The sequence below is a fragment of the Chryseobacterium daeguense DSM 19388 genome, assembly GCF_000430825.1.
Lineage (GTDB): Bacteria > Bacteroidota > Bacteroidia > Flavobacteriales > Weeksellaceae > Chryseobacterium > Chryseobacterium daeguense.
This window is the reverse complement of record NZ_AUMT01000011.1, coordinates 57672-115342: the sequence shown is the minus strand read 5'-3', so window position 1 is coordinate 115342 and position 57671 is coordinate 57672. Positions and strand designations below refer to the sequence as shown.

Sequence of the window (57671 nt, the reverse complement as noted above, 5' to 3'; positions counted from 1 at the left end):
TCGGATGAAAGGCCCGGGCTGATCGGTAAGTGCTACAAAGCTGGTTCCGAGAGGAAAGAGAAAATATTCTTTTAAAATCCCGAAGTGGGCGAGAACTAAACATGGTAAAACAGTGGCTAATGTAATTCTGATGGCAGAATATACATACTGGCTGGTTACGAATTTTTTTAGTTCCGCGGAATAGTTCATACTGCAAAAATAGGTGATGGAAACAGAAATTGCCTTATAAAAATAAGACTTTTGTGAACATATTTTGTTAATTAATTTTGAAATTTAAAAAGTAAAGGGTAATTTTGTGTCAATTGTGAGTTTTGCTTAGCAAAAGAATAGCGAATTTAAAACAACCTAAAATTGACAATTTCTTTAATCACATTCTTTTACCACAGTTTGCAGAGGAGGGAATTTGCTATTCATATTTCCATATTTATATTCAATAAAAAAAGCTCCATAAAAATGGAGCTTTATATTGATAAGATATATGTTTCTTAATAATCTACGTTAGAAGTTTCATCACCAATGTTCCATGTAAGACCGAAACGTAGTGTGTTATCCAAAGCAGTATTGATTTTTGACATATTGATCAAATAAGAAATATCCAACCCGAAAGAACGGTATTTTAACCCGATACCTGCAGTGGCAAACTGTCTTGCTCCCTGCTCTTCACTTTCGTGGAAGTAACCTCCTCTTACAGCAAAGGCATTGTCATAAGAATATTCTAATGCACCGCTATACATGATAGAGTTTTTGTTTTTGAATGATTTTCCGATACCTGCCATTACACCAACGTTTGGTACCTCATAGATAGGCTGTCTTGTATTTGGGTCTGTTCCTACGAATTCTGATCCGGGAACTAAGATTTTAGATCCTTCAACACTTAAACCGATTCTGTTTACATCATCAAGATACATATCATACCCAACCCCTAATCTTGCCATTGTAGGGAGGTAAGATCTTGATTCTTCGTTTCCTGTATAGTCTAATTTCGGACCAAGGTTCTGTACTGCGAAACCTGCGTTCAGTTTACCGTCATATCCGCCAAAGCTTGAAAACCTTGGAGACGTATAGTAACCTGAAACGTCTACAGCAAAAGAGTTTGCCGGCTTCAGTGTAGTATCCGTGTTGAACCCTCCGGCTAAGTCTGAACGGATAAATCTACCCGTAACAGCCATAGAGTAAGAATCTGAAAGTTTAAGACCGTATGCAACGTCAATAGAGAATTCGTTTGGTTTTGAAGTACCCATAGAAGTTACTTCGTTTCCTACTAATTGAGTCAAATCTACTTCACCCATATTGAAGTAATAGATACTAGCAGAGATGGTAGATCTTTCTTCCTGCCCTAAGAATTTATGGAACGCTCCATATAATAAAAACACATCATTGGTAAGTTTCCCCATGTAAGGCGTATAGTTTACCCCAACTGAAGAACTTGTTCTGCTAAAAGGATATTTGGCAGCATTCCAGAATTGTGAAAAAGCGTCCGGAGAGGTTACCACACCCTGGTCTCCCATACCTCCAGCTCTTGCATCTGGTGCGATTCTTAAAAAAGGAGCTCCGGTTAATACAGGTCTTACTAGGCTTAAATCTTGAGAATAGCCTAAAAAGCCAGCACCTAATCCAATTCCTAAAAGCAGTTTAGTAGTTAAATTCATATGTTGTCTTTTATATATTATCAGTTTTTTATAATTATTGTTACTGTTATCGTTTTAAAATTATTTCAAAAGTACCATTTTTTCTACAGCTGTAGCACTTCCTTTGCATTTTTCTTGATTTTGGCTTTTTGCAAATATCTTAAAAATATACGTACCTTTTGCAACTGTGGCCCCAAAATCATCTCTTCCGTCCCATTCTATTGCCTGGCGAGGTGTTCTAAAGCCCTGTAGGAACGGTTCTGCAACCACCGGCTGCGATAATGTTCTTACCAGTTTTCCTGTTATCGTATAAATCTGAACATTTACATCCAAAATATCATCACAATTATGCTCAAAGTGAATGTACGTTTTATTTGTAAAAGGATTCGGCCAGTTTAGCGGTCTGTTGATCACCAAATGCTGATCGGCTTCATCCTTAACTTCAAAGTTTAACGTAGCAGTCGTAGAATTATTGTTTATATCCCAAACTTTAAATGTTAATTGATGCTGTCCCACTGCAAGATTTCTGAAAGGATACGTCACATTTCCTTTCTGATAGTCTGCCAGACTCGGGCTAAGACATCCGTTTCCTTCACCTGATGCGTAGAAATCATTCAATACAACGGTGTTGATAATTTGTCCGTCCAAATATACTGTAATATCGTGACCAATACCAGAACCTGTGGAATTTATTCCTGTATCATCCGTAACGCACGCCAGCAACATAGGATTTTGATCTGTAATACCCCCATCCGCAAAGTTGGTGTTGTTCATGTATAATTTTACTTTTGGCGGCTCATTATCATTAATTCCGTTCGGGTTGATATCTCCCACCTGTACAGCCTGATTATTGAATACATCAGAAGATTTATTATCTGCATATCCTAAAATCCTTCCTTGTCCTACGGCGTAGTTAATATCTTTCGGAACATAGAATTCTACGGTGAAAACTCCGTTTACAGCCGTTCCTGAAGCTTTTACAATAGCGCTTCCTTCTTCTGTATATTGAAGAACGGGAGTAAGTCCGCCGTCGTTATTTAAAGTCTGTTTGTTTAATCTTTTATCAAAAATGTTGATGACAACTCTTCCGTTGAATGTTGTATTAAGTGTTCCGTCCGGTTTATTGATATGACCTTTTACTTTTACAAAATCCAAACCTCTGATCAATCCCGGAACCGGAGTTTCAATGGCATCTATCATCAGCAATCTTTGAGGTCTGCTCAGTTTCATGGCAGGATCTCCAAGGAAATTTACCTTTAAGTGGTCTGTAGCTGCTCCTTTTTGCTTTTTAGCATTAAGGTGTGCATATCCTAGCGTATCAAAATCATCACTTGTAAGCTTAAAAATATTCTGTGTATAAAGGTTGGTAAAATCAATACCGTATCCTACGTCAATCGCACGGCTTGAAGTAATCATTGCTGCAGGGCCTCCCTGTTTTAGCTTGATGAACTGTTCTCCAGCAGAAGAAGTATCCGGCTCATCCCAAAGCGTAAATTCGCAGGTAATAGTAGATACAAACGGGAATCTGCTGTATACATTAGAGAAATTATTGGCATTCTGAACTTCATTTAAGGTTAAAACCCTCTCCTGAGCCCATCCGTTGATACCTCCATGCCCGAAATAGAACAGGTATAAGCTGTTTCCGATATCATTCGAAATTGCCTGGTTTACCTGCGGGTATCTTTGGCCTCCTGCTGTACTTTGCGCCTGGAAAGCATCAAGATATAATTTTCTTACGTTGTATTCTTTAAGGTTTGTAGAAGCCGGCTGTTCAAAAACAGTAGCCAGTGTATTGTTCATTACAGTATGGAAAGGCGTACCGCCATCATTGTCATCATCCACCACAAAATCCAGCTTCATTTTCCATTCTCCAAACGGTGTCGACTGGCCGGATAAGCTGTTATAATAAGCCAGCGTTTTATCGATCATATTACCAGCTTCCGTCGCATTTGCAGCAGGGATTCTTCCTACGGGAAGATCAGGAATATTATTGGTGATAAACTGGTTATTCTGAGGTTTTGTCATTACAATATAATCATCTGTAACAAAAGACCTGATTACATCCATGGATTCTTCACTCTGGTAGCTGGATACTACATTGGAGTTGTTTGGAACCCTGTTTTTGTAGTCATAAGAAGTATCTCCTAAAATGAATACATATTTTAAGCTTCCAAGCGGAGTGTTCAGTTTGGTTACAAAATCTCTTATTGCTGTAAGATCTCTGCTTCCGCTGCCGAATTCGTTATAGATTTTATCCGTGTCAATGATCTGTACATTGTAGCTGTTTTTTGTTTGGTGATAATTCGCCAGTCTCTGTGCCTGTCCCATCATTTCCGGAACTGTAATGATCAGATAATCTACATTTTGTAATGCCGAAAGATTCTGATTATTAATTCTTCCCACAAACTGAGGGCTGTATGCTGCATCTGCTTTGAAGGCTACAAATTCATTATTGAAATTCGGGTCTGAAGCGGTATAGGCAAAATTAAATGTAGTATTTCCTGCTGCTTTATTTACCCTTCTGTTGGCATTTGTAATATCTGTAACATCCCAGATCTGCTCTGCTGAAGAAGCATTAGCCAGGCTGAAACCATACGTGGTATTGCTTCCACTTACCAGAGAAAAATCTCTGAAATTCATTTGGGTGCCGTTAAAGCTTAAATTATCCTTATACTGTACTTCCAGATAATCCACATAGAAATTTCCGTTTGGATTCACCGAAATATTGGGCTTAAGGTTAAATGTAAGCTGAGTTCCGCTTAAACCTGTAAGGATTCCTGAATAATTAGCAGGATAAAAATCATTGGTCCCGCCGCTGTTGGCTGCAGGAATATTTACCGGAAAAGGATTTTGGTTATTTAAATCAAAAGTGATGCTGTTTTGCTGAGATTTATAAGCAATAACCTGTGCTCTGTACCGGATTTGGTCTCCACCCTGAATCGGAGAAGCTGTAGTAAAAGTAACGGCTTTATCTGTAGTGAAAGGAGTATCTTCTACCCAGACTCTTCCTACTTTCATCAGGTTTTTTTGATCATTATTGATTACCTGGTAATTGTCAAATCTCGTAATCAGAGGAGTTGCAGGCAGGTTTACATCCACCGGCTGAACTCTCTTTCCCGGACCTTTATCGAAATTAATATAATAATATGAGTAATCTTCGTAGATATTTTTTACGTTTTCGCTTCTGTCATTTCTGGTATCCACTCTCTTGTATCCGTTCCCGTTAGACGTATTGTAAAGATTGTAACCATTCGGTCCCTGAGCGTAGAAAAGGGCATAGTCATTATCATTCCATACACCGTCATCTTCGCCAACTACCTGGATAGCGTTTTCCTGAAGCGCGCTGTATTTTACATCCTGATTATATTCTGGAAGCATAATTCCTCCGTTACCATAGATCCTGAAATTTTTAGGATTTACTGAAGAAGGATTGATCCCGTTATCCTGTAAAAATTGTCTGGTAATTTTAAAAATCCCAGATTTATCAACTTTTATTTTATAAAAATTTCCGGCAGACAATGGATTGTTCGAGGTCCCGACTTTCAAAGTGCTGCCAGCGGAGTTAGAAGCATTCGTCTCAGAAATTTCAAATGAAGACAGCCTCTGAATCTTTCCTTTTACATTTTTAAATAAAGCGACATTAATGCTGGCGTACCTTTCACCCTCAAGGTTATAGTACGTAACATCCTTAATCTCGTAATCGGGAAGAAGGTCTTTGCTCATCTCAAAAAGATCTTTTGCAGAAACGCTTTCCCACACCGGATTTGAAACTTTTAATTGCTTTTCGCCGATTTTTTGTTTAGTTGTTATAAAAATGTTATTTTGGCTGAAGGAAAAACCCTGATTTTTAAAATTTGGTAGAGTGAGTTTTGTATCGCCAAAGTCCTGAATTTTTGATCCATCCCATTCGATGGTAATTCTTTGGGCCCAAAGCAGTGATACAAAGCACGTTAGAAATAAAAGCGAGATTATTTGTTTCATGTTTATTATTGAAATTTCTAAATTACAAAATAAATGAAAATTTTATAATTAAATTGCGATACAATAAAATTAATTTGTTAACGTTTTTTAAAAAAATCAACTCTTTACTTGATTTATTGAATAATTTATTTTTTCTTTGTACTTTGAAAATATTTATATCGACTATGAAAAAACTAAAGTTGTTTTCATTAATAGCATTAAGTTCTACACTTGCATTAACCAGCTGTGGTGGAGGTACTAGCAAAGGCGGCGGTACTAAAAAATTTGTCAGCAAAACGGGTTGGAAACCAAACGAAAAACAAGGTTGGTTTTTTGCAGGAAAGCAACAAAAGCAGAAAGGTTGGCCGGGGATGGTATATGTAGAAGGTGGAACTTTTACAATGGGATTAGTGAAAGATGATGTTATGCACGACTGGAATAACTCACCGCGTAGAATGCAGGTAAGTTCATTCTTTATCGGGGAAACTGAAATTACTAACTACGAATACCGCGAATACCTTACATGGTTGAAGTATGTATTCCCTCCAAGTGATCCTAGCTTTAAGGAAATCTACAACGGTGCGTTGCCGGATACCTTACTGTGGGACAACAAACTATCTAGAAATGATTACAACGAGACCTACTTCCGTTCTCCTGAATTCGATTACTATCCGGTAGTAGGTGTTTCTTGGACTCAGGCAAACAGATACTGCGAATGGTTGACAGACAGAGCAAATGAAAAAGCTTTAATGCAAGCAGGTATTATTGCTAAAGATTTGTATATCAACGAATCAAACAATCAGGGTGGAACTGCATTCAACATGGATAAATTCAAATCGAATGATCCGGAAATGCAAGGGTACATCAATGAAAAAAGAATGCAGCAAAAGAATGGTATAAAAACTACCAACCAAAGATTACTTGCTGCAAACAGATCTCCTGCTTCTGCAATGGTTCAGAAATTCAGACTTCCTACAGAAGTAGAATGGGAATATGCTGCATTGGGTATGTCTAAAAACAGAGAGTATAATCAATACTTAGGTAAAAAACCAGAAATTGAAACATTGAGAGGAACTAAAGGTAGAGACAGAGGAATGTACCTTGAAAACTTCAAAATGGGAGCTGGTGACTACTCTGGTATCGCAGGTTGGAAAAATGACGGTTCTGCAAGAACTTCTGATGTAAGACAATATCCATCAAATGACATAGGTATCTATGGTATGTTTGGAAACGTTTCAGAATGGACGGCGGATATCTACAGACCAATCATTGACGAAGATTTCAGTGACTTCAACTACTATAGAGGAAATATGCCGCAAGCTGTTGTAAAGAACGGTGACGGAACTTACAAAATGGTAGATGAAAGCAACATTAAATATGATACTCTGGCGGACGGAAGATTAGTTTACAGAAACTTACCAGGCCAGTTCGAAAGAGAAACTATCGCTGATTACAGAAACTACAGAGATGGTGACAGAATGTCTTCATTAGACTATAGAAGCACTTCTGATTCTGCAGATGCCAGCAATATGTACAATGCTCCTCAAAAGAGATTTATTGTAGATGCTAACGGAAAAGTAATTCTTCAGAAAGACAGAAAAGAAAGAACTTCTGCTATGACTAATGACATCAGAGTTGTAAAAGGTGGTTCTTGGCAGGATACGGCTTACTGGCTGGATCCGGGACAAAGAAGATATAAAGACGAAAATAAAGCTTACGGATGGATCGGATTCCGTGTGGCTCAAGATGCAAGAGCAAGCGATAAAGGTAGAACAAGAAGATAATATTTATCAAAATAATTTCAAAAACCTTCCAAAATTTTGGAAGGTTTTTTTATTTTTGAACTATGAATATAGAACAGTTTTACCCGCTATTTTTAAAGTCCGGAAAAGTTACAATTGACAGCAGAAAAATAGGAAAGAACGATATCTTTTTTGCATTTTCAGGAGAGAATTTCAATGCGGCAACTTTAGCTGAAAAAGTCATAGAAGAAGGCGCTTTCGCAGTAATTGTAGAGCAGAAAGATTTTGAAAATACCGATAAAAACATTTTCTATGTCCGTTCTACATTAGAATTCCTGCAGGAGCTTGCGGTTTATCACAGAAAACAGCTTCAGATTCCCATCATTGGGCTTACGGGAAGTAACGGGAAAACTACTACGAAAGAGATTATTCACGCTGTTCTTTCACAGAAATTCAATGTACAGTATACCTTCGGAAATTTAAATAATCATATCGGAGTACCATTAACAATCCTTTCTATAAAGCCGGAGCATGAAATGGCCGTTATCGAAATGGGGGCCAATCATCAGAAAGAAATAGAGCTGCTTTGTTCCATTGCACAGCCTGATTTTGGCTATATTACCAATTTTGGAAAGGCACATCTTGAAGGTTTCGGCGGTTTTGAAGGGGTAATTAAAGGTAAATCCGAACTATACGATTATCTTAAAAATCATCAGCGAACCATTATTGTCAATGAAAACGATCCCATTCAGGCAGAAAAAACTGAAAATTATACACCAAAAATTACTTTCGGAAAAGATACTTCAGATTATCAGTTTGAATTATTTTCAGAAGAGCATTTCGTAGGCTTACAGTATCAGGATAAAAAAGCACTTTCAAAGCTTACCGGGGAATATAATTTTACAAATCTTTGTGCTGCAGCAAGCCTGGGATTACATTTTGGAATTGATTTTGAAAAAATTAAACAGGCAATCGAAAATTATACGCCTACCAATATGCGTTCTCAGATTGTAAAAAAAGAAAACCGGACACTGGTTTTGGATACATATAATGCAAATCCGAGCTCTATGAACGCTTCACTGCATAATTTTATCACTTTTGAAGGTTCAAAAACTATCATCATCGGTGATATGCTGGAGCTGGGAGAGGAGGGCACAACGGAACACCAAAATATCCTTAAACTGGCCCAGGAATTAGGTTTTAACGAAATCATAACCGTAGGAAAGAACTTCAAAAATGTAAATACTTCACAGCTAAGCTTTGAAAATACAGCAGAATTAATAGAATATTTAAAGCTGAATAAAATCCAGTCAGACAATATTTTATTAAAAGGTTCAAGGGGAATTGCGTTAGAAAAATCAATCGATTTTATTTAGTCTGCCAGAATTCCTTTACAATCAGCTTAATATTTTTAAATGTGCTCGGAAAAACTTCATCTTTAATCTGGGAAGTGTTTTTCCATGCCACTTCTGTGATTCCTTCTTCTATCTGCGGCTTTGAAGTGTCTTCACCATTGAAGTTCATTTCAAACCAGTGGGTGCATTTCAGAACTTTATCACCATTTCTTTCTACATAAATATGATAAGTTGTATTGATAAATCTTACCAGCTCCACATCTTTTAAGCCGGTTTCTTCTTCAATTTCGCGGACAGCAGATTCTTCGCGGGATTCGCCTTTTTCCATTTTACCTTTGGGAAGGTCCCATTTTCCAAGCCTTTTTATAAAAAGTAAGTCTCCGTCAGAATTATTGACCAAACCTCCTGCTGCTTCAATGATTCTGAATAATTTTTGAAATTCTGCCCAGATTTCATCAATATTTTCACCAAAAACATTTAATTCCCTTACAGATGTATTTTCAAGAAGATCCAAAGCGATCTCAAGGGTTGTGACGTTTTCGTAGCCAAGCATCTTTTCCAGGTTTTCGGATTGCTTAGACAGCAATAATTTTTTTTCGTTCACAAAAACTTTATACATATATTTGTAAGAGTTAAGAATTAAATACAAAAATAAAAAATGAATTTAGAAGGACGAAAGATTATTGTCAATAAATCATCTAAAGAACTCACTGAAATCCTAAAATCTCCTGAAAACTACAAACAATTCATGCCGGATGGTCTTCAAAAGTTTGAAACAAGAGAAGACGGTTTCAAATTCGGTCTGCAGGGAATGCCGGAAATCGCTCTGAAAATAGATGAAGTGAATGATCAGAAGGCTGTTTTGAAGTCGGCAAGCTCAAGTTTAGACTTTGCATTGACGGCAACTTTGAATCCTGTAAACGAAAATCAGACTGAAGTTCAGATGCTTTTTGAGGGAAAATTCAACCCGTTTATCAAAATGATGGTAGAAAAGCCTTTGCAGAATTTCATAAATACGCTTACTGATAAGATAGAAGCCTATAAATAATATAAAAGCTTCATGAGAATGTTCATGAAGCTTTTTTTTGGCTTAAAATTTATTGATCAGCAGAAATTTGAACTCCGTTTGCCGCAAATGGACGGATGCAGAGATCAAAATATCGGTTGTTTTCGTCAGGTTTTAGACAGCTAACATTTATTCCTTCTGCTTCAGGGTCAATTTCAAATTCTGTTTTTTCCGTTTCTATAATAATCTTGTGTGCGGGGATTTCTTTCCTGTTACCTTCTTCATCAATTATGATTACTTTTTTGAAAGGTGTTTTGCTTAGTGGTGATTCATATTATTTGTGTATTTAAGTGTCGTATCAGCAGATAATTCCAGAACTATGATCTTGTGAGCTTCCCGTAGCGGAAGAAAGAACATTAATTTCATTATTGAGCCTTAAAACTCCCATGAAAGCAAAAATCAAAGCTTCTTTATATTCAATAATTTCTTTTTCCGGAATAATAATTTCAGTAGTTGTTTTAGCTTTAATTTTTTCAATTAAAAACTGATTGTACGCTCCGCCACCGGTAAAAAGGACTTTTTTAATTTTATTTTCAGTAAAAACCTTCGAAATCTGATGTGCTGCATGTTCCGTGAAAGTAGCCAGAATATCAAGAGTTTCTATATTTTTAAATAAAGGGCAGATGTTTTCATTACACCATTCTATTCCAAGGGATTTTGGATGCTGCTGATGATAAAATGGTAATGAATTTAATTCAGATAAAAGGGTTTCATTTATTTTTCCTGTTCTTGCAAGATCTCCGTTATCGTCAAATTTTTTATTGTATTTCTGCGCCAGTTGGTTCAAAATAATATTCACCGGAGCAATGTCAAAGGCAATTCTCTGATTGTTGGCTTTTAAAGAAATATTGGAAAATCCACCCAGATTAAGGCATGCATCATATTGTGAAAACAGCAATTCATCCCCGATGGGTACGAGTGGAGCGCCATTTCCGCCCAACAAAACATCCTGAGTTCTGAAATCGTAGATTACGGGCAGCCCGGTTTCTATTTTAATGGCTCTCCCGTCGCCAATCTGTAATGTAAATTTCTTTTGAGGCTGGTGAAAAACAGTATGCCCGTGAGAGGAAATCAGGTCAATATTTTTTAGCTGGTATTTTTGGATAAAATTTTTAACGGATTTGCCTAAATAAAAACCAAATTCAGAATGTAATTCCAATAATGTTTCTGCTGAAAGATGGATAGAATTTTTGAGCTGATGTTCCCAATTTTCAGGATAGGGAAGTGTTTCTGCTTTTATGATCTCAAAATTCCATGAAGACTTCTGCTTCTCGAATCTTGCAAAGCAAATATCCAGACCGTCCAGGCTTGTTCCGGACATCAACCCGATTGCGTGCAGAACCATAGAACTATTTTTGTTTTTCAGATAATTTTGTAGTGGTGAAGTCTCCCGAATTTTCGTAAAAAACATATTCGGAGAAGTCATCTTTTGCGGTCATTCCGTGAGCTCCTACTAATGTAGAACCGTCTTCCATAGTTACATACACTGTATCATGGGTATAAATTCGGTTTTTTTTCTGGTCCCAAAAAATACTCTGCATGGCAAATTTCTGGCCTTCGTTAGTTGTAATTCTCACATCACCTTTAGCTTCGTAGAACTTTTTATAATCGAAGATTCTGGCATATTTTGCTTTAATTGTTCCAGGAACTTTAGGCTTTTTCTTATCAAAAAATTGAATATCAATTCCTTTTCTTGCCACGGTGTATGGGCTGTCGATCAATTCATATTTTTCAATAATCGGAGCCTTTGCCCTCATCGTCACAAATCCGGAATCCCGCTGGATGATATTGGCATTATTAATAACCTGTGAGGGAAAATTTTTACTTTGCTTACCTGCATTTTTCGTAAGGTCTTCTTCACAGGATGTCACTATAAAAAATATAGCACAACTAAAAAGGTATGCTATAATTTTTTTATATGATATGTTGCTGATCAACTTCATTTTAGTTATATAAAGTCTTTCTGAACCACTTGTCTGCAAAGTTGAACCCTATTTTCAGATTGATAAAATTCTGATTGATCAGGTTATTCTTAGTTGTTCCTCTTTTTCCTACTTCAAGGCCAAGCTCAAGACCACTCATTCTTGTTATGCTGCTGTTTTTGAATGGTAGAAGAACCCCTGCAGAAACCCCGAACTTATTGATGTTCTGGCCTGCAATTTTAAGGCTTCCCTTTTCATAAAAAGCACCGTATCTGTAAACAACCCTTGAGAAGTAGCTTCTGAAGTTGTTATAGTTTGGAAGGTACCATCCCCCGGCAGAAATTCTGTAAGAATCTTCCAGATCAAGGGTATTCCCGAAGTAGCTGATGGATTCTCCTTTTTTATAATCTCCCTGTAAAGATAAAAACCATTTATTTTCCTCACCGTAACCTACACCTAATGATGCCTGTAAAGGTAAAAGGTTTTTAGAGCTGGTAGACTTTTGCTCAATTATACTTTCGTTGCTTTTTGTTCCGGCTGCGTCAGCATAATAATAGGTACTGTTCAGATAATCCGTGGTCATATTACTTGTGTTTCCAAAAGTAGTAATGGCACCGATGGTTAATTTTCTGTCAGTACTTGTATTTAAATTCTGGTAGCTGGCTCCCAATGTAAAATTAAAGTTACGGACATTGTTTTTAGTTTCGTATCCGTTAACAAGTTCTGCATTAGACTGAGACAATTCATTAAGATCATATAAATTCCCGAAATAGTAATTGGCTCTTACCCCTACCGCAACTTTATCATTAATTTCATAGCCTAAAGCGATTTGAGCCGTATTCAATGTACCGCTTCCTTTAAAACTATTACGTCTGATATTTCCGTCTTCTAAAGTTTCATCATGAACGATTTCATAGCTTTTGGAGCTGTAAGGCTGATAAGAAAGTCCCATTTTCAACTTTGGAGAAAGTGGGAAGGCTATTGATATATTAGATAAATACGTAGAATGTTTTGTAGACTTCGTATTATTATAATCAGTTTTGAAGTAATTGTTTTCGTTCGTAGCTTCCAGCTTTATACTTGTAAGCTCGAAATTGGTATTATTTGCAGGGTTTGCAAAATTAAAATTACTGGAAAAGTCGCTTATAAAAGCAGTTGATATACCTCCCATAGAGGAAGTTTCGATAGTATTATCATATTTTACATCTCCAATTCCATAAGTGGCATAAGGTGAGTTACTCAGATTCTGCGCATTCAGGAAATATCCTACTGATATGAATGATAGTACAAAGATTTTTTTCATTCTTTATTTTTAAAACAATGCGCAAATATCTTAAATATTAATGAATTGTAAAAATTATAAGAGGTTAAAGTTTGTTAAGGGGGATGAATAGCGATATCTAGGGTGAAATGTGAATTGTCAATTCGCTTTGCTTATGAATCTTCTACAGACTATTTAAATATAAACATGCTCAAATTCCTCTCCTCTGGAGGGGTGGCGAAAATTTGAAAAATTTTTGACGGGGTGGTTAAAGTGAATGGTGAATGGTTAATAAAGCCAATTTTTCAAATTTAGCTTAAAAAACAGACTTCTATATATTAAAGAAAAATCGCCATTCCTTGCGAAGCAAAATTCACATCTTACAATCCAAAATTTCTTTATCTTTGAACCATGAATTGGGAGAACATTGCCGGACAGGAAAATCTGAAAAAACTTCTGAGAGATAGTATCACCGAAAACCGTGTGAGCCACGCCCAGCTTTTCGTAGGAAAGGAAGGGTATGGGACTTTGCCGATGGTTTTAGCCTACGCAAAAGAAGTCCTGAGCCGGGAAAATGAGCACGCCGCCTCAAAGGTGGAGCACTTGAATCATCTTGACCTGCACTTCAGCTTTCCGGTTTTCACGGATAATAAAAATTCTTTAAGTAAAAATAAATTTGAAGAATTCCGCGAAATGATCATGGCTTCCCCGTATGCAAGCTATGACGACTGGACAGCTTTTCTGGAGTCGGAAAATAAACAACTTTTTATATCTGCGGATGAAATTGATGATCAGAATCAGAAATTTTCTTTAAAAAGTTTTGAAGGTGGAACAAAAATTCTCATTGTCTGGAGAGCAGATAAAATGAATATTGCCGCATCCAATAAATTCCTGAAATTTTTGGAAGAACCGCCGGCTAAAACCATTATTCTGCTTACGGCAGAATCTTCAAATGACATTCTTCCTACCATTCTTTCCAGAACGCAGATTGTGGAAGTCCCGAGGATTAATGATGAAGACATCGAAGCTTATTTAAAAAAGAATTTCAATGTTTCCGACGAAAAGATAAAGGAAATCGTTCACGAATCTCAGGGAGACCTTAATGATGCCATCAGGCTTCTACAGTCCGGAAGTAAGAATGAAGAATTCGAAAAACTTTTCGTACAATGGGTTAGGGATGCTTTTATGGTAAAAAAGAAACCGGAATTTTTAAAAAGCATTATTCTTTGGGCAAGGGAGATCGCGGGCTGGAACCGTGAGAAACAAAAGAATTTTTTAAACTACTGTTCAGAAATTTTCAGGCTGGCTTTGCTTCAGAATTATCAGTCGGAAAGTCTTGTTTATAAAAAAATTGACGCTAATGGCTTCAACTGGTCAGGTTTTTCAAAATTCATCAGCGGAGCCAATATTGAAAATATTTTAGACGAGATCAGCACGGCAGATTTGCACCTTACCAGAAACGGAAACCCGAAAATTGTCTGGACAGATTTGGGAATAAAGCTGTCAAGATACATTCATAAAAATACATAAAAAACTCCGGCGATTGCCGGAGTTTCATTTTAATTATTGAGCTGATTTTTAAATTCCTGTAATTCTTTTTCCATAAAATTTGAAGAGTTAAGCTGCTTTCTCATAGATTCGATATTTTTTACCGTTGTTTCTACTGCTGTCCTAAACCAAGGAAATTCCTGGCTCAAAGAAGTGAGTTTTGCCAATGCTCTCAATCCTTCATCAGACTGTGATAGTTTTACGGCATGCTCATATCTGAAAACGGGGCAGTAATAATATTCTTCAGATAATATCTCCCACTGATTAAGGTCTGCTTCCGCGGACAGTAAAAAAGACATTGCAAAAACAGATGAATCTACATAACCTTCAGAAAATAAAAAGCATTCCAGAAGGCTTTCCGTATCTTTTTTTTCAATTTTTTTGTCTAAAACTTCAAGAAAAATTTTATGAGAATCTTCTTTTTCCTCATGATTTTTTGATAGATGCAGTACCGTCGCATATTCCACTTTTACTATATCTTCTTCAGGGAACTTCTGGTAGGCAGTGTCAATGTAATGACGAGCCTCTTTGTTGTTAAGTAATGACCTGTACATTTTTGAAATAGCTACAAGTTCCTGCGCATTAAGTTTTTCTTTTGCGGGGAAATTTTGTTCAAAATATTTCAAAGAATGGGTAGGGTATCTGTCCTTTACATATCGTTCAATGATTTGCCAGTCTTCCAGTTTTTTCACCTGAGAATCATCCCAAAACCTGTAAAGAAGGGACATTCTATCCCATTTTGACTGTATTCCGAGCCATTCCCCGAACAGCTCTCCGTAGGCAATGTGCGCAGGGTATACATTTCCTTTATCATCTTTAATTTCGATGTTAACAGTGAGTGTGGGATCAGAATAATACCTCTGAAAAGCTTCGATAATTTCATGATCAAACTTTTTTCCTGCTTCCATTATTGAAGCAAGTTGCGCATCATCAGTGTTTTTTTGTGATTGCTTTGTTGCATTTGATTGGTTCTTTTTTCTTCCTGAAAAGAAGTTTAATATTCCCATAGTAGTTTTTTTGTAAATATAAGATTAAAAAAAAATTAAAATTATATAAAAAATCAATCAATCGTTTGATTTATCAAAAAATCTGTTGTAAATTTGCCCCTTCAAAAATGAGAGTATAATGGTATCAAAAGAAGAAAATATATTATTCGCGGCCGAAAGACTTTTTGCTGAGAAAGGTTTCGAAGGTACTTCCACAAGGGAGATCGCCAAAGCAGCGAATGTGAATATTTCTATGATTTCCTATTATTTCGGTTCCAAAGAAAAGCTTTACGAAAAATTAGTAGAATACAGGATGAATGAAGGTCAGTTTTTTTCAAAAGATATGCTGGAAAGGACTGATATCAATGAATGGGAAAAAATAGAAAAGATTGTAGACCAGTTTGCAGGGCGCGTAAGACATCAGAAATGTTTTTACAGGATAATGCAAAGAGAGCAGCTTTACACACAAAATCCTCAGATTGTGGAGTTTTTGAAGCAGACAAAAATGGGTTTCATCGCCATGTATTCCAAAATACTGGAAAGTGGTTTAAAAAAAGGAATTTTTACTAAAAACCCGCCTATTTACCTTCTTCATTCTACCATAAGCGGAACTTTATTTTATGCATCCAATGCTAAAGAAATGTATAAGGAATTCCTTAATAATACGGATGAAGAAGAAGTTTTTGATGAAAAATATTACACAGAACTCAATACACATATTAAATACTTACTAAAAGACCTTCTAGGTTATGAAGAAACTAAATAACTCAGTCATTGCACTGGCCCTGTTTGTAGGGATGGCAAACGCAAATGCTCAGGAGAAAAAAATGCTTACTCTTGACGAAGCTGTGCAGTTGGGTATCCAAAACAGTAAAAATCTCAAGATTGATGCTGCTAAAATAGAAGAAGCCACCGCAGATCTTTTGGAAGCTAAAAACAGACAGCTTCCGGAACTTAAGGTATCAGGAAGCTACATGTATCTTCCGATGAAACCAACGATAGATCTTAAACTTCCGGGACTTTCTTCTGAAGGCGGGCCGGAGGTGCACCAGGTTCTTTACGGATCTGCCAATCTCAGTGTTCCGATCTACAGCGGCGGAAGAATCAAGTACGGGATCCAGTCTGCAAAATATCTGGTGGAAGCATCAAAATTAAGCACGGAAAATGATAAAATATCCATTGCTTATAATGTTGCACAAGCTTATAATAATTTATTCAAAGCCAATCAGGCAATAAAAGTTTTAGAAGAAAATCTTACCGCTTCTCAAAAAAGAGACGAAACTTTCCTTAAAATGGAAAACAACGGATTAATTGCAAGAAACGACAGGCTAAAAGCCAATCTTCAGACCTCAAATATTGAGCTTCAACTATTGGAGGCGAAAAATAACTACAATATCGCCAATATCAACATGGACCTTTTACTAGGTCTTCCGGAAACTACGGAATTAGAAGTTGACCAAAATTATATTGAAGAAGCGGATGAAGTGAAACCTGTTGATTTCTACGTAAATACAGCAAAAGAAAATCGCAAGGATCTTCAGGCTCTGGATATGCAGAGAAAAGCAGCGGCTTTGGGAACAAAATCGGCTAAAGCGGAAAATCTTCCTTCCATAGCATTTACAGGAGGTTATGTAGCAGCAGATATTCCGAAGTTTTTAACGATATATAATGCAGTGAACGTAGGAGTTGGGATTTCTTACAATCTGTCAAACCTTTGGAAAGAAAATTCTTCATTGAAACAGTCGAAAGCAAGAGAAATGCAGCTGCAGGCAACCAATGAATTATTAAATGACAATATAAAATTAGATGTTAACAGGGAATATCAAAACACGGATTATTCTAAAAAAAGAATCGCTGTTTTCGAAAAATCTGCTGAGCAGGCTAATGAAAACTACAGAATCACAAAAAATAAATATGACAACGGACTTGCAACCACGACGGAATTACTGGATGCAGACGCAGCACAGATTGCCGCAAACGTTGGCGTAATTAATGCCAAAGCAGACGCAGCACTGGCTTACAGAAAACTATTACAGACTACCGGAACTTTAACAATTAAATAAAAAATAAGACTATACCCAAAATGGAAAATAATACTACACAAACGGCTGAACCGAAAAAGAAAAAAAGTTTAGTCTTTCCTATAATTTTAGCGGTTGTGGTAATCGGCGGAGGTATCTACGGTTACAATGCTTATACTTACGGACAGGCACATGAAGAAACGGATGATGCACAGATCGCATCAAACCTGGCTCCTGTAATTTCAAAAATTTCAGGATATGTAACTGAGGTTAAGGTAAAAGATAACCAGTTCGTAAAAAAAGGAGATACATTAGTAATCCTTGACAGCAGAGATCAGAAAATGGCACTTGCTCAGGCTGAAGCAGCCCTTTCTACGGCAAAAAGCAATATTTCAAATGCAGAAGCTACCACTACAGCCACTTCTAAGAACATCGGGTCTTCCCAGGCTGCAGTTACTACTGCCAATGCACAGATAGAAGCAGCAAAAGTAAACGTATGGAAAACTTCCCAGGATTTAAAAAGATATGCCAATCTTGTAAAAGACCATTCTATTACAGAACAGCAGTATGAGCAGGCTTTGGCTGCAAAACAAACGGCGGATAAGCAATTGCAGGTTTTAATAGATCAGAGAAATCAGATTGCACAGCAGACTAATATCGCTTCTTCTCAGACAGCGGCAAGCTCCCAGCAGATCAGCGTTGCAGGTTCTGTAGCAAAACAGAGAGAGGTGGACGTAGAAAATGCAAAACTTAACCTTTCTTACACAGTAATTGTTGCTCCTGAAGACGGATTCGTAGGAAAAGTTCCTATCCAGGCGGGGCAATATCTTCAGGCTGGTTCACAGCTGTTTTCTTTGGTTAAAAACGACCAGAAATGGGTAGTGGCCAATTTCAAAGAAACGCAGGTTGATAAAATGGTAGAAGGTCAGAAAGTAAAGATTGAAATTGATGCTTTCCCTGATAAAGAATTTGATGGGGTGGTAAGCTCATTCTCTCCGGCTACAGGAGCTACATTCTCTATTCTGCCTCCGGATAACGCGAGCGGTAACTTCGTAAAAGTAGTTCAGAGACTTCCGGTAAAAATCGATTTTGTGAATCTTGATAAAACCATCGCAAAAAGATTAAGAACAGGAATGAACGTAAAAGCTGAGGTTTCTTTGAAATAAAAATATACGTGAATTGTCAATTTTGCTGAAGCAGGTCAATTGTGAAATGTAAAAAATGAAGAAGTAAAATTGATAATGAAAAAGATGCCGGTTTTGCAGATGAAAGTCAGTGAAGATGTGGAAATGAAGTATCTGACCATGAAGTTGAGACCGGCTTGCAGATGAGATCAATGATTGTTGTAGAAAATGAAGTAGTAAAATTGGCAACAGGGTTGATTGATGTTTGACAATTCACTTTTTTAGTTAAGATTTTAGAGATTCGGAAAAGTATTTGTGTTGATAATCGATTTAGTGATAACTCATTAAATTGACGGGTGAATAAGTTTTAACCTTAATCTTAGCCTAAATACAGATTAAATTCAAAATAAGTTAGTTCGTAAAAAACATATTTCGATTTTTAATTTCTGAATCTCAATCTCTTAATTCTAATACACTAAACAAACATGCAAGATTCATTAGTAGAATATGGAGCCCGAAGAGTAATCATCACGATTACCGCAATTCTTTGTGCTCTTCTTGAAATTGTGGATTCCACGATTGTAAACGTTGCCCTCAATGAGATGAAGGGTAACCTTGGTGCCACACTTTCTGAAGTAGGATGGGTAATTACAGCGTATGCCATCGGGAACGTAATTATTGTGCCCATGACGAGCTGGCTTTCCCAGCAGTTTGGACGTAGGAATTACTTTGCAGCCTCCATTATTATATTCACAGTGTTTTCATTCTTATGCGGAAATGCCACGAATATCTGGGAGCTTGTATTTTTCCGTCTGATGCAGGGAATCGGCGGGGGAGCCTTACTGGTAACTTCACAGACGATTATTACGGAATCTTACCCGATTGAAAAAAGAAGTATGGCGCAGGCTATTTATGGGCTTGGAGTGATTATCGGCCCTACTTTAGGCCCGCCATTGGGAGGATATATCGTAGATAATTTCAGCTGGCCGTATATTTTCTATATTAATATTCCGATTGGTATTGCGGCCACTTTAATGACCTTACAGTTCGTAAAAAGCCCGAAATATGCAGAAAAACGAAAAGCTTCGGATGTCGATTGGGTTGGTATCGGATTATTGGCTGTTACCGTGGGATCATTACAATATATTCTTGAAAGAGGCCACGAGGAAGACTGGTTTGCAAGTGGATGGATTGTATTATTTACAGTGACGGCAGTCTTAGGATTCATATTATTCCTTTGGAGAGAACTTACTTTCAAATATCCTATTGTTGAATTAAGGGTTCTGAAAAACAGCAACCTGAGGATCGGTACTGTCATGTCCTTTGTATTAGGATTCGGTTTGTATGGTTCTACATTTATTGTGCCTTTATATACGCAGAGTATTTTGGGCTGGACGGCATTACAATCAGGAGCTTTGATGATTCCGGCGGCGTTAACGACCGCTTTCATGATGCCAATCATTGGAAGGTTATTATCAAAAGGGGCAAAACAGCAGATCCTTGTTGCCTTAGGGTTATTTATTTTCTTTGTCTACAGCTTCTGGGGCTACAAAATCCTTACGCCAGACACCAGTAAAGATGCTTTCTTCTGGATGCTGATCGTAAGGGGAGCAGGACTTGGATTACTTTTTATCCCGATCACATCTTTGTCCTTAAGCACATTGAAAGGACAGGAAATCGGGCAGGGGGCAGCCTTTACCGGGATGATGAGACAGCTTGGAGGTTCTTTCGGGATTGCGGCGATCACTACTTTTATTGCCAATGAGAGCCAGAAATACAGGACTAATCTTATAACCCATCTGGATGCTAACAGCTTTGATGTTCAGCAAAGACTGAATGGATTAAAAGCAAGTTTTATCGCAAAAGGAATGACACCCGATGCAGCCATGAACGCAGCCTACAAAATGCTGGATTTATCAGTCACAAAACAGGCGACGGTGCTTTCATACATGGATGTTTTCCTTTATCTGGGAGTAATATTCCTGATCTGTATTCCGTTTATCCTCTTTATTAAAGAAAGAAAAAGCAAAGAAAAAATAGATTTAAGTGAAGCAATGCACTAATTTTATTTTAATTAAATATAAAATCTCCGGCAAATGTTGGAGATTTTTTTTTTGCTTAAATAATACAGAAAGATATTTAAGTTAAAAAAAGCCTGTTCAATAAAGAACAGACTTACACTAACCTAACTAAAATTAAGGAAATATTACACTATAAATGTGAATCCCAAATAACTTTTATATTGACATTTGTATTTTTAAGTAATGATAAATGAGGGAGTTTTCATTACTATTTACCGGATATGCCTGGACTATAGTTAGCATATTGTATTTGTGTTATTAGAATCAGTTGCCTATTCTTTTGATTAAAAATTGAGTTCCGTCACTTGATAAGGTCATTCCGTTTCCGCTGCAATTCCCGGAAACGCCTCTTCCCAGATTCAAGAGTATCATTTTTCCGGCATTTACTTTTGATGTGTATGTTATTTTTCCACTGTGTCTGGATCCGGCGCCAGTACCCGTAAGATGATCTGCAGTGCTGTGTACCCTTGCAAATGATGTTTCAAAAGGGAAGTCATAAAAGTATGAGCTGAGAGTACATCCGCTGTGGCTTGCAGCATATATTAGCGTAAACTGATAGGTTCCTGCAGGAAGCGTCACAAAATGAGTAGCAGGATTATAGGTTAGGCCGTCTATCGCATTTTTTACAAGGGTTAAAGGCATTTCCTGCGCACCTCCGGCAGATACTCCGTCCAGAAAATTATTAATATCAGCATTCAGAACAAAAAGAGTTGATTTTGGAATACTCATTTCATTAATAGACATTTCTCTCTTTATATAGCTAATTCCCTGATTGGGTCTGATGACACCGAGGAGGTCGATTGATTCCGGATTTGGGGCCGGAAGCAGCCCGTCTATTCTTACATTGTCTCCACCGGTGGTGGAAAAGAAAAGATGCAGTCTGCTCCTTGTAGGAAGGTTGGTGTAAAAATAGGGTCCTATATTCATATTTCCGTTTTCATCTATCAGAAAGTCATCATATACTGTTGCCAGTGGCGGTAATCCTCCTGTAGCGGGATTATTGGCTCTGGTATCCAGATGAAAGGGGCCTTGCGGATTTGAAGTTCTCATTCCTATTTTTTGCGCTGATAAGGCATTAATGCAGATAATGGTAAAAAGAACAAATATTTTTTTCATGGTAATTGATTTGTTGGTTAAAATTTATTTCAAGAAAAAAATCTGTTTAAGCGCCCATTCTGTAGATCAGAAGGTGTGTAGAATTTTGAAAAAGTGTCATTCCTGTTCCGGTGCAGTTTCCTCCCTGTCCTCTTCCCAATCTGATATTGAAGGTGTTGGTAGGATTTACAAGTTTCGCCGAATAATTGATAGATCCTCCATGATTGGAAGCACCCCCTTCAAGATGTGAGGCATTGCTCTGAACTCTTACCGCTGTTCCGTCGTTCGGGAAATCTACAAAATATGAGCTTATGGTACAGCCGGTATTGTTGTGGGTGGCTTCATACACAAACGAAAACTCATAAGTTCCTGCCGGAAGTGTTATCTGTCTTATCGTATTATCAAATGTAAGTCCCGGTATCTGGTTTTTAATAACTGACATCGGTACAATCTGATTGGTTCCCGGAGCAACCCCATTCAGAAAGTTATTTACATCGCTGCCTAAGGCAAAAAGAGCAGGCCTGGGAATAGAAAGCGCTTCTATTGAGCTTAATGTCCTGATAATGCCAGTGGAGGTTACACCCAATAAAATATCCTGTTGTGCATCGCCGGCTACAAGTCCGCCAATCTGTACAGGGTCATTTACTCCATCACCTACTATGTGAAGTTTTCTGGCCGGTGTAGTGGTTCCTACTCCCACATAGCCGTTGGGTGAAGTAACAATAAAGTCGTTGGCCTGTTGCGCAGCGGTAGGAGCTCCTGTAGCCGGATTGTCTTTTGCGGCATCTACATGGAACATGCCTTGAGGATTACCCGTATGAATTCCGATTTGAGAATGAGCCGATATTGCATATAAAAAGCAAATCGGGAATAATAGTTTTTTTTTCATGTTTTCAATTTTTATTATGCTTGACATTACTTTACAAATTTATCCGCAGCGTGGGTGCGGAAAAAGGATTTGTCTTTTCATTTTCGGAAAAAGAAAAAATTATTGAATTTAATTATTTGATTATCAAAATATTGTAAAATGTGGTATTGAACATAATAAATCTTAATTCAGTGATAATTTCTTATGAAATTTTTCGGATAAGGCAGCTTGATTTAATTAATTTAGATAATCTATAAAAAATGCGAGAGTACATCTCCCGTATCCCGCTCAACCGTGACCGAAAAATTTTATTGAATTGAATCCAACTGATATTGTTTAAAACATGTTTTCTGTAAATTCTGTCAAGGCTTTACATCAGTTGAAAGAGTCATGGTTTATTGCTTTACAAATGTATTGCCAGCTTTCCTTCGGTAAAAGAATCGTCTTTTCATTTTCGGAAAACAGAGAAAAATTCGGTGATCTATAAAAATAAAATGCCTGCATCAAAAGATACAGGCTCGTGTAAAAAATTAATAATTGTCTCGAAATTACTTTTTAATCTTCTTTGCTTCTTCTTGTTCAATAAAAGAAATAAAAGTAGAAGGTGAAATCCCGGTAATGGATTTAAAAATAGTCGTGAATTTACTGTGCGAAGAAAATCCGCATTCTTCAGCCAGTGCTCCTACTTTATATTTCCTGTATTTTGCTGAGGTATTAAGCTTATGGATGATATAGTTGATCCTTAATTTATTAATATAACCCTTAAAATCTGCACTTTTATGTTTTTTAACAACATAAGAAATATACCGGATATTGGTATTGAATTCCGTGGCAAGATAGGAAAGGGAGACAAAGCTGTTGTTATACATTTCGTCTTTTTCAAACTGATCCAGCTGGGCGAGGATTTTTGTTTCTGTTTCTTTGTTGATAGCAATATCATTTTGTTTAATTTCTGTATCTGCCTCCTGCAGGGTATTTTCTTCAGCTTCAGAGGTAATGATTTTTGTTTCGAGAACATATTCCTCTTTTTCTTTATAATGATCAATAATGCTTTTGAACTTTTTATATTTTTCTTTCTGCTTTTTCCTGTAAATAATGAAAACTATGAAAAGGATTACAATTAAAAAAAAAGCAATACTTATGACAATGTTTTTAGTGCTGTTCCAGTTTGCGTATTTGTTTTTCTCGGTTTCAATTGTATTATAGTTTTTATCTACTAATTCCGCTGTATTAAAATAATCAGCTCGTAAGTTCTCAACGTATTTTTTTCTGTAAAAGTTGGCTTTTTCAAATTGTTTTGTTTTTTCATATAAATCCGCCAAACTTTTTGATGCCAGTTTTTTAATATCTGTATGTTGTGCGGTTTCAGCAAAATTTAAAGTTTTTAAAAAAAGCTTTTCGGCTTCATTATAATTTTTATAGGTTACCAAAACCTTTCCAAGTCCATCATAAGCAATGGCTTTATCATTAGCCGATTCAGGTAGCATTTTTATAGCTTTTAAAAAATTTATTTCTGCACGTTTGTAATTCTTTTTGTAATAATATAAAGTTCCTAAAGTCTGATAAGCATGTCCAATATTAATAGTATCTTCCGGGATGTTGGATAGAAGCTCAAGACCCTTAAGTTGATACTTCAAGGCATCGTCAATATTATCATTGATAATTTCCTGCTCTGTTAATTCTGCGCAAAAACGAGCTTTAACTTTTATTTGTATTCTAGGATTAGTTATTTTATCAGCTATTTTAAGTCCTTCCTTGAGATATTTTTTTGATTTTCGATCTAATTTTACATAGCGATATTCTTCTGCAAGAAGCCCTCGGATTCTGGCTTGAAGATCGTAGCTATCGGTTTTGTCGAGAAAATCTTTTGCTTTTTCGGCATATTTTATACTTTCTTCATATTTATTCTGCATAAAAGTTATATTGGCTGTCAGCATATAAGCTCTTCCTTTAACTTTCTCAGTCTTTGCAATTTTAGTAAGAGAATCAGCCATTTTTAATGCTCGAATGGGATCTTTTGGCGCAATTTCATCAATGATTTTTTTATAGAAATTTTCTGGCGGAGTTTCATTTTTTTGAGCGGATATTGTTGAACAAAGAAATAATATAAAAAATAAATTTTTCGTCATAAAATTAATTAAATGTTAAATTTTTAAATTTAAATGTTATTTTTTAAGGATTTTAACAAAGATAAATCAAAAATTAATTATTATGATTTAATTTTTGATTAAATTTGATGTGCTCTGAAAATGAGATTTTTAATAGTGGAAGAACATCAGAATTCATTAAATTTTTTATTGCTGTTGACAAGCAGTTGTCACAAAATACCCGTATTTTTGAAGCAAAATTCCTAGAAATGAGTTATTGTTCAGCCATCGAAACCATGCAGCCTGAAAGCAGGAAAGAACTTCATAAAAACTATCATGATAACCATTACGGTTTTCCTATTCATGATGATAATGAGCTGTTCGGAAGATTAGTTATGGAGATTAACCAGGCAGGATTAAGCTGGGAAACGATCCTCAAAAAAGAAGAGGGTTTCAGAAAGGCGTATGATAATTTTAATGTTAAAAAAGTAGCAGCATACACTGAAGCAGACCGCGAAAGATTGCTGAATGATCCCGGAATTATCAGAAATAAGCTGAAGGTAAATGCAGCCATCGAAAATGCAAAAACAATTATCGAGCTTCAAAAAGAATTCGGTTCCTTCGAAAAATGGTTGGAGCATCATCACCCCAAAACCTTACCGGAATGGGTGAAGCTATTCAAAAAAACATTCAAGTTTACCGGCGGGGAAATTGTAAATGAATTCCTGATGAGTATCGGATATTTGAAAGGTTCTCACTCGGAAAGCTGTGCTGTATATAAAAAAGTTTTGAAAGCGAATCCGAAATGGAAGGAAGTTTAAGTTAGTTTTTTTGTTCAGAATGCCAGCTGTAGCCACAATATCTACATTGTTTAGCATACGGTGTCCTGGCAAGCTTTTCACATTTCGGGCAATTATTGAAAAACACTTTTTCGGGTGTTTCAGACATAATACGTTTTACTATACCCAATTCAAATGCTTCATATCCGTTTTTTAAAAGATGAGATGTTTCGGGATCATTGTTTATCCATCCTTTTTCTAACATAATTCTTCTCAAATATTTGTTGTCAGAAGATTTTGTCACGTACATATGACTCTTTAATGCCAGCTTTTCATTTTTGGTCATTAAATTACTGAAGTAATTTATAATATAGCTTATTGTTTCCCTTTCCATAATTAGAAAACTATTTGTTTAAAACGGAATTAATTCGCGCTTCAGCCTCTTCTTTTGAAATTCCACTGTAAAAATCTTTTACAAAAGAATGTTCAAAACTATCGTGGGGATAAACGAAAGGTCGTCCAATACTATTGTCAACAATTACATTCGTAGGAATGCATTCATCAAATTCATAATGAGGAAAATAATTCGCAAGCCACCCGAAATATCCTTCTTCAAAATCTTTATTATTGTAATTTTCAACATATTCATTAAAGCTTTTCTCACTTAATGAAACCCAAATTCCATATTCAAGATTCTGACAGCTGTCATTTACTTCCTGCACAAGAACAGCTCTTATAAAATAACAAGTTTCATCTGAATATCTGATGATACAGAGATCAGATGTTAATTCTGAGTTTTCAACTTCTTCATCAGATAAATGAGAATAAGGATAAGGCGCAGAATAAGCTATGGCAGGCCAGTCTTCTTTTTCTTCTCCGCAGCATTGGCAGATATATTTTGTCATTTAATATATTTAAACCAAAAATAATCAATTTTATTTACCCCACCGTTTTCGTATCCTCTTCCTTCAGAATCTTTTTCTCTTTCATGGAAAGCATCATTCTTTCGCATTTGTATTTTTCCCAGTCAAAATTATTGAGAAAATCCAGGGCGGCCTGAAATCCACGGTTGAAAAGCTCCTCCTTTTCTTCTTTTTTCATGAAGAAATTCAGCCAGTTACTTGTCCCGCAGTTCACGGTCTGGATGCTGAAAAGATGATAAAAAGTATGTTTGGTAAGAAACGTTTTATCGTTAAAACCTTTTAATGTGCTTAAAATATTGCCGGCAAAAGTAACTGGAGACTTTAAAATTTCTTCGCTTGTTTTTCCTTTTTCAGAAAGAATATCCGAATCGCTGGTGAGCTGTACCCCAAACAAAGGCAGGCGTGGATAGAAAATATCAGGCGAATGAAAAAGATCAATAGGGAAGTTCGAAATGCTTCCCCCATCAATAAAAACACCTACCGGATTGATATCTTCCGGCCTTGTATTCATCCAGAATTTCCAGGCATATTTCACGGAATCATCATTTTTATCGATCCTTTTCTGCATGGGCTCAAAAAAGAAAGGAACAGACATGGAAGCACGCACAAATTCTGCCGGGCTGATGTGCTTCAGCTCTTCTTCAGACCAGTAAAGATTGGCCATTGTGGGAAGCTCAACCTTTATTTTGGCGTTGATATCAGTAGTTATGACGGTGTATTCTGATTTTAATAAATAGAAAGGATCTTTTTTATAATATTCATTATTAACTGTGCTTTCGTAGAAAATTTTATAGCGGATTTCATCGATATGTTCTTTGTTGTTCACTTTAATTTCTTCTATGCTGTTTAAGGCGATGGCGTAATATTCCATACCGTTTCCGTAGCGGTAATTGAGGTTAAGTTTTTCGCCTTTTTGAACGAATTTTTCATTCAGAGCGGCAACTGTTTTTATTCCGAAGCCGTCCAGTACCTCTTTCATTTGTTTTAAGAACGTATTCCCAGGATTGAGTCCGGAATTTCTCTTTTTTAAATCAGAATAAAGCTTCATCAGGCATAAAACCCCGATAATAACAAGTAGCAGCGGAATGGAAAAAAGAATTTTCGTTTCCCAGGTTTCTTTTGTCGGGAAAACAAAGGCCAAAACCCCGAAAAAAGCAAGAACTCCAATGGCTATATAAAGATTGGTTTTAAGAAAATTTTTATTATTAAGGATAGAATGGATAGTAGTTTTTACGTATGTTTTTCCATCCATGAAATCTGAGAAATTCCAGTTGAAAAGGATGTCTTTGATGACTTCGCTCTTTGCTTCTTCTTTGGTCTTGCAGGCGGCAATGAGCATGGTATTGATAGCTCCGGCGCTGGTTCCTGCCACTTTTAAAAACCTGATCCCGAAGATTTCCAGGCCGTACAAATACCCTACGAGCGCACTTCCCCAGACACCGCCTCCTTCCTGTACAAATTCTACATACTGGTTGCCTTCCGCATCCAGTAAATCGGAAAATTCTTTTGTGGAAATATTATTATATAAAGATGCTAATTTATCTTTAGACTGTTGAGACAATACGTCTTCCTTAAGGATTTTATTCAGTGTTTCGGGTTTCATGGTTTGGTGTTTTAATTTAAAGAACTTCAAATTCAGAGAGATGGTTTCAGGAGCCTCGGCTGCCAATCATTTTATCTTTGTACGGTTGGTGGCTGAGGTTCTCAAAGCCACCATCATTTAACATAATAAAAATACAACGATTCATTAATTAATTTCAATATTTAAAATTAACTATATTTAAAATATTAACCCACCGTATTTTTCCGATATCTGTAAAGGATAATTACCATTGTTTTCTTCTTGCATAGATAAATGTGCCAATTACAACCAAAGCCATTGCTCCCAATGCTCCATAATAGCCGTATTTATGGTGCAGTTCCGGCATATTATCGAAGTTCATACCATAAACTCCGGCGATAAATGTGATCGGTAAAAAATAAACCGAATAAATTGCAAGAACTTTCATCACTTGGTTTGCTTTTTGGTCAGAAAGAGCCAAAAACATGGATATGAGGTTGGTAATCTGGGCGTTCAGGTGATCAAAATCTGCTACAACGTCCTTGTGTTTATCTTTTAAATCAAAAACCTTGGAATCGTCGAGATTCAGAAGCTTAAATTTATCAACCGCATCGGTAGAAATCGTTAATACCCTGGAATTCAGCCCGGATTTTCTTTTCAGCTTATATAATCTTTTAATCTGGTTGGTATGGTTGGTGTTTTTCAGGAAAATCTCATTTTCTATATTATCCATTGTTTCCAGCAGGCTTACGGATTCATCATCGAAGCTTTTCATTACTAATAGAGCAATACGCAGTGCAATATCGTCCACAGTAGTTGCTGTTTGAAGAGAGGTAACCTGCTTCTTTGTCTCGGCTATACTTTTTGTTTTCATCCTGTGTATGGTAATGATCGTTTTACCGAGCAGGAAAATCCCGATTTTGGTACTTATATCGCTTATTGTGTTCAGATTTTTTCTTTCCAGTTCGGTACTTTCGCGCAGAAGGAAGAATTTTACCTCACCGTCTTCCTCGTATTTCGGAAGATGATTGGGATCCAGGGTGTCATCCAGAAGAAGAGTATTGATTTCATATCTTTCATGAAGAAACTGCAAGTCTTCCGCATCGGGAGCTTCCACGTCTACCCATTCGCATTGGGAATCTCTGTATAAGGTATTAATTGGCATAAAGTAAAAATAGCAATATTTTGAAATACTATGTGTTAAATAAGTCTATCTTTGCCAAAATTATAAAAACTATATGATTAAAAGTACAATAAAAGGTATCGGATTTTATGTTCCGGAAAATGTTGTTACCAATGATGATTTAGCAAAATTAATGACCACTAATGATGAATGGATCACGGAAAGGACGGGTATAAAAGAAAGAAGGCACAGAAAAAACAGAAATGATTCTCAGGAAACCACAGCTTTTTTAGGATTCAAGGCATCTGAAAAAGCCCTTGCCAGTGCAGGCCTTACCGCTAAAGATATTGATTATATTGTTTTTGCCACACTTTCTCCGGATTATTATTTTCCGGGTTGCGGTGTTCTGCTTCAGGATATGCTGGGTTGTGATACCATCGGCGCTCTGGATGTGAGAAACCAATGTTCAGGTTTTGTGTATTCAATGAGTGTTGCGAATGCTTTCATAAAATCAGGAATATATAAAAATATTTTGGTGGTGGGTGCAGAAGTTCATTCTTTCGGCTTGGATTTTACGGATGAAGGAAGAGGCGTTTCCGTTATTTTCGGGGATGGGGCAGGAGCCATTGTGCTTTCAGCAACGGAAGATGAAAATGCTGGTGATGTTTTAGCAGTAAATATGCATTCTGAAGGAAAATATGCGGATGAACTTTGTACACAGTTCCCGGGATCTAAGTACGGATGGAGCGACAGAATGAGAAAAGAGCCGGAAAATGTGACCAATAAAGAAGTTTATCCTATTATGAACGGGAATTTCGTGTTTAAAAATGCGGTTACAAGATTCCCTGAAACGATGTTGGAAGCATTGAATAAAGCTGGAAAAAAAATCGAAGACATCGATATGTTTATCCCTCATCAGGCAAATCTTAGGATAGCGCAGTTTGTACAGCAGAAATTTGGTTTAGCAGATGATAAAGTTTATAATAATATCCAGAAATACGGAAATACTACTGCCGCATCTATTCCTATTGCGTTAAGCGAAGCGATTGAGCTGGGTAAAATTAAGAGGGGAGATTTGGTTCTTCTTTCGGCTTTTGGAAGCGGTTTTACGTGGGGAAGCGTGCTATTTGAATATTAACCTGTTTTTATATATTTTAGAACCTCATCTTTTGATGAGGTTTTTTATTTTATTCATAAGTTGGATGCAGGCTGCTATGTATTTTTTATTACATCTGCTTATATGCTTTCGGGCAGTATAATCCAATTGATTAAAGGTTTAATTCAGATAAAAATTTTTGTTTGAGCATTAGATATTAAGATAATTTTTACTAAAGATATTTTTTTTAAGAAAAATAATAACTCACCAGATAGTTAAGTATTCCTCCCTGTAAAGTCCTATGAACAAAGCGTTATCAGCTATTTAAGCAGGAAAAATACCTTAATTTTATAAGAATTTTTGCTTTTGAATTTTATTTAAATATTTGTGGATATTGTTAAATTTTTGATAATATCCATAATGAAGTATAAAACTAAATATGATGTCTAAATGAATTTTATATTTATAAATAATTATCTATCATATTATTTAGCTAAAATTGTTGTTTAAACGTTTAATATATCAATATAATTATTATTTCTCTAAGAAATAATAAAAAAAGATTACTTGAAAATATCTCCGCAATTTGAATTATATATCATGAAACCCTTGTTAAATCGAGTGTTTCTGTGAGATTATTTTTTTTGAATTTTATAATTATATGTTAAAAATAATATAAAAAATGAAAAAAAAATTGTTTGTGTGGATTTTTTTTTAATACTTTTGCATCAGAAAACAACAAAAAACAATTAAGTGATGAAAAAAACTTTATCAGCAGCCATTATTTTGGCAGCTACTACTTTGGGTTATTCTCAAGTTGGTATCAATACTACAACGCCTGGTTCTACATTAGATATTACAGCAAAAAATTCTACGGGTACTACAAAAAATGTAGACGGTTTATTAGTTCCAAGAGTAGACAGAGAAAGAGCTCAGTCTATGGCTTCTATCCCAGTTTCTACTTTAATCTATGTAAACAGTATAGCAAAAGGAACACAAACAGGAAATGCTGTGAATATTGATGCGGTAGGATATTATTATTTCGACGGATCTGTATGGGTAAAGCTTAATGCAGGTTCTGGCTCAGCAACATCAGTAAACATTTATAACTCTGATGGTACGCTTACCGGAAACAGAACAGTGTCACAAGGTGATAAAACTTTAACATTCAACGGGACATCGGTGAATGCATTTTCAGTAGATGGGAAAACACTTTCTGTAGATGCAGCCAACGACAGAGTTGGGATCGGAACAAATGCTCCGGAAAACAAGGCTCATATTGTAACTACCACTCCTACATCTAACAGATATACTCTAATTGATGCTCCTGCAGGGGCAAGCGAGGCAGTGAATCTTGCTTTAAGAAATACTTCTCCGCTTGCTAAGGGTAATCTCTCACTTTTAGGTTTTAATAACAGCGGACCTACTGGAGGTGGTGCAGCATGGGGTATAGGATCTATCAGAACAGGTAATACTCTAACTACCGGAGGCGAGGAAGAATTTTACATAGGGAATTCTACAGGAGCGAGTTATACGGAAAGATTCAGAATTACTACTGGAGGTAATGTGGGGGTAAATACTTCAACGCCTACTAATACTTTTGATGTGAATGGTACTGCAAGAGTAAGAACTATTAATCAGATAAGCCAAGGCACATTAATCACTCCGGTATATGTGGATAGTAATGGTGTTCTTGTGAAAGCAAATCCGAGTAATATCAATCAGATAGTAACAAACTCAGTTAAGGTTTCACCAGGAGCTACGGGAACACTTGTAAGTGGTTTGCCAATAGGTGCAATGTACAGAGTTGCTGTTACAATTTATGACGGATGTACAAATGCCGGTATGGCAGAATATTATGTAGCGATGTCTGCTACCGGATTGAAGTCTGTAAACTCTATTGGCGGAATGCTGGTAAATAGTGGTTCATCTCCGAACTTCAGCAGAGTGAGCGAAAATACTATTCAGACAACATGGCCAAACTATGCTCTTTGTCAAGGTGGTTCAACTACGAATTTTAATTATACAATTATTGTAGGAGGGGGCGATATTTCGATTAAAAATGACGGAACCATTACCAATCAGTATAACGTAGTGGTAACAAGAATGGACCCTATCTAATCTAATATTTTCAAAAATTTCTAAAAGCTGCTCTTCATTTAAGGGCAGCTTTTTTTAATATTCATTTCAATAAAACTTAGTATTTAAAAAACAACAAAAATCTCAGTATATTAATAAATGAAGATATAGTGTAATTATATTATATAAAAATCACTATTCATGGAAAAACGGAACTCCTATTGCAGCATCGGATGCTACAAAGGCACAAGGGGCATCTACCATAGTAGTAGCAGTGGATACATTTAATGCTGGAGATACTATTTCGGTAGATTTCGGAACTAAACCAAATATTGCGGATAAAGATCTGACAAAGTTATCTATATTCAGATTTGATTAAATTTCAAAGCAAATATTCTTTTAGTGAATGAATTTTAAATTCGAAAGAAATGAAAAACGGGCTGTCTCTGAATCAGCCCGTTTCTTTTTAAAATATTGATTTAAGAAGCTTTTCTGTATCCGTAGAATCCTCTCCAGATTTTTTTGCCAGCTCTATTGACTTTTCAGCCCATATTTTCGCACTTTTCTTATCTCCTACTTTATTGTAAAGATTGGCAAGAGTATCCGTATTGGCGTAATTTTCACTTTTCTTTACAGATTCCTGAGCCCATGCGATTGCCTTTTCCAGGGAAGATTTTGTATTTACATTTTCAAAGAAATTCCAGGCTATTGAATTCAGCTCTTCAGAGCTTAAAGCTGTGGTGTCTTTGTAAAGCTCAAGGGTAAGTTTTTCGTAAGTAGGGATATCCTTTTCTTTTAATGCTCTTCCGGCTTTTGCTCTTTTTAGGATTTTTTCAGCTTCATCTTTCGTTAAGAATTTTTGAGCTTCGGTCATGAAATAGCTGTCATTCCATATTTTTGTATCAGCATTATAAGATTTTTTAAAGATACTGTTGATCTTGATATTTTTATCAAAAGCGTCATATCTTTGAGCAGGAACAATCTTTGTGATTTCCGCTTTCTTTGATTGGAAAATCTTGTACAAAGGACTGTCTGTAGTTTGGGTGCCGGAAAGAAGCATCTGAATATCATCTCTGTCAAATTCTTTCTTTTCACTAAAATAACGCTCCATTACCCTTCCCGAAAACTCAGCATCATTATACATGGTAAGTTCCGCAAGATTTTTTAAGAATGCTGGATCTTTTTCACCGTTTTCGAACTTTTGCTTTAATGCTGTTAATCTTTTGTTTGGATCACCTGCATCTTTTGCAAACTGGATAAAATCATTCTCTTCCACATACCCCAGTGTTCTGTGTACTACTTCACCGTTTCCGTCTACAAAAAGATAGGTTGGGAATGCCTTTACATTATATTTCTTTGCAAGATCCACACCTTCACCTTTTTCCATATCAATCTTTGCATTCACAAAATTGGCGTTGTAATAATCACCTACAGATTTTAAAGGAAAAATATTTTTAACCATCAATTTACAAGGCCCGCACCATGAAGCGTAGGCATCTATAAATACAAGTTTATTTTCTTTTTTTGCTTTTGCAAGAATGGTTGCAAAATTGGAATCTTCAAATTTAATACCCTGTGCGAAAGCCAGTGCTCCCAGGAAAAGGGTAGAGAATATTAATATTTTTTTCATAGAACTTTTATTGATTGCAAATGTAATAATTAAGTTAATATATCAGTCTTAGTTGAATAAAAATAGTTACAATATCGTTTTGACTATTTTTTTACGGGCAAGTTAAGTGACAAGCAGTAAGGTTTTAAAATAAAAAAAACCGCAGAATTTCTACGGTGCTATATTTTTGGCTGAATTAAAACAATATAAGCCTTATTTTGTTTTTGCTGAATCAGCTTTCATTTTCAGGCTGTCGGCTGTAGCAGATTCGGAATGTGCGGCAGCGGTATCACCCATACTGTTTCTCATAAATTCTTTATTTCTTTCGTCCTTAAATTCTTCTCTTTCTTCTTTTTTCTGAGCGCAGCTTCCTAAAAAAAGTAAACCTAAAACAGCTCCTATCCATAATTTTTTCATAGTAATTTCTTTTTAATGTTTAGTATTAATCAAATATAATGATAAAAAGATAAAAGATAAAAGATAAAAGATAAAAGATAAAAGATAAAAGATATCTTCCCTAAACCCTAAACCCTAAACCCTAAACCCTAAACCCTAAACCCCGAACCTTAAAATAAAAAAATCCACAGAGCTTTCATCTGTGGATTTTCCATTTTAAGTTAAACTTTTATATTTACTTAACAGGCGTTGCGGTGGCAGAATCTGTTCTCATTTTCAGAGAATCAGGAGTTGTCGTTGTGGTAGTCATTGTATCAGTCGTGGCAGGTGCTACATTTGTTGTTGTATTATCTACCGCTGTCGAATCATTACTACTTGTAGACATTGAAGATTCTTTGGTTCCGCAACTTACTGTAATTATTCCTAAACCTAAACCTACAGCTACTAAAATTAACTTTCTCATAATACTTTGTTTTTTGTGTGTAATAGGATTATTTCAATTATTATTCCAAAAATGATTTAATTATTATTAAAATATTGATAAAGTGATTAAATTATGTTAATGGTATAATTAATGGCAGTAATTAAAATAGAAAACCCCGGAACCGAAATTCCGAGGCTGTATATAGTGAGCAATGAATTACTTATTGCCCATTACTCATTACTTATCAATTAATTATCCAAGATATGGATATTTATAATCTTTAGGCGAAACAAAAGTTTCTTTAATAGATCTTACGGACGTCCATCTCAATAAGTTCATTTTAGAACCTGCTTTATCATTAGTTCCGGAAGCTCTGCCCCCACCGAAAGGCTGCTGACCAACAACTGCACCAGTCGGCTTATCATTGATATAGAAGTTTCCTGAAGCATTTTCCAACGCTTTGAATGCTTCATTGATAGCATATCTGTCTTGTGCAAAAACAGAACCTGTTAAAGAATAAGGAGAAGAAGAATCTACCAGTTCCAGAGTTTCCGCCCATTTTGCATCTTCATAAACATATACTGACAAGATTGGGCCGAAGATTTCTTCCACCATACTTTCATATTGAGGATTTGTAGTTTCAATTACCGTTGGGTGTACAAACCATCCTTTGGAATCATCACATTTTCCACCGATTACTACTTCAGCTTCGTTGGAAGCATTGGCTCTGTCAATATATCCTTTACACTTTTCGAAAGAATTTTTATCAATTACCGCGTTTACAAAGTTGGATGGATCTTCAGGAGATCCTATTTTAATAGAATTGATCTGAGATTCCATTACTTTTTTCACATCAGCCCAAAGGGATTTCGGAATATAAGCTCTGGAAGCCGCAGAACATTTCTGTCCCTGATATTCGAAAGCACCTCTTACCAAAGCCGTTGCCACAGCTTCTACATTAGCTGAAGGGTGAGCGATAACGAAGTCTTTTCCTCCGGTTTCACCTACGATTCTAGGGTAAGTTCTGTAATTGTGAATATTGTCACCGATCATTTTCCACATTCCCTGGAAAACTTTCGTAGAGCCTGTAAAATGAAGTCCTGCAAAATCTCTGTGAGCCAAGACTTTCTCGGCAGTTTCCTTTCCGTCTGTGAAAATCATGTTGATAACTCCCGCAGGAAGACCAGCTTCCGTAAGAACATCCATGATCACTTTTGCAGAATAAATCTGCTTATCAGACGGTTTCCAAACCACTACGTTTCCAAGCATTGCCATACAGGTAGGTAAATTTCCTGAAATTGCTGTAAAGTTGAAAGGTGTTACTGCAAAGCAAAAACCTTCCAGTGGTCTGTATTCTACACGGTTCCAGATTCCGGCATCAGATACTGGCTGCTCAGAATACATTTCCGTCATAAATTCAACGTTGAATCTTAAGAAGTCGATAAATTCGCAGGCAGAATCAATTTCAGCCTGGTGAACATTTTTAGACTGTCCAATCATGGTAGCAGCATTGATGACATCTCTGTAAGGTCCTGCTAAAAGGTCAGCCGCTTTTAAAAAAATAGCAGCACGATGTTCCCAGCCAAGCTCATTCCATGCTTTTTTTGCTGCCAAAGCAGCATTAATCGCTTCATCCACATGCTGCATTGTTCCTCTGTGGTAAAAACCGAAATCATGGCCGTGATCCTGAGGAGACTGAAGCTGAACTTTATCACCGGTTTTTACTTCCTTTCCGTTGATAACCATCGGGATTTCTATTTTTTCAGCCCACATTTTTTTGTATTGAGCGATAAGGCTTTTTACTTCCGGAGTCCCCGGTGCATAAGAATTTACCGGTTCGTTTACTGCAAATGGTACTTGCGAAATTGCTTTTGACATATTATGTTGTATTGTTTTAATTCAAAATATTGGTACACAAATTTACAATAATTAAAGCAAAGAAAAAATACACACCATTTATATCAAACATTATCTTTTCCTATGAAGAAGATCTTCCTTACAATTAAAATAAGAATGTTTTAATTTGAAAATTATTCTAATATTTGAGCAATCAAATTAAAATAAATCACAATTTGAAATGTTAAAAATGATATTGGTTGATTAATTACAATTATTAATTAAAATTATATTAATTTAATAATGAGATAATTATAAACGTTATAAATAAAATAAAAACTGTTTTTGTTTCGATTTTGAACATTTTTAATTACCTTTTTGATAGCCGGAATCTTTACAATGTTATAAATTTACACTATACAATGATGGTATGAAAAAGAAATTTTTTTCGTTTTCTTTTGCGTTAATTTTACTGACTTTATGTGCGGGTTTATTTGCACATGAGGCTAAAATTAATTCATACCAGAACACTTCTTCAGAAAACGGTTTTCAGCAGAAATCCCACCACAGTCCTGAAGTGTTTGCTGTTTCAGATCTGCAGGATGTCCAGGATTGCAATGATCTTGAAAAGATAAAATTTGACTATTCTGTTTTAGAACAGCAATGGCTGGATTTTTTCTTTGCAGAATCTGGTTTCAGTATGCCGACAGCTTCCGTACAGAACCTCGTTTTTATTTCAGCTCCACGGTACATTTTGTATCATTCTCTGCAGATTGCAGGCTGCTAATCCTTATTTACAATTCTGATTTTCGATTTGCTCTTTTCCTGAACAAATCTATGATCTCCTTTATTATTATTTCGATTTAAAATGAAACTTGAATTTGCTTTTTCATAAAGCAGACAAGATATCTCATGTTCAATTTATAATTAAAACAATATGCATTTAACACCAAGGGAAACAGAAAAGCTTATGCTTTTTATGGCAGGTGAACTGGCGCTGAAAAGAAAAGCCAGAGGCCTGAAACTCAATTATCCGGAATCTATAGCTCTTATCAGCCATTTCTTGCTGGAAGGAGCACGGGATGGGAAAAAAGTAGCCACACTAATGCAGGAAGGTGCTAATCTTTTGACAAAAGAGGACGTCATGCCCGGAGTGGCAGAGATGATTCACGATGTTCAGATAGAAGCCACTTTTCCGGACGGAACCAAACTTGTAACTGTACACAACCCAATTCGCTAAACCTTAATTGTTATGAAACCAGAAGAAATTTCAAAAGAACAAAATGCTGCCACAGGTACAAATAATGACCAGCTGCAGGTAAAAGTAGTTGACACATCTGTTACCACTGTAATTCCAGGCGAAATCTTCGTAAAAGAAGGAACAATTGTCTGCAATGAAGGCAGACAAACTGTAAAAATAAAAGTAACAAATACAGGAGACAGACCGATACAGGTGGGTTCTCATTTTCATTTTTTTGAAGTAAATAAAGCAATGAGCTTCAACCGGGAAGCAGCATTCGGCAAAAGACTGAATATTGTTGCAAGCACCGCGATCCGTTTCGAACCGGGAGAAGAAAAGGAAGTAGAACTGGTAGAAATAGGAGGCAGCAAAATAGCAAGAGGATTCAATAATCTTGTTGATGCTTCCGTAAATTCTGAAGAGCAGAAAAAAGTCAGTCTTGCAAAAGCGGAAAATTTAAATTTTAAAAATCAGTAATTATGAGCTTAAACGTAGACAGAAAGCAATACGCCAATATATTAGGACCTACAGCAGGAGATAAAATAAGGCTGGGAGACACCGAAATCATTATAGAAATTGAAAAAGATTTTACCCATTATGGTGACGAAGCTGTTTTCGGGGGTGGAAAAACCGTGCGTGACGGAATGGGACAGAACGTAACTGCTAGAAGGGATGAAGGTGTGCTTGATCTTTGTATTACAGGTGCTGTGATTATCGATCATTGGGGAATTGTAAAAGCAGATATCGGTATTAAAGATGGTAAAATTATAGGCATCGGAAAAGCCGGAAATCCCGATACAATGGATGGTGTAACACCGAATATGATCATCGGAGCTTCCACGGAAGTACACGGTGGTAAAGGATATATTGTAACAGCAGGCGGAATTGACACTCACATCCACTACATCTGTCCCCAGCAAATAGAAACGTCTTTGTACAGCGGAATTACAACGATGATTGGAGGCGGAACAGGCCCAAATGACGGAACCAATGCAACCACCGTAACTCCCGGTAAATTTAATATGCAGAAAATGTTGGAAGCGGCTGAAGAATATCCTATGAATTTAGGTTTTTTCGGAAAAGGAAACTGTTCTGCGGAAGGGCCAATTGAAGAGCAGGTGGAAGCCGGAGCTTTAGGGGTAAAAATTCATGAAGACTGGGGCGCAACTCCGGCAACTATTGATACTGCTTTAAAAGTTGCCGATAAATATGATGTGCAGGTTGCGATTCATACCGATACATTGAATGAAGGAGGTTTTCTTGAAGATACAATGAGAGCCATTAACGGAAGGGTGATCCATACTTTCCACACGGAAGGCGCAGGCGGAGGCCATGCTCCGGACATTATCAAAGCTGCTATGTATCCAAATGTGCTTCCCGCTTCTACAAACCCTACACGTCCTTATACCATTAATACCATTGATGAGCATTTAGACATGCTGATGGTTTGTCATCATTTAAGCAAAAATATTCCTGAAGATGTGGCTTTTGCAGATTCCAGAATCCGCCCGGAAACCATTGCAGCAGAAGATATTCTTCATGATATGGGTGTTTTCAGTATCATGAGCTCAGATTCTCAGGCGATGGGAAGACCGGGAGAAGTTATTACCAGAACGTGGCAGACAGCCAGTAAAATGAAAGATCAGAGAGGTTCTTTACAGGAAGATGAGGGAGCCGGAAACGATAATTACCGTGCAAAAAGATATGTCGCAAAATATACTATCAATCCGGCGATTGCTCACGGTATTTCAGAATATGTAGGCTCTGTTGAAAAAGGAAAGCTGGCAGATTTGGTGATCTGGAAACCTGCCTTATTTGGAGTAAAGCCTGAAATGATTGTAAAAGGAGGCTTCGTAATTGCTGCAAAAATGGGTGACCCGAATGCTTCAATTCCTACGCCGCAGCCTGTCATTTACAGAAACATGTTCGGTGCGCATGGAAAAGCAAAATATGGAATTTGTGCCAACTTCGTTTCTCAAATTTCTATTGATAACGGAACAATCGCAGAATATAAGCTGGAAAAAATGATTCTTCCGGTAAAAAACTGCCGTAATATTTCCAAAAAAGATCTTATCCACAATGACAAAACTCCTTTAATTGAAGTAAATCCTGAAAATTATAAAGTAACGGTAGACGGGGAATATGTCACTTGCGAACCTGCTGAAAAGCTTCCTTTAACCCAATTGTATTATTTATTTTAAACCGTTATGCGTTTTGGAGTTTTGCATTTCAAATTAAGTGAACGGCTTTGTTTAGCTTAATAATAATATCAAGAAATCTTGTCTCACTTTGCGATCAATTAAACGCAAGGATAAGGTTTAATTAAATCAAATTTTTATTCTAAAATGATCATCAACGAAACAAAAGGCAATATAAAAGACCTCGTCTCAACCGATAAGCTCATTGACTATCTTGATCTTGAATGGTTCGAAACCACAAAAAGGATTCAGAGGAAAAAAACAAGACTAGGGATGGAGGTTGCGATAAAATTCCTCAGGGAAGGGCAGCGTCTGCGCGAAGGGGACATTCTTTATGAAAATGAAGAAAAGGTAGTCGTAGTCAATATCCTAGAAACCGAAGCAATTGTAATGACTCCGGTTTCCATGCTGGAAATGGGGACGGTCTGCTATGAGATCGGGAACAAGCATATTCCACTTTTTATCCAGGAAGATAAAGTGTTGCTGCCTTTCGAAATGCCTATGTACAGATGGCTGGAAGCAAGTGGCTTTAAACCGGAAAAACAATCCGTAAAGCTGCTGAATCTTTTGAAATCAAACGTAGAACCGCACGGGCACGGCAGCTTGGGTTCCTCTATTTTTACTAAAATTTTAAAAATGGCAGCTCCAAAAGATGAATAATTTAAATATAAACTTTTTGTCGGGGTTACTCCATCTTTCGGATCCTACGCTTCCTATTGGCGGTTACACGCATTCCAACGGGCTTGAAACATTTGTCCAGCAGAGAATTGTAAATGACCGGCATTCAGCAAAGGAATTTGTAGAAAATATGCTTCAATATAACCTTAAATATAACGACGGCGCTTTTGTAAAACTGGCGTATGAAGCTACAAAGGATGAAAACCTGCAATTACTTCTGCATCTTGATAATGAATGCAATTCTTTAAAATGCCCGAAAGAAATCCGCCAGGCAAGTCAGAAATTAGGCCTTCGTTTGATCAAGATTTTTAAAAGAAAAGAAAGCTTCCCGCTAATGGAAGCGTATGAAAAGGCAGTTCAAAACCGTGAAGCAAATTCACATTACTGCATTGCTTTCGGAATGTATGCAGCTTTGATGAAAATTCCTTTATACGAAGCATTGCTGGGGTTTTACTACACTTCAGTGGCCGGGATGATTACAAATGCAGTGAAGCTTGTACCTCTTGGTCAGCTGGATGGACAGGATATTTTATTTGAGCTATATGCTGTAATGGAAAAAACCGCCTTGGAAACAATGGAAATCGACAGGGATTTAGTCGGGCTTTGCAACACGTCGTTTGATATCAGGTGTATGCAGCACGAAAGATTGTATTCAAGGCTTTATATGTCGTAAATGCAAAATCGCAGAATAGCAAACGGCCTATAATTTTTAAAAGCTAAAGGAAATATGTACAAACGGCAAATTGCTGATTGACCTATTTTCCAATTAAACAAAATCAATTAAAAAAATGGAAAACAGAAAATATATAAAAGTAGGAGTAGCAGGACCTGTAGGTTCAGGTAAAACTGCATTATTGGAGAGATTGAGCAGAAAAATGTTCGGAACGTATGATCTTGGTGTTATTACCAATGATATTTATACCAAAGAAGATGCAGAATTTATGGCTAAAAACAGCCTTCTTCCACAGGAAAGAATTATCGGTGTTGAGACCGGAGGATGCCCTCATACTGCGATCCGTGAGGATGCAAGTATGAATCTGGAAGCGGTGGATGAATTGGCTGCCCGCTTCCCGGATATTGAATTGGTTTTAATTGAAAGTGGTGGAGATAATCTATCAGCAACATTCAGTCCGGACCTTGCGGATGTTACTATTTTCATTATTGACGTGGCGGAGGGTGAAAAAATCCCAAGAAAAGGTGGGCCGGGTATTACAAGGTCAGATTTATTGATTATCAATAAAATAGATCTTGCCCCACACGTTGGAGCCAGCCTTGAGGTGATGGAAAGAGATGCAAGAAGGATGAGAAACGGAAGCCCTTTCGTATTTACCAACCTTAAAACTGATGAAGGTTTGGAAAAAGTGATAGGATGGATAAAAAAATACGCTCTTCTTGAAGAAATTGAAGAACCGGAACTGGTAAGATAAATGGATAGTCATTTAAATATCATCGCAGGATTCAAAAACGGAAAATCTTATGTAAAAGACCTTTATGTTTCACTGCCTTTCCGTGTAGTTTCTGTGGGCCAGCGAAAGGATGATGATAAGCTCTACCAGATGGTGATGAGCTCTTCGCCCGGAATTCTGGACGGTGATCATTATCATCTGGATATCGTGCTGGAAAAAGGATCATCACTGCAGTTGCAGTCGCAGTCGTATCAGAGGCTTTTCAATATGCAGGATAAAGCGGTTCAGGAGCTGAATATTTCTATGGAAGATGAAACGTCTTTCGCCTATGTTCCGCATCCTGTGGTTCCTCACGAAAATTCAAATTTTAAAAGTACAGCTAAAATTAATATCGGAAAAAACAGTCAGATTATTATCAGCGAAATTATTACATGTGGGAGAAAACATTATGGTGAGGTTTTCAAGCTTAAACGGTTTCAGAATCTGATGGAAATTTATCATAGTAATAAGCTCATTATTAAGGATAATGTTCTCATACAGCCGGATCTTATCCCCATCAGCATCATCGGAAATCTGGAAAAATATACGCATCAGGGAACCTTAATTTTCTATAGCACAAAAGATGAGGAAGATAAAGACCAGCTGATAGAAACTATTATTGAGCTGGCAGAAGCTGACAAGGATGAAATGGAAGTGGGTGTTTCTGCGATGGAAAACAATGGTTTTGTGGTAAGAGCGTTGGGACACGGTGGTGAATTGATGTATAACTTTTTTCTGAAGATTCAGGATATCCTTTGGGATTTAGATAAAAAATTAAAAAATGAATAGCACAGTCTGGGCGCTTTTACTAAGTGCCGTTTCAATAAGCTTTATACATACGGCTTCCGGGCCGGATCATTATCTGCCGTTCATTGTGATTTCAAAATCAAAAAAATGGAACGAGATGAAAACCGCTGTTTTAACGGTGGTTTGCGGTTTTGGCCATGTGTTAAGCTCGTTAATTTTAGGGTTTGTCGGAGTTTTTCTGGGATGGCAGCTGAACAAAATTTCGTGGTTTCAGGATTTAAGGGGAAATTTTTCGGGTTGGGCGTTGTTGGTTTTTGGGGGGATTTACCTGATTTATGGATTGGTGCAGGCTGTCAGGAATAAGCCGCATAAGCATTTCGATGTGATGGGAAATGATGTGTATGTCTATGAGCATAATCACTCTGAAATGGTAATGCCTCAAAAAAGAATAAAGGTTACCCCACTTGTACTTTTCATGATTTTTGTGATGGGGCCAAGTGAACCGCTTATTCCGCTTTTATTTTATTCCGGTGTAAAACATTCTATGTCAGAAATTTTAATTCTGGTGACTTCATTTACTCTTACTACCGTGCTTACAATGCTTGGGATGGTGCTTTTGGGACGTTACGGTTATTCAACATTATTTAATACTGAAAAGCTGGAACGGTACATGGGTGTGGTAAGTGGAGCAGTAGTGACCCTCTGCGGTATCGGAATGGTGTTTCTGGGATGGTAATATGGAGTCAATACTGAATTTGCTCTGCAATTAATAGTGAATTTTTAAATAAAAGTTAAACAATCTTGAAATTCGCAAGCGAAACGAATTAACCATTCACGATTCACTTTTTTAACTTTAAACTAATTATTTATGGATACATTTTTTCAAAAGATCCCTTTTGTCGATAAGGTTCTGAAGGGAATCGGGCAGATTATGCTTCAGGAAAACCGATGGACAGGGGTTTTATTTCTTATTGGTATTTTTATGGGAAGCTGGCAGGGCGGTGTGGCAGTTATACTTTCAACTGCAGTCGGAACTTTTACTGCAATGAAACTGAACTATGATAAATCTGAAATTGATGCAGGCTTATATTGCAGGTAAAAGATGCAGATGACAGATTTCCTGTTTCCGATGCGCTTATCACGTACAATCGGGGAACCAGCCATACCCATTCCGGGACGGATGGGTTTTTCACATTTTCTTTAAAATCACTTCCTGACACCTTGGTTATCAGTCATAAAGGCTATGAAGATACAAAGCTCACTATTTCTGATGCGGAAGATAAAAATAAAGTGGTTTTTTTACAGCACAGGCCTTTCCAGATTTCTGAGGTTTCCATTAATCATCATTCGTTTTTAACAGCCATTACGAAGGTAGATTTAAATAAATTCCCGGTCAATTCTGCTCAGGATTTATTGAGGAAAGTTCCCGGATTGTTCATTGCTCAGCATGCGGGGGGAGGAAAGGCAGAGCAGCTGTTTTTAAGGGGTTTTGATGCCGATCATGGTACCGATGTAAGCGTAAATATGGACGGAATGCCTGTAAATATTGTCTCTCACGCACATGGACAGGGATATTCTGATCTTCATTTTGTAATTCCGGAAACGGTAAATAATATTGATTTCGGAAAAGGGGCTTATTATATGGACAGAGGAGATTTCAACACGGCCGGTTATGTGGATTTTAAAACTTTCGACAGGCTGAATAGCAGTATGATAAAGCTGGAAGGCGGTTCTTTCAATTCCAAAAGAATCCTGGGAATGTTCAATATTCTGAACGATGAAAGCGGTAGAAAAAATGCCTATCTCGCCACGGAATACAATTATACGGACGGGCCTTTTGATATAAAACAAAATTTTAACCGGATCAATATTTTTGGAAAATATAATCAGTGGATTACGGATAATGATTATTTTAATATCCAGTTTTCCACTTTTACCTCTTCATGGAATGCATCCGGGCAAATCCCGGAACGCGCTGTGGATAAAGGAATTATTGACCGTTGGGGAAGCATAGATCCTACAGAAGGCGGGAAAACTTCCAGAACGAATATTCAGGCGAATTTTAAACATATTATTTCACCTTCTGAACAGGTAGATGCTATGGCATTTTATTCTAAATACAATTTTAATCTGTATTCTAATTTTACTTTTTATTTAAATGATAAAGAAAACGGTGATGAAATTCAGCAGACGGACGGAAGAAATATTTACGGAGCCGAGGTAAAATACACGAAAAATTTTTCGATGTCCAACAGTTCAATGAGCTGGATTTCCGGTGTCGGATTTAGGAATGATGATATTAATACTTTACAGCTGAACCACGTTTACCACAGGGATAAGCTGATCAATAAGCTGGGGGATGCCAATGGAACGGGAACCAATCTTCATGTATTTTCAGGACTGATTTGGAAAACCGGGAAATGGACCATAAATCCAGCTCTGAGAGTTGATCATTTTATTTTTAATATGCACAATCTGCTGGATCCTGAAACACTGCCTTCCGGACAATCCAAAGAAGCGACAAGAATCAGCCCTAAATTAAACTTTTCCTATGCCCAAAGTGATAATATCATGTGGTTTTTAAAAATGGGAATGGGTTTTCATTCCAATGACCTGAGGGTAGTGGTTCCGAACAAGGATCAAAACACACTCCCATACTCAGCTGGAGGTGATTTTGGAGTGAGACTGCATCCTTTCAAATCGTTGATTATTACCCCGACGGTTTGGTATATGTATCTTCAGCAGGAGTTTGTATATGTGGGAGATGAGGCGGTAGTTGAGCCTTCCGGAAAATCGCAGCGGTTCGGGGCAGATCTGGGAATCCGTTTTCAGCCGTTGGAAAATTTTTACCTGAATGCGGATATTAATTATTCCCATGCAAGATTTACCGAAGAGAAAAAAGGAGAAGATTATGTTCCGCTCGCGCCGGTAGTAACAAGCACCGGGTCTGTAAACTGGGATTTTCTTCATGGTTTTTCGCTTGGTTTACAGTACCGTTATCTGGGAGCCAGACCTGCAGCAGAAGACAACAGCTTAAGAACAAAAGCCTATTTTGTAAATGATCTTATGCTTTCCTATAACCGTAAAAAATGGGGAGCCAGTATTCAGGTTAATAATGTTTTTAATGTAAAATGGAATGAAGCTCAATTTGCTACGGAAACTCAGTTGATGGGAGAGGCTGAATCTGTGACGGATATTGCTTACACACCAGGGAATCCTTTGGGTGTAAAGCTTGGACTGTATTTTAAATTTTAAATTGATTTTAACTAAAAGTAGTATTATTTTCCTGAAACTTTTTAGAATTGAATTAAAATTAATTTAAGCAAGATGATATTGTTAATTTTTTCATAAGTTATTGATAGATTAGATATTAAAATAAAATTAAAATTTCAAAAAATAGGATTTATTGCATTGAAATTGTTGTCCTGATACAATAATTTGAGATTAAAACATGGAGGTACTTTCCAATTTTCAATATAAAAAACTTTTTCTTCCGAACATTACAGATAAAATCTTGGCCAACAATGCGGATGTGCAGCTGTACAGGCTGGAAAATTACCTGAAAGGAATCCTGATTCCGGTAATCCCATATCGTACGACGTTTAATTTTATCATTTTCGTAACGGGTGGGCATATCAAGCAGTATGTGGAAAATAAAGAATATGAAGCCGGAAAAGGCGAAATTATTTTCATTAAGCAAGGAACCATTACGGCAACTTTGGAACTTTCGGATGATATTGAAGGTTTTTTTCTGGCTTATGAAAATAATATTTTATCTGAGCAGGAACTCCCGAAATATAAAAACAGCATCTTTTTCATGAATCCTTTTCTGCAGCTGGATAGCCTTACGGGAGAAATGGTCATGCAGCTTCTTCCGATCATGGAACAGGAGCTTTGGCTGAGTGGCCTTAATGTAAATGATGTAGTAATCACCATGCTGCACCTGATTTTGGTTAAAATGCTGAATGCGGATTCCAGTTCACATCACAGATCTGCAACCCGGCCTATGGAATTATCCCTTCAGTTCAGGGATCTTTTATTCAAATGTCATGTAGTTGAAAAAAGGGTGGCTTTTTATGCAGAAAAGCTTTCTGTTACGGAAACGTATCTCAACAGATGTGTAAAAAGCATTACGCAAAAATCTCCCAACCAATGGATCAATGAAATTGATATTAATTACAGCAAAGCCTTATTGCAGTCTAGTAAAGATATCGCAGAAATTGCATATGAGCTCAATTTTCAAACTGCATCTCATTTTACCCAGCTGTTTAAAAAAATTGCAGGAATTACCCCGAAAGAATACAGAAACCGGTTTCTAAACAACAGAATTATGGCAGTAACAGGAGAGATTGCCATCGAAACGAATTAACAATTCACTAGGTCACATTTTCTCATTTTCCAAAATTTTTAACACAAGTTTTTCTTCATGTGTCAAACCTGCCTTACCGTCATTCTCTTCTATTTTTTCCAGCTCATCGAGGTATTTTTTGATCGTATTATTTTCGTAAAGATTGATTACTAAAGGGTGAACGTAATATTTCCTGCAGACCGTACTTGTATTTCCAAGATGAGAAGCTACCATTTCAAGGGCTTCTTTTACTTTTTTCTTGTATTCCGTATGGGTTTCTGCGTAGCCTATTTCTTTAAAAGCAATTAAAGCGCTTACCGTTCCGGACCACGTTCTGAAATCTTTAGCCGTAAAATCTTCACCGCTTATTTCTTTTATATAATCATTCACCATCCCGGAATCCACGGTATGTCGGTTCCCTTCATCATCAATGTACTGAAAAAGTTCTTTTCCGGGAATGTCTTTGCATTTTTGTATCAGCCTGGAAAGCCTTCTGCTTTTAAGGTCAATATCATGCATGATACCTTTCTTACCTTTAAAATGGAAGGTAATTTTCTGCCCTTTTATTTTGACGTGTTTGTCCTTTAAAGTGGTTAATCCGAAAGAGCCGTACAGTTTTTCATACGCATTATTTCCAATCCGTATGTTGGTTCGCTGCATCAGACTCACAATTAAAGCTAAAATTTTTCTTTTTTCGAAGTTTCGTAATGCCAAATCTTGTTCAATCTGAAGCCTCATCTGTGGCAAAGCATACCCGAACTGCAGCATTCTGTAAAATTTGGTGTGATTTCTCAAGGCGCTCCACAAAGGATGATAACGGTATTGCTTTCTTTTTTTTGCATCAAAGCCTGTAGCCTGCAGATGGCCGTTATCCAGAGCGCAGATCCACACATTTTCCCATGCCGGAGGTATAACCAGCTTGTTGATTCTTGAGATTTCGTCTTTGTTTTTGATTCTTTCGCCGTCTTTGTAGTAAGAATATTTCTTCCCGGTTTTTTTACGGGTGATGCCGGCCGTTTCTGCATCGGAGGTATATATAAGATGTACCGCCTTTGCAGAAGCCTCCGGATCTTTCATAATCTTGACAATCTTTGAAGGTTTCAGATGGGAAATGATTTCTAAGTCTGAATTTTCCATAAGATTTGGTTAAGAGTTCTTACCCCTTGAAAATAGCCATAAAATAATAGCTACTACGCCTACTACTAATATAATTCCCCACCACATTCCTGCTTCAAAAATTGTCTCTACCGCTTCACAACTCGTCAATGTGAGTAAACTCAATATCGTAATACTGTATAAGCTCCATTTTTTCATGATAATTTATTTTTTGGTGTTATTATTTAAATTCTATGATGGTCGGCTCGCCAGTTTTTAATGGATTTTTTTATTTCGTTCCCCGAAATATTTTCATTGAGCGCCTTGTATAGCAGCTCTTTAAATTCATCATCATAAGCAAACCTCAGGGCTGCAATCTGATCGAATCCCAATTTGCTTTCAGCTTCATCAGACCGCTGGCCGAAAATTTCAAAATACCTCTGCTTAAATTCAAGCCGTACCAGTCTGTTCTGAATGCCCAATGCATAATGTTGCCTCACCATGATTGCAAGATATAAAAGCAGAAAAATAACCGTTGAAAATAAAATCCAGATCAGTTGATTTTGTTCGTCATTAAAAATTTTATAAACTCCAATACCTTCCAGCACAAGTAATAATGGCAAATAAACAAAATGATGTGGAGGATAAAATTTCCTGTGATTATTGTAATTCTGTCTTTCCATATTGTGTTATCTAGCAATAACCTTTCCAAAATGTTAAATTTTTAATCATTATAGGTATTTGTGGTACCTAAATATTATTTATTTTTTATCAAATGGTTTAATTTTTAACGATATATAATGAAAAACAATAATATTCAGCATTAAACTAATAAGTATAAAAGACATAAATATATGTAGGAAGCAAAATTCCCCTCCTCTGGAGGTGTGGCGAAAACTCAAAAAGAATTTTTGACGGGGTGGTTAAACAAAATTTATTAATGATATAAACAAAAAATCCCAAAAAAAGCTCCTAAAAATATGGTTCCAAACAAAATAAAACATCAAAAAATTCGTAACTTCCCCTCTTTAAAAATTATAAAAAAATGACTTCAAAGGAAAAAGTAGCTGCGCTTCGTGAAGAAATGCAGAAAAATAATGTTGATGCATTTATAGTATATTCAGCAGATCCGCATATGAGCGAATATCTCCCGGAAGAATGGCAGGAAAGAGCCTGGCTGTCCGGTTTTTTAGGATCTGCAGGTTTTGTCGTGATTACAAAAGATAAGGGCGGATTGTGGACAGACGGAAGATATTACACCCAGGCGGCAACCGAACTGGAAAATTCAGGAATCGACCTTTTCAAAGACGGATTGGAAGAAACTCCCAACTATATCGACTGGATCATCTCTGAAATTCCAGCAAACGGAAAAGTGGCAGTAAATGCATTGGCAACTTCTCACGCCAACTGGGAACTCCTTACTCAAAAATTAAACTCAAAAAATATTACGCTTGTAGATTCTCCTCTTTTAAAGGAAATCTGGAAAGACAGGGGAACACCATCAAAAAATCCAATCTTTGTGCAGCCGGTTGAAAGAGCCGGAAAATCTGTTGCAGAAAAAATAGCGGCTATTCGTCAGAAAATGGAAGACCAGGATGCAACGGTTCATATCATTTCAAGCCTTGATGATGTTGCCTGGACGTTGAATTTGAGGGGGAGCGATGTGGAAAGCAATCCGGTATTTTTAGGATATATTGTCATTACAAAAAACGACGCTATTCTATTCACAGACCTTGAAAAAATGCAGGTGGAATCCAGAAAGCAAATGGATGATGCCTGGGTGAAAATGCAGCCTTACGAAGAATTTTACAACTGCCTGAAAGGATTTAAAAATGAAAAAGTCCTTGTTTCTCCAAACAGCAACCAATCCATATTTGAAGCATTAAAATCTGAAAATCAGTTTATCAAAGGAGCTGTTCCCGGAAATCTGATGAAAGCCCAGAAAAACGAAACGGAGCTGGAGGGTTTCAGAAAAGTAATGGTAAGGGATGGCGTAGCGATGGTAAAATTCCTTTACTGGCTCACTCATAATGCTGGTAAAGAATCTATGAACGAATATTCCATCGGTGAAAAACTAAAAGGTTTCCGTGCGGAAGGCGAAAATTTTGTAGGTGAAAGCTTCGGAAGTATCATCGGGTATAAAGGAAATGGAGCAGTAATTCACTATTCTGCAAAAAGTGAAGGAAGCAAAGAAGTTACGAATGATGGAAGCATTTTGGTGGATTCCGGAGGCCAGTATCTTGAAGGAACTACGGATATTACAAGAACTCTGGCTTTAGGTGCGGTTTCAGATGAATTTAAATTGAACTCTACGCTGGTTTTACAGGGAATGATCAGATTATCGATGGTAAAATTCCCGAAAGGGACACGTGGTGTTCAACTGGACGTTATCGCAAGACTGCCTTTGTGGATGAACGGGAAAGATTATAACCACGGAACAGGCCACGGTGTTGGAAGTTTCATGAATGTGCATGAAGGGCCACAAAATATCAGAAAAGACATGAATCCGCAGGAACTTCTTCCCGGGATGGTTTGCTCCAATGAGCCCGGATATTATGTAGAAGGAGAATACGGAATCCGTCATGAAAATCTGATTGCCGTAAAAGAAGCTGAAACTACAGGTTCCGGAACTTTTTATGAATTCGAAACATTGACGTTTTGCCCGTTCTTTAAGGATACAATTGTAAAAGAAATTCTTTCCGAAGAGGAAATCGAATGGCTGAACAGCTATCACAAAACCTGCGAGGAAAAAATAGGACCGTTTTTAGAGGGAGAAGTAAAAGACTGGTTCATGGAATTAGTAAGCCCAATCTAAATTGTGAATAGTAAGAGTTAATTGTGAATTTAAATTTTAAATAAACATTTTTAACCGTTAAGATTATTAAGGTTTAATCTTAAATATCAAAATAAATAAATGTCTTGCAGAATTTTACTGCAAGGCATTTTTATTCTATACAACCGTGTTTTTACGGTAAAAGATCCAGTGTTTATCCTGATAATGCGGAAAATGTTTGTTGTTATCTTTGTATCAACAAAAAACATCATTTCATATCTTCATAAACATTTTAGTAAATTCAAAAGCGGAAAATCATCTCAGTTCTTGAGATGATTTTTTTGTTCCGATCGTAATCCTTAGTCAAGCTCAGCATAAATTACAAGCGGTAATAGATCCAATAAAAATCATCACAATAGATAAACCATATAGTCCGGTGCCATTAAAAACCTTAAATTTGCATCATGAATAACGATACCATTTGTGCGCTGGCTACGGCCAACGGAGTGGGAGCTTTGGGAATTATCAGAGTTTCCGGGAATGAAGCTTTACCGATAGTTCAGAAAAGTTTTCCTGCTAAAAATCTTGAAAAACAAAAATCCCATACCATTCACTACGGTTATTTTATGGATGGGGAAGAATCTATTGATGAGGTAATGCTGTCCATTTTTCTTGCACCGAAAAGCTTCACCACGGAAAATTCTGTGGAAATTGCCTTTCACGGTTCACCGCACATCGGAAAACGTATTCTGGAAACACTGATTAAAAACGGCGCCAGAATGGCGAAAGCGGGAGAATTTACCCTTCGTGCATTCATAAACGGAAGAATAGACCTTTCTCAGGCTGAAGCTATCGCGGATGTCATTGCCTCTGAAAATGAAGCGTCACGGAAAGTGGCTATTAATCAGTTAAAGGGCGGAATTACTAATGAAATATCACTATTAAGAACCGATCTGCTAAATTTTGTTTCTCTGATAGAGCTGGAGCTTGATTTTGCAGAAGAGGATGTGGAATTTGCAGACAGGACAGCTTTAAACCAGCTTCTTAATAAAATTGAATTAAAATTAAATTCATTGATTGAAAGTTTCCAGTACGGAAACGCCATCAAAAATGGAACAGCCGTTGCTATTATCGGAAAACCAAATGCCGGGAAATCCACTCTTTTAAATGCTTTGTTAAAGGAAGAGCGAGCGATTGTGAGCAATATTGCTGGAACAACGAGAGATACCATTGAGGAAGTTCTTCATATTAAAGGTCATGCTTTTCGCCTGATTGATACAGCGGGATTACGTGAAACTGTCGATGAAATTGAGGCTATCGGGGTGAAAAAAGCCAAAGAGAAAGTAGCAAATGCTAATATTCTGGTTTACCTTGCAGATGCGGGAACTGAAGACTTTTCTGAGGATATTGAAATGATAAAATCTTTGTTGAGAGATGACTTAAAGTTAATTATTTGCGCCACAAAAATTGATGAAGTTTCTCCGGCCATTTATGAAAAGGTAGAAGATGTCTTCCGAAGCGAGATTCCCCATGAATTTGATTTCATTAAAATTTCGGCCGTTGAAAATCAGAATATCCAGGATCTAAAGAATGAACTGTCTTCTTATGTGGAACAGTTAAAAGCTTCTGAAAACAATGTGGTTATTACTAATCAGCGTCATTTTGAAGCATTGCAAAAGTCTCTCGATGCTGTGCAAAAAGTAAAAGAAGCGATAACCTTCCAGATTTCTACCGAGCTTCTGGCTTATGAGCTAAGAAATGCATTGGAACATCTTGGAGAAATTTCCGGAGAAGTAACCAATGATGAAGTGTTGGGGAATATTTTTTCTAAGTTCTGTATCGGAAAGTAAACTCATCCCACCTACAACCAAAAAATCATAAAAATCAAAACATCAGATAGTGCTATCTGATGTTTTTTTACCATAACTAATTAGCGAATTAACTAAGTTTAGAATATATCTAGCTGTTAACTTAAAAGTAATCTGCTGGATTGATTAAATCCAACAGATTTGGGGATGAAAAAACAGTTTTTTAGAAGACTGTTAATTGTATCCATGTAATATTAATCCCTTATTACCATACAAAGATATTTTGAAATTCTTAAAATGTCCTTATAAAGCTTGTACTAGAAATACTACACGCTGTACTAAAATCTTTACAGTTATTCCGGGGATATTATTATCATTAAACGAGTTTTACAAAATAAGAAGTTGTCTGTCAGTTGTTTATTATTTCTTGTAAAATAAATTTTAATGTAAAAAATTAATTAAATATATCATTTTAACTAAAATGATAATAGTAATTATGTTATAAATAGAATTTTAACAATATGTTTGCCACGATTTAAAACTCTTATAAAAACTAACCTAACATAACCACCTAAAATGAAATGCAAAAAGTTATCTGCCGGCTTCATACTTTTTATGCAGCTCAGCTATGCACAAATAGGAATAAGCACCCCAAATCCGCAGGCTGCGCTTGATATTGTATCAAAAGACAGCGGAATCCTGATTCCCAGAATGACCGCTGCTCAAATAGAACAAATAAGTGCTCCCACAGAAGGAGAGTTGGCTTTCAGTACTACAAATACAGGTGCTGTTGTTAATTTAATTGGCTTTTGGTACTACGATGGAACCACCTGGAAACCTATTATTGCCAATAGTTCAGGAGGAATAAACATCTACAATTCTAATGGTACCCTTACAGGAAACAGAGTGGCAGCGATGAACGGGCACAGCCTTAATGTAGGACCCTCCAAATTATTCGTGAACGGAACTACAGACGGAAATGTAGGAGTCATGACAAGTACCCCGACCCAAAAACTTGATGTAAACGGCGGCATGAGAATCCGGAATTTAAGCTCAGGAAATGTTTTTACAACACTGGATGGTACCCTTAATACGGATGCATCGGTAGTGTATCATTTGGGAGATATAAGATTTTCATCACGTACGGCTGATCACAATGGCTGGTATCTGCTGGACGGAAGAGCTTTAACTTCTCTTCCGGCTAATGTTCAGGCAAGAGCAGCGGCATTGGGTATCTCAGGAACACTTCCTAATGCAGCAAATAAATATATAAAACAGGGAACACCAGGAACTACCACAGGAGCAAGCAGTATTACATTAACAAAACAAAACATGCCGGACTTCACGCTCAGCGGAAATACTTCTTTTTTAAATCACGCGCATACCTTAATAAGTCCGGGAAATGCTTCAATAAGGGGAACTGATATTCCTCAAACATCAGCGGGTGCCGCCAACGTATGGCAGCTTGCAGGTGGGGCGCAGGCGGGATCAACAAATACCAGTCAGGCCTATACCTCTTCAGCTGAAGGATCGCACTCTCATACGATCTCGGTTCCTACAGGCGGAACAGATACTCCGATTGCCCTGAATCCGGGTTACATACAGCTTAATTATTTTATCTTTTTAGGAAACTAACAAAATTATGAAAACTAAAACTACAATACAGATAATGTCTTTTTTGGGTGTTTTGTTATGTACTGACACAAAGGTAAAGGCTCAAATAGGCTTTGGAACAAATAATCCAAAAGCAGCTCTTGAAGTAGCATCCGCAACACAGGGTGTTCTTATCCCGAGAATGACGGCTGCTGAAGCGGAAAACATTGCCAGCCCGAAGCTTGGAGAAATGATATATGCAACTACGAATAATGGAACCGTTATCAATAAAGAGGGATTCTGGTATTTCAATGATACTGCATGGGTTCCTTTTGGTACCGCTTCGCAGCTGAATTTAAATATATACAACAGTGACGGTACTTTAACAGCAAACCGTACAATGAATATGAACGGATACAATCTTTCATTTGATGCTGATAAATTGACCATTAATTCAAGTACGCAAAGGGTAGGCTTAGGAAACAGCTCGCCTCAGCATACTTTGGATGTGAATGGTAATGCAAGAGTCAGAAATCTTTCGAATGGAAGTGTGGTTGCATCAGCAGACGGAACCTTGGCAATAGGGCCTAAAGTACCTTACGGGACAGTAAAAGAATCTCTGAGATCAGCAGATCACAATGGCTGGTACAAAATGGACGGAAGAGCTGTTACAAGTTTGCCGGCTATAGCACAGACCAATGCTACGGCTCTGGGAATCAGCGGGAATCTTATTAACACAAACAATCTTATGATGAAGCAGGGTGCTGCTTTAGCTTCCGGAGGGACTTCCTCATTAAGTCTGTTGCGTGCTAATTTACCCAATTATACCATGACAGGGACAACTTCTGCATCAGCAGACCATACTCATTCTGCTACAGCTTCAGGATTTAATGTAATACCATCTGCTTCTGGGAACGCCTATTTCGTAAGATCAGGGAGAGGAACGGCAACGGGCACTGCAGCTGTAAACTTACCTTCAGGAGGAGCACATGCCCATACAGGGAACATTACTTCCGGAGGTACAGGTGCTGCTATCAGCATTATCCCGGAAAGTATTACTTATACTTACTTCATTTATTTAGGACAATAAATCAGAAACCATGAAAAAAATTATCATCATATCATTATTTTTAGTTTCTTTTCTTTCCATACATGCTCAAAAGAGCAGGATTGGAATAGGAACTTCTTCTCCACAGGCAGTTTTAGATGTGGTCTCAAATAAAAACGGAGTTTTGATTCCAAGGCAGACAGCTGCCCAGATCCAGGGAATACAGGCTCCACAGGAAGGAGAATTGGTATATGCTCTTACGGATGACGGAATAGCTATCAATAGAAAAGGTTTTTGGTTTTATCATCTTGGTGTATGGAATCCTCTTACAGAAAATACTTCGGGAAGTACTAATATTTATACTGTAGACGGAGCTTTTACCTCAGAAAGGCAGTTAACTCAAAACGGGATGTCTCTGAACTTTGGTCCCGGACTTTTATTTATAAATGGTAATGCTTCTACAATGGGAATTGCTACAGCTTCCCCTACACAGGCTCTGGATGTTGCAGGAGATGTAAGATTGCAGGATCTTGCAGGAACGGGTGCTGTTTTAGCAGACGCAGATGGGGTTTTGATCCATGATACGGCTTATTTTGATGTTGGAGATGTTAAGCCTTCGTATGCAGCAGCAGATCATGATGGCTGGTATTTACTGGATGGGCGGGATATTAGCTCTTTACCAACAGTAGCTCAGAATAATGCTACAGCAATATTAGGGATTACAACAGCTTTGCCGAATGCAGCGGACCGTAACTCTATCGGAAGTACATCAGCTGCGCCAGGAACAGTTACAGGAAGCAATACCATAACGCTTACAAGAGCAAATCTTCCGCTTTTTAATTTTGTTTACACTACAAACAATACAGGAGCACATACACATACAATGACTTATCAAAGAATTTTAGCTACTTCTGTGAATGGTGGTGGAAATAATATCCATGCATATTGGTTGTCAGGAACCCTGGTAGGAGGCAGCACCTATTCTTTAAGCAGCGCATCAAGTGGTCATAACCATACCTATTCACTGGCTTCAGGCGGAATTGCAGAGCCTGTGGACATTAGACCATCATCATTAAATTTTAACTATTTTATTTATTTAGGTAATTAGATTCTAAAGACACAAAACATAAGGACAGAAGTTCCCTCTGTCCTTTTTATTATTATTTTTAATTTAATATGTAAAACATAGTTTTTTACAAAAAGTTAAATTATTTTTGCGTAAATAAAGTATAATATAAATACATTGTATATTCTTTGTATGAAAGTTTATATTTTTAAAGCTAATGCGCGAAAAAATTTACTGTTTTATATTTTTTGTCTGCTGTTTATTTATTAAGGCCCAAAATTCCAGGGCTTATGATTCCATTTACACCAAAACATATCTGGAAACTTCACAAAAAGACATGAATGCTGCATTAAAAATTGCAGATTCTTTATTTAATGTCTCGGAAACTCCTCATTTTCAGACTAAAAGCCTTATGCTGTCGGCATCTCTGTACCAGCAGGCCGGAGATCTTAAAAAGTCGGTAAGCTACGCTGAAAAGTCTGCTGCTATTATTTCTGAAACCGATAATACTGTATGGAAAGCCCGGGTGTACGGATTTTTAGCTACCCAATACAGACTGCTGAAATTTTATATACTTTCAAAAAAATACATCCATAAAACGCTTGAAGAAAGCAAAAAAATTGAAAATCCGGAAGCCGCAAATTCTATAAACGGCTTGATGTATCAGGAATTGGCTTATTATCATAACGAACTGAAAAATTATAAAAAATCAATCAGCAGTATCCATAAGGCCCAGTTTTACTTTAACCTTACCAAAAAAGATAAAATATTTTTTACGACAAATAATGAGCAGCTTCTGGGGCTTAATTATCTGGGGCTTAAAAATACGGATCAGTCTCTTATCCACTACAACAAGGCTTTAGAACTTAATAAAACGCTTCCGGAAAGTTTTCTTACGGGGTTAATTTATAGTGGTTTGTCTAATGTTTTTATGGATAAATCTGATCTCGGAAAAGCGAAGGAATATCTTGATCTCGCAGAAAAAGTAGCGAAAAACTCCGGTTATCTGGAACTTAAAAGAGAAGTGTATGCAACCTCTGAAAAGTACTATTCAAAAACAAA

General features: G+C 36.9%; 52 protein-coding genes (2 of these 52 cut by a window edge). 29 read left to right on the top strand and 23 right to left on the bottom strand.

What is annotated here, in order from left to right:
• The 3 genes from H560_RS0113920 to porU form a co-directional block, all read right to left on the bottom strand.
• Positions 1 to 189, bottom strand: the 5' portion of a protein-coding gene (locus tag H560_RS0113920) for an FUSC family protein (RefSeq protein WP_027380613.1). Its footprint begins 2061 nt before the window's first position; only the first 189 of its 2250 coding nucleotides appear in the window; it begins with the start codon at positions 187 to 189; its stop codon lies off the left edge, out of view.
• A gap of 296 nt (positions 190 to 485) precedes the next feature.
• Positions 486 to 1649, bottom strand: a complete 1164-nt coding sequence (gene porV / locus H560_RS0113915; RefSeq protein WP_027380612.1) for a type IX secretion system outer membrane channel protein PorV — start codon at positions 1647 to 1649, stop codon at positions 486 to 488.
• Positions 1650 to 1709: 60 nt separating this feature from the next.
• Positions 1710 to 5609 carry a type IX secretion system sortase PorU gene (gene porU, locus H560_RS0113910; protein WP_027380611.1) on the bottom strand — a complete coding sequence of 1300 codons (3900 nt, stop codon included), beginning with the start codon at positions 5607 to 5609 and terminating at the stop codon, positions 1710 to 1712.
• Positions 5610 to 5773: 164 nt separating this feature from the next.
• Here porU and gldJ point away from each other — a divergent pair, with 164 nt between their 5' ends.
• Positions 5774 to 7372: a gliding motility lipoprotein GldJ gene (gldJ, locus tag H560_RS0113905; RefSeq protein ID WP_027380610.1), complete on the top strand. Its 1599-nt coding sequence runs from the start codon at positions 5774 to 5776 to the stop codon at positions 7370 to 7372.
• A gap of 62 nt (positions 7373 to 7434) precedes the next feature.
• Complete coding sequence (locus H560_RS0113900; RefSeq protein ID WP_027380609.1) at positions 7435 to 8706, top strand: UDP-N-acetylmuramoyl-tripeptide--D-alanyl-D-alanine ligase; 1272 nt, start codon at positions 7435 to 7437, stop codon at positions 8704 to 8706.
• Here H560_RS0113900 and H560_RS0113895 read toward each other — a convergent pair.
• A complete protein-coding gene (locus H560_RS0113895; RefSeq protein WP_027380608.1) occupies positions 8699 to 9304 on the bottom strand; it encodes an NUDIX hydrolase in 606 nt (201 codons plus the stop codon). The two genes, H560_RS0113900 and H560_RS0113895, sit on opposite strands and share 8 nt — an antisense overlap.
• A 39-nt stretch (positions 9305 to 9343) precedes the next feature.
• On the opposite strand from H560_RS0113895, the gene H560_RS0113890 reads away from it, so the two are divergent.
• A complete protein-coding gene (locus tag H560_RS0113890) occupies positions 9344 to 9733 on the top strand; it encodes a hypothetical protein (protein WP_027380607.1) in 390 nt (129 codons plus the stop codon).
• Between the two features lie 316 nt (positions 9734 to 10049).
• Here H560_RS0113890 and H560_RS0113880 read toward each other — a convergent pair whose 3' ends face one another.
• Genes H560_RS0113880 through H560_RS0113870 form a run of 3 tightly spaced genes read right to left on the bottom strand, consistent with a single transcriptional unit; the run spans position 10050 to position 12976 of the window.
• On the bottom strand, positions 10050 to 11096 hold the full coding sequence (locus H560_RS0113880) for an anhydro-N-acetylmuramic acid kinase (RefSeq protein WP_027380606.1): 1047 nt from the start codon (positions 11094 to 11096) through the stop codon (positions 10050 to 10052).
• A 4-nt stretch (positions 11097 to 11100) separates the two neighbouring features.
• On the bottom strand, positions 11101 to 11694 hold the full coding sequence (gene lptC / locus H560_RS0113875) for an LPS export ABC transporter periplasmic protein LptC (protein ID WP_027380605.1): 594 nt from the start codon (positions 11692 to 11694) through the stop codon (positions 11101 to 11103).
• A gap of 1 nt (position 11695) precedes the next feature.
• Positions 11696 to 12976 carry a hypothetical protein gene (locus H560_RS0113870; RefSeq protein WP_027380604.1) on the bottom strand — a complete coding sequence of 427 codons (1281 nt, stop codon included), beginning with the start codon at positions 12974 to 12976 and terminating at the stop codon, positions 11696 to 11698.
• A 369-nt stretch (positions 12977 to 13345) separates the two neighbouring features.
• On the opposite strand from H560_RS0113870, the gene H560_RS0113865 reads away from it, so the two are divergent.
• Positions 13346 to 14464, top strand: a complete 1119-nt coding sequence (locus tag H560_RS0113865) for a DNA polymerase III subunit (protein ID WP_027380603.1) — start codon at positions 13346 to 13348, stop codon at positions 14462 to 14464.
• A 29-nt stretch (positions 14465 to 14493) separates the two neighbouring features.
• On the opposite strand, the gene H560_RS0113860 is transcribed toward H560_RS0113865, so the two are convergent.
• Entirely contained in the window at positions 14494 to 15489 is a 996-nt protein-coding gene (locus tag H560_RS0113860; protein WP_027380602.1) for a hypothetical protein, read from the bottom strand.
• Positions 15490 to 15607: 118 nt separating this feature from the next.
• Here H560_RS0113860 and H560_RS0113855 point away from each other — a divergent pair, with 118 nt between their 5' ends.
• From H560_RS0113855 to H560_RS0113845, 3 genes are read left to right on the top strand one after another with little or no spacing between them, the layout of a single operon-like run.
• Complete coding sequence (locus tag H560_RS0113855) at positions 15608 to 16234, top strand: TetR/AcrR family transcriptional regulator (RefSeq protein ID WP_027380601.1); 627 nt, start codon at positions 15608 to 15610, stop codon at positions 16232 to 16234.
• Positions 16218 to 17531, top strand: coding sequence for a TolC family protein (locus H560_RS0113850; RefSeq protein ID WP_027380600.1), 1314 nt, complete (start codon positions 16218 to 16220; stop codon positions 17529 to 17531). Before H560_RS0113855 ends, H560_RS0113850 begins: the two co-directional genes overlap by 17 nt.
• Positions 17532 to 17551: 20 nt before the next feature.
• On the top strand, positions 17552 to 18655 hold the full coding sequence (locus H560_RS0113845) for an HlyD family secretion protein (protein WP_027380599.1): 1104 nt from the start codon (positions 17552 to 17554) through the stop codon (positions 18653 to 18655).
• A gap of 106 nt (positions 18656 to 18761) precedes the next feature.
• On the opposite strand, the gene H560_RS23620 is transcribed toward H560_RS0113845, so the two are convergent.
• A complete protein-coding gene (locus tag H560_RS23620) occupies positions 18762 to 18890 on the bottom strand; it encodes a hypothetical protein (protein WP_262486283.1) in 129 nt (42 codons plus the stop codon).
• A 208-nt stretch (positions 18891 to 19098) separates the two neighbouring features.
• Here H560_RS23620 and H560_RS0113840 point away from each other — a divergent pair, with 208 nt between their 5' ends.
• Entirely contained in the window at positions 19099 to 20676 is a 1578-nt protein-coding gene (locus H560_RS0113840) for a DHA2 family efflux MFS transporter permease subunit (RefSeq protein ID WP_027380598.1), read from the top strand.
• 282 nt (positions 20677 to 20958) lie between these two features.
• On the opposite strand, the gene H560_RS0113835 is transcribed toward H560_RS0113840, so the two are convergent.
• The 3 genes from H560_RS0113835 to H560_RS0113815 all read right to left on the bottom strand — a co-directional run bounded on the left by H560_RS0113835 (position 20959) and on the right by H560_RS0113815 (position 24786).
• A complete protein-coding gene (locus H560_RS0113835) occupies positions 20959 to 21810 on the bottom strand; it encodes a hypothetical protein (protein ID WP_027380597.1) in 852 nt (283 codons plus the stop codon).
• Between the two features lie 46 nt (positions 21811 to 21856).
• Positions 21857 to 22678, bottom strand: coding sequence for a hypothetical protein (locus tag H560_RS22460; protein WP_027380596.1), 822 nt, complete (start codon positions 22676 to 22678; stop codon positions 21857 to 21859).
• A gap of 527 nt (positions 22679 to 23205) precedes the next feature.
• Positions 23206 to 24786 (bottom strand): helix-turn-helix domain-containing protein, encoded by a 1581-nt coding sequence (locus H560_RS0113815; RefSeq protein ID WP_027380595.1) that lies wholly within the window; start codon positions 24784 to 24786, stop codon positions 23206 to 23208.
• A 227-nt stretch (positions 24787 to 25013) separates the two neighbouring features.
• Here H560_RS0113815 and H560_RS0113810 point away from each other — a divergent pair, with 227 nt between their 5' ends.
• A complete protein-coding gene (locus H560_RS0113810) occupies positions 25014 to 25565 on the top strand; it encodes a DNA-3-methyladenine glycosylase I (protein WP_027380594.1) in 552 nt (183 codons plus the stop codon).
• Position 25566: 1 nt separating this feature from the next.
• Here H560_RS0113810 and H560_RS0113805 read toward each other — a convergent pair whose 3' ends face one another.
• The 4 genes from H560_RS0113805 to H560_RS0113790 all read right to left on the bottom strand — a co-directional run bounded on the left by H560_RS0113805 (position 25567) and on the right by H560_RS0113790 (position 29172).
• Positions 25567 to 25917: a hypothetical protein gene (locus H560_RS0113805; protein WP_027380593.1), complete on the bottom strand. Its 351-nt coding sequence runs from the start codon at positions 25915 to 25917 to the stop codon at positions 25567 to 25569.
• 10 nt (positions 25918 to 25927) lie between these two features.
• A complete protein-coding gene (locus H560_RS0113800; protein WP_027380592.1) occupies positions 25928 to 26428 on the bottom strand; it encodes a DUF2199 domain-containing protein in 501 nt (166 codons plus the stop codon).
• 34 nt (positions 26429 to 26462) lie between these two features.
• Positions 26463 to 28049, bottom strand: coding sequence for a patatin-like phospholipase family protein (locus tag H560_RS0113795; RefSeq protein WP_027380591.1), 1587 nt, complete (start codon positions 28047 to 28049; stop codon positions 26463 to 26465).
• Between the two features lie 223 nt (positions 28050 to 28272).
• A complete protein-coding gene (locus tag H560_RS0113790) occupies positions 28273 to 29172 on the bottom strand; it encodes a magnesium transporter CorA family protein (protein WP_027380590.1) in 900 nt (299 codons plus the stop codon).
• 73 nt (positions 29173 to 29245) lie between these two features.
• Here H560_RS0113790 and H560_RS0113785 point away from each other — a divergent pair, with 73 nt between their 5' ends.
• Together H560_RS0113785 and H560_RS22455 are read left to right on the top strand one after the other, a co-directional pair.
• Positions 29246 to 30268 (top strand): 3-oxoacyl-ACP synthase III family protein, encoded by a 1023-nt coding sequence (locus H560_RS0113785; protein ID WP_027380589.1) that lies wholly within the window; start codon positions 29246 to 29248, stop codon positions 30266 to 30268.
• A 714-nt stretch (positions 30269 to 30982) separates the two neighbouring features.
• A complete protein-coding gene (locus H560_RS22455) occupies positions 30983 to 32347 on the top strand; it encodes a hypothetical protein (protein WP_051289337.1) in 1365 nt (454 codons plus the stop codon).
• A gap of 424 nt (positions 32348 to 32771) precedes the next feature.
• Here the strand turns inward: H560_RS22455 and H560_RS0113775 are convergent, their stop codons facing one another.
• The 4 genes from H560_RS0113775 to pruA form a co-directional block, all read right to left on the bottom strand.
• The gene (locus tag H560_RS0113775; protein WP_027380588.1) at positions 32772 to 33935 is read right to left on the bottom strand and encodes a thioredoxin family protein; all 1164 of its coding nucleotides are present in this window, start codon (positions 33933 to 33935) and stop codon (positions 32772 to 32774) included.
• Positions 33936 to 34127: 192 nt separating this feature from the next.
• Complete coding sequence (locus tag H560_RS0113770) at positions 34128 to 34331, bottom strand: hypothetical protein (RefSeq protein ID WP_027380587.1); 204 nt, start codon at positions 34329 to 34331, stop codon at positions 34128 to 34130.
• Between the two features lie 214 nt (positions 34332 to 34545).
• Complete coding sequence (locus H560_RS0113765; protein ID WP_027380586.1) at positions 34546 to 34773, bottom strand: hypothetical protein; 228 nt, start codon at positions 34771 to 34773, stop codon at positions 34546 to 34548.
• Between the two features lie 213 nt (positions 34774 to 34986).
• Positions 34987 to 36612: an L-glutamate gamma-semialdehyde dehydrogenase gene (gene pruA / locus H560_RS0113760; RefSeq protein WP_027380585.1), complete on the bottom strand. Its 1626-nt coding sequence runs from the start codon at positions 36610 to 36612 to the stop codon at positions 34987 to 34989.
• A gap of 388 nt (positions 36613 to 37000) precedes the next feature.
• Between pruA and H560_RS0113755 the strand changes: the two genes are divergently transcribed.
• The 12 genes from H560_RS0113755 to H560_RS0113700 all read left to right on the top strand — a co-directional run bounded on the left by H560_RS0113755 (position 37001) and on the right by H560_RS0113700 (position 47247).
• Entirely contained in the window at positions 37001 to 37357 is a 357-nt protein-coding gene (locus H560_RS0113755) for a hypothetical protein (RefSeq protein WP_027380584.1), read from the top strand.
• 150 nt (positions 37358 to 37507) lie between these two features.
• Positions 37508 to 37810, top strand: a complete 303-nt coding sequence (gene ureA / locus H560_RS0113750; protein ID WP_027380583.1) for an urease subunit gamma — start codon at positions 37508 to 37510, stop codon at positions 37808 to 37810.
• Between the two features lie 72 nt (positions 37811 to 37882).
• On the top strand, positions 37883 to 38287 hold the full coding sequence (gene ureB, locus H560_RS0113745) for an urease subunit beta (RefSeq protein WP_051289340.1): 405 nt from the start codon (positions 37883 to 37885) through the stop codon (positions 38285 to 38287).
• A 2-nt stretch (positions 38288 to 38289) separates the two neighbouring features.
• Positions 38290 to 40011 carry an urease subunit alpha gene (ureC, locus tag H560_RS0113740; RefSeq protein WP_027380581.1) on the top strand — a complete coding sequence of 574 codons (1722 nt, stop codon included), beginning with the start codon at positions 38290 to 38292 and terminating at the stop codon, positions 40009 to 40011.
• 144 nt (positions 40012 to 40155) lie between these two features.
• Positions 40156 to 40668: an urease accessory protein UreE gene (ureE, locus tag H560_RS0113735; RefSeq protein ID WP_027380580.1), complete on the top strand. Its 513-nt coding sequence runs from the start codon at positions 40156 to 40158 to the stop codon at positions 40666 to 40668.
• Positions 40661 to 41359, top strand: a complete 699-nt coding sequence (locus H560_RS0113730) for an urease accessory protein UreF (RefSeq protein ID WP_027380579.1) — start codon at positions 40661 to 40663, stop codon at positions 41357 to 41359. Before ureE ends, H560_RS0113730 begins: the two co-directional genes overlap by 8 nt.
• Before the next feature lie 115 nt (positions 41360 to 41474).
• Positions 41475 to 42113, top strand: a complete 639-nt coding sequence (gene ureG / locus H560_RS0113725) for an urease accessory protein UreG (protein ID WP_027380578.1) — start codon at positions 41475 to 41477, stop codon at positions 42111 to 42113.
• Positions 42114 to 42920, top strand: a complete 807-nt coding sequence (locus H560_RS0113720) for an urease accessory protein UreD (RefSeq protein WP_027380577.1) — start codon at positions 42114 to 42116, stop codon at positions 42918 to 42920. It begins immediately after the preceding gene.
• The gene (locus H560_RS0113715) at positions 42913 to 43614 is read left to right on the top strand and encodes a membrane protein (protein WP_027380576.1); all 702 of its coding nucleotides are present in this window, start codon (positions 42913 to 42915) and stop codon (positions 43612 to 43614) included. The genes H560_RS0113720 and H560_RS0113715 overlap by 8 nt, the downstream gene beginning before the upstream one ends.
• 132 nt (positions 43615 to 43746) lie before the next feature.
• Positions 43747 to 43977, top strand: coding sequence for an urea transporter (locus H560_RS0113710; RefSeq protein WP_027380575.1), 231 nt, complete (start codon positions 43747 to 43749; stop codon positions 43975 to 43977).
• Entirely contained in the window at positions 43968 to 46133 is a 2166-nt protein-coding gene (locus H560_RS21645) for a TonB-dependent receptor (protein ID WP_228372480.1), read from the top strand. Before H560_RS0113710 ends, H560_RS21645 begins: the two co-directional genes overlap by 10 nt.
• A gap of 196 nt (positions 46134 to 46329) precedes the next feature.
• Positions 46330 to 47247, top strand: coding sequence for a helix-turn-helix domain-containing protein (locus tag H560_RS0113700; RefSeq protein WP_027380574.1), 918 nt, complete (start codon positions 46330 to 46332; stop codon positions 47245 to 47247).
• Between the two features lie 12 nt (positions 47248 to 47259).
• Here the strand turns inward: H560_RS0113700 and H560_RS0113695 are convergent, their stop codons facing one another.
• Genes H560_RS0113695 through H560_RS0113685 form a run of 3 tightly spaced genes read right to left on the bottom strand, consistent with a single transcriptional unit; the run spans position 47260 to position 49004 of the window.
• Positions 47260 to 48363, bottom strand: coding sequence for a DNA topoisomerase IB (locus tag H560_RS0113695; RefSeq protein ID WP_027380573.1), 1104 nt, complete (start codon positions 48361 to 48363; stop codon positions 47260 to 47262).
• A gap of 9 nt (positions 48364 to 48372) precedes the next feature.
• The gene (locus H560_RS23120) at positions 48373 to 48540 is read right to left on the bottom strand and encodes a hypothetical protein (protein ID WP_027380572.1); all 168 of its coding nucleotides are present in this window, start codon (positions 48538 to 48540) and stop codon (positions 48373 to 48375) included.
• A gap of 26 nt (positions 48541 to 48566) precedes the next feature.
• Positions 48567 to 49004, bottom strand: coding sequence for a DUF6526 family protein (locus H560_RS0113685; protein WP_027380571.1), 438 nt, complete (start codon positions 49002 to 49004; stop codon positions 48567 to 48569).
• Positions 49005 to 49366: 362 nt separating this feature from the next.
• Between H560_RS0113685 and H560_RS0113680 the strand changes: the two genes are divergently transcribed.
• The 6 genes from H560_RS0113680 to H560_RS0113655 form a co-directional block, all read left to right on the top strand.
• Positions 49367 to 51136: an aminopeptidase P family protein gene (locus tag H560_RS0113680; RefSeq protein ID WP_027380570.1), complete on the top strand. Its 1770-nt coding sequence runs from the start codon at positions 49367 to 49369 to the stop codon at positions 51134 to 51136.
• 422 nt (positions 51137 to 51558) lie between these two features.
• On the top strand, positions 51559 to 52944 hold the full coding sequence (gene mnmE, locus H560_RS0113675; protein ID WP_027380569.1) for a tRNA uridine-5-carboxymethylaminomethyl(34) synthesis GTPase MnmE: 1386 nt from the start codon (positions 51559 to 51561) through the stop codon (positions 52942 to 52944).
• Positions 52945 to 53478: 534 nt separating this feature from the next.
• Positions 53479 to 54537 carry a hypothetical protein gene (locus H560_RS0113670; RefSeq protein ID WP_081413980.1) on the top strand — a complete coding sequence of 353 codons (1059 nt, stop codon included), beginning with the start codon at positions 53479 to 53481 and terminating at the stop codon, positions 54535 to 54537.
• 7 nt (positions 54538 to 54544) lie between these two features.
• Complete coding sequence (locus H560_RS0113665; RefSeq protein WP_027380567.1) at positions 54545 to 55585, top strand: hypothetical protein; 1041 nt, start codon at positions 54545 to 54547, stop codon at positions 55583 to 55585.
• Positions 55586 to 55595: 10 nt separating this feature from the next.
• The gene (locus tag H560_RS0113660; RefSeq protein WP_027380566.1) at positions 55596 to 56651 is read left to right on the top strand and encodes a hypothetical protein; all 1056 of its coding nucleotides are present in this window, start codon (positions 55596 to 55598) and stop codon (positions 56649 to 56651) included.
• A 175-nt stretch (positions 56652 to 56826) separates the two neighbouring features.
• Positions 56827 to 57671 carry the 5' portion of an AraC family transcriptional regulator gene (locus tag H560_RS0113655; protein WP_034752908.1) on the top strand. It continues 724 nt past the right edge of the window, so the window shows 845 of its 1569 coding nt (coding positions 1-845); it begins with the start codon at positions 56827 to 56829; the stop codon falls past the right edge of the window.

What these genes read in the sequence shown, in the direction of transcription:
- porV (WP_027380612.1), bottom strand. Translation starts at nt 1,649, where the DNA reads ATGAATTTAACTACTAAACTGCTTTTAGGAATTGGATTAGGTGCTGGC.
- porU (WP_027380611.1), bottom strand. Translation starts at nt 5,609, where the DNA reads ATGAAACAAATAATCTCGCTTTTATTTCTAACGTGCTTTGTATCACTG.
- gldJ (WP_027380610.1), top strand. Translation starts at nt 5,774, where the DNA reads ATGAAAAAACTAAAGTTGTTTTCATTAATAGCATTAAGTTCTACACTT.
- H560_RS0113900 (WP_027380609.1), top strand. Translation starts at nt 7,435, where the DNA reads ATGAATATAGAACAGTTTTACCCGCTATTTTTAAAGTCCGGAAAAGTT.
- H560_RS0113895 (WP_027380608.1), bottom strand. Translation starts at nt 9,304, where the DNA reads ATGTATAAAGTTTTTGTGAACGAAAAAAAATTATTGCTGTCTAAGCAA.
- H560_RS0113890 (WP_027380607.1), top strand. Translation starts at nt 9,344, where the DNA reads ATGAATTTAGAAGGACGAAAGATTATTGTCAATAAATCATCTAAAGAA.
- H560_RS0113880 (WP_027380606.1), bottom strand. Translation starts at nt 11,096, where the DNA reads ATGGTTCTGCACGCAATCGGGTTGATGTCCGGAACAAGCCTGGACGGT.
- lptC (WP_027380605.1), bottom strand. Translation starts at nt 11,694, where the DNA reads ATGAAGTTGATCAGCAACATATCATATAAAAAAATTATAGCATACCTT.
- H560_RS0113870 (WP_027380604.1), bottom strand. Translation starts at nt 12,976, where the DNA reads ATGAAAAAAATCTTTGTACTATCATTCATATCAGTAGGATATTTCCTG.
- H560_RS0113865 (WP_027380603.1), top strand. Translation starts at nt 13,346, where the DNA reads ATGAATTGGGAGAACATTGCCGGACAGGAAAATCTGAAAAAACTTCTG.
- H560_RS0113860 (WP_027380602.1), bottom strand. Translation starts at nt 15,489, where the DNA reads ATGGGAATATTAAACTTCTTTTCAGGAAGAAAAAAGAACCAATCAAAT.
- H560_RS0113855 (WP_027380601.1), top strand. Translation starts at nt 15,608, where the DNA reads ATGGTATCAAAAGAAGAAAATATATTATTCGCGGCCGAAAGACTTTTT.
- H560_RS0113850 (WP_027380600.1), top strand. Translation starts at nt 16,218, where the DNA reads ATGAAGAAACTAAATAACTCAGTCATTGCACTGGCCCTGTTTGTAGGG.
- H560_RS0113845 (WP_027380599.1), top strand. Translation starts at nt 17,552, where the DNA reads ATGGAAAATAATACTACACAAACGGCTGAACCGAAAAAGAAAAAAAGT.
- H560_RS0113840 (WP_027380598.1), top strand. Translation starts at nt 19,099, where the DNA reads ATGCAAGATTCATTAGTAGAATATGGAGCCCGAAGAGTAATCATCACG.
- H560_RS0113835 (WP_027380597.1), bottom strand. Translation starts at nt 21,810, where the DNA reads ATGAAAAAAATATTTGTTCTTTTTACCATTATCTGCATTAATGCCTTA.
- H560_RS22460 (WP_027380596.1), bottom strand. Translation starts at nt 22,678, where the DNA reads ATGAAAAAAAAACTATTATTCCCGATTTGCTTTTTATATGCAATATCG.
- H560_RS0113815 (WP_027380595.1), bottom strand. Translation starts at nt 24,786, where the DNA reads ATGACGAAAAATTTATTTTTTATATTATTTCTTTGTTCAACAATATCC.
- H560_RS0113810 (WP_027380594.1), top strand. Translation starts at nt 25,014, where the DNA reads ATGAGTTATTGTTCAGCCATCGAAACCATGCAGCCTGAAAGCAGGAAA.
- H560_RS0113805 (WP_027380593.1), bottom strand. Translation starts at nt 25,917, where the DNA reads ATGGAAAGGGAAACAATAAGCTATATTATAAATTACTTCAGTAATTTA.
- H560_RS0113800 (WP_027380592.1), bottom strand. Translation starts at nt 26,428, where the DNA reads ATGACAAAATATATCTGCCAATGCTGCGGAGAAGAAAAAGAAGACTGG.
- H560_RS0113795 (WP_027380591.1), bottom strand. Translation starts at nt 28,049, where the DNA reads ATGAAACCCGAAACACTGAATAAAATCCTTAAGGAAGACGTATTGTCT.
- H560_RS0113790 (WP_027380590.1), bottom strand. Translation starts at nt 29,172, where the DNA reads ATGCCAATTAATACCTTATACAGAGATTCCCAATGCGAATGGGTAGAC.
- H560_RS0113785 (WP_027380589.1), top strand. Translation starts at nt 29,246, where the DNA reads ATGATTAAAAGTACAATAAAAGGTATCGGATTTTATGTTCCGGAAAAT.
- H560_RS22455 (WP_051289337.1), top strand. Translation starts at nt 30,983, where the DNA reads ATGAAAAAAACTTTATCAGCAGCCATTATTTTGGCAGCTACTACTTTG.
- H560_RS0113775 (WP_027380588.1), bottom strand. Translation starts at nt 33,935, where the DNA reads ATGAAAAAAATATTAATATTCTCTACCCTTTTCCTGGGAGCACTGGCT.
- H560_RS0113770 (WP_027380587.1), bottom strand. Translation starts at nt 34,331, where the DNA reads ATGAAAAAATTATGGATAGGAGCTGTTTTAGGTTTACTTTTTTTAGGA.
- H560_RS0113765 (WP_027380586.1), bottom strand. Translation starts at nt 34,773, where the DNA reads ATGAGAAAGTTAATTTTAGTAGCTGTAGGTTTAGGTTTAGGAATAATT.
- pruA (WP_027380585.1), bottom strand. Translation starts at nt 36,612, where the DNA reads ATGTCAAAAGCAATTTCGCAAGTACCATTTGCAGTAAACGAACCGGTA.
- H560_RS0113755 (WP_027380584.1), top strand. Translation starts at nt 37,001, where the DNA reads ATGAAAAAGAAATTTTTTTCGTTTTCTTTTGCGTTAATTTTACTGACT.
- ureA (WP_027380583.1), top strand. Translation starts at nt 37,508, where the DNA reads ATGCATTTAACACCAAGGGAAACAGAAAAGCTTATGCTTTTTATGGCA.
- ureC (WP_027380581.1), top strand. Translation starts at nt 38,290, where the DNA reads ATGAGCTTAAACGTAGACAGAAAGCAATACGCCAATATATTAGGACCT.
- ureE (WP_027380580.1), top strand. Translation starts at nt 40,156, where the DNA reads ATGATCATCAACGAAACAAAAGGCAATATAAAAGACCTCGTCTCAACC.
- H560_RS0113730 (WP_027380579.1), top strand. Translation starts at nt 40,661, where the DNA reads ATGAATAATTTAAATATAAACTTTTTGTCGGGGTTACTCCATCTTTCG.
- ureG (WP_027380578.1), top strand. Translation starts at nt 41,475, where the DNA reads ATGGAAAACAGAAAATATATAAAAGTAGGAGTAGCAGGACCTGTAGGT.
- H560_RS0113720 (WP_027380577.1), top strand. Translation starts at nt 42,114, where the DNA reads ATGGATAGTCATTTAAATATCATCGCAGGATTCAAAAACGGAAAATCT.
- H560_RS0113715 (WP_027380576.1), top strand. Translation starts at nt 42,913, where the DNA reads ATGAATAGCACAGTCTGGGCGCTTTTACTAAGTGCCGTTTCAATAAGC.
- H560_RS0113710 (WP_027380575.1), top strand. Translation starts at nt 43,747, where the DNA reads ATGGATACATTTTTTCAAAAGATCCCTTTTGTCGATAAGGTTCTGAAG.
- H560_RS0113700 (WP_027380574.1), top strand. Translation starts at nt 46,330, where the DNA reads ATGGAGGTACTTTCCAATTTTCAATATAAAAAACTTTTTCTTCCGAAC.
- H560_RS0113695 (WP_027380573.1), bottom strand. Translation starts at nt 48,363, where the DNA reads ATGGAAAATTCAGACTTAGAAATCATTTCCCATCTGAAACCTTCAAAG.
- H560_RS23120 (WP_027380572.1), bottom strand. Translation starts at nt 48,540, where the DNA reads ATGAAAAAATGGAGCTTATACAGTATTACGATATTGAGTTTACTCACA.
- H560_RS0113685 (WP_027380571.1), bottom strand. Translation starts at nt 49,004, where the DNA reads ATGGAAAGACAGAATTACAATAATCACAGGAAATTTTATCCTCCACAT.
- H560_RS0113680 (WP_027380570.1), top strand. Translation starts at nt 49,367, where the DNA reads ATGACTTCAAAGGAAAAAGTAGCTGCGCTTCGTGAAGAAATGCAGAAA.
- mnmE (WP_027380569.1), top strand. Translation starts at nt 51,559, where the DNA reads ATGAATAACGATACCATTTGTGCGCTGGCTACGGCCAACGGAGTGGGA.
- H560_RS0113670 (WP_081413980.1), top strand. Translation starts at nt 53,479, where the DNA reads ATGAAATGCAAAAAGTTATCTGCCGGCTTCATACTTTTTATGCAGCTC.
- H560_RS0113665 (WP_027380567.1), top strand. Translation starts at nt 54,545, where the DNA reads ATGAAAACTAAAACTACAATACAGATAATGTCTTTTTTGGGTGTTTTG.
- H560_RS0113660 (WP_027380566.1), top strand. Translation starts at nt 55,596, where the DNA reads ATGAAAAAAATTATCATCATATCATTATTTTTAGTTTCTTTTCTTTCC.